At 49.9% G+C, this 57,671-nt stretch carries 40 protein-coding genes (2 of these 40 only partly in view); 18 read left to right on the top strand and 22 right to left on the bottom strand.

What is annotated here, in order from left to right:
- Positions 1–1,210 carry the 5' end (the start) of a SusC/RagA family TonB-linked outer membrane protein gene (locus HWI92_RS10625; RefSeq protein WP_229249302.1) on the bottom strand. Its footprint begins 1,994 nt before the window's first position, so 1,210 of the gene's 3,204 nt are visible here — the first part of the coding sequence; its start codon is at positions 1,208–1,210; its stop codon lies off the left edge, out of view.
- 255 nt (positions 1,211–1,465) lie between these two features.
- Entirely contained in the window at positions 1,466–3,790 is a 2,325-nt protein-coding gene (locus tag HWI92_RS10620; protein WP_229249301.1) for a beta-N-acetylhexosaminidase, read from the bottom strand.
- 167 nt (positions 3,791–3,957) lie between these two features.
- Here HWI92_RS10620 and HWI92_RS10615 point away from each other — a divergent pair, with 167 nt between their 5' ends.
- Together HWI92_RS10615 and HWI92_RS10610 are read left to right on the top strand one after the other, a co-directional pair.
- Complete coding sequence (locus HWI92_RS10615) at positions 3,958–4,449, top strand: DoxX family protein (RefSeq protein WP_374757885.1); 492 nt, start codon at positions 3,958–3,960, stop codon at positions 4,447–4,449.
- A 39-nt stretch (positions 4,450–4,488) separates the two neighbouring features.
- A complete protein-coding gene (locus HWI92_RS10610; protein ID WP_204663515.1) occupies positions 4,489–5,385 on the top strand; it encodes an Rpn family recombination-promoting nuclease/putative transposase in 897 nt (298 codons plus the stop codon).
- Between the two features lie 14 nt (positions 5,386–5,399).
- Here the strand turns inward: HWI92_RS10610 and HWI92_RS10605 are convergent, their stop codons facing one another.
- From HWI92_RS10605 to HWI92_RS10550, 12 genes are all read right to left on the bottom strand, one after another.
- The gene (locus HWI92_RS10605) at positions 5,400–6,254 is read right to left on the bottom strand and encodes a HEPN domain-containing protein (protein ID WP_204663513.1); all 855 of its coding nucleotides are present in this window, start codon (positions 6,252–6,254) and stop codon (positions 5,400–5,402) included.
- Positions 6,255–6,295: 41 nt separating this feature from the next.
- The gene (locus HWI92_RS10600; protein WP_204663511.1) at positions 6,296–6,610 is read right to left on the bottom strand and encodes a helix-turn-helix domain-containing protein; all 315 of its coding nucleotides are present in this window, start codon (positions 6,608–6,610) and stop codon (positions 6,296–6,298) included.
- The gene (locus HWI92_RS10595) at positions 6,607–6,966 is read right to left on the bottom strand and encodes a type II toxin-antitoxin system RelE/ParE family toxin (protein WP_204663509.1); all 360 of its coding nucleotides are present in this window, start codon (positions 6,964–6,966) and stop codon (positions 6,607–6,609) included. The genes HWI92_RS10600 and HWI92_RS10595 overlap by 4 nt, the downstream gene beginning before the upstream one ends.
- 92 nt (positions 6,967–7,058) lie before the next feature.
- Positions 7,059–7,817, bottom strand: a complete 759-nt coding sequence (gene agaR, locus HWI92_RS10590) for a transcriptional repressor AgaR (RefSeq protein WP_138364701.1) — start codon at positions 7,815–7,817, stop codon at positions 7,059–7,061.
- Positions 7,818–7,880: 63 nt separating this feature from the next.
- The gene (locus HWI92_RS10585) at positions 7,881–8,168 is read right to left on the bottom strand and encodes an ACT domain-containing protein (RefSeq protein ID WP_204663507.1); all 288 of its coding nucleotides are present in this window, start codon (positions 8,166–8,168) and stop codon (positions 7,881–7,883) included.
- A gap of 5 nt (positions 8,169–8,173) precedes the next feature.
- On the bottom strand, positions 8,174–10,201 hold the full coding sequence (locus HWI92_RS10580; RefSeq protein WP_204663506.1) for an alpha/beta hydrolase: 2,028 nt from the start codon (positions 10,199–10,201) through the stop codon (positions 8,174–8,176).
- A gap of 3 nt (positions 10,202–10,204) precedes the next feature.
- The gene (locus HWI92_RS10575; protein WP_204663504.1) at positions 10,205–13,423 is read right to left on the bottom strand and encodes a DUF5107 domain-containing protein; all 3,219 of its coding nucleotides are present in this window, start codon (positions 13,421–13,423) and stop codon (positions 10,205–10,207) included.
- A gap of 81 nt (positions 13,424–13,504) precedes the next feature.
- Positions 13,505–15,427 (bottom strand): glycoside hydrolase domain-containing protein, encoded by a 1,923-nt coding sequence (locus HWI92_RS10570; protein WP_204663502.1) that lies wholly within the window; start codon positions 15,425–15,427, stop codon positions 13,505–13,507.
- Between the two features lie 28 nt (positions 15,428–15,455).
- The gene (locus HWI92_RS10565; RefSeq protein WP_204663500.1) at positions 15,456–16,658 is read right to left on the bottom strand and encodes an NHL repeat-containing protein; all 1,203 of its coding nucleotides are present in this window, start codon (positions 16,656–16,658) and stop codon (positions 15,456–15,458) included.
- Positions 16,655–17,866: a hypothetical protein gene (locus HWI92_RS10560; RefSeq protein ID WP_204663498.1), complete on the bottom strand. Its 1,212-nt coding sequence runs from the start codon at positions 17,864–17,866 to the stop codon at positions 16,655–16,657. The genes HWI92_RS10565 and HWI92_RS10560 overlap by 4 nt, the downstream gene beginning before the upstream one ends.
- A gap of 100 nt (positions 17,867–17,966) precedes the next feature.
- Positions 17,967–18,863 carry an EamA family transporter gene (locus HWI92_RS10555; protein WP_204663496.1) on the bottom strand — a complete coding sequence of 299 codons (897 nt, stop codon included), beginning with the start codon at positions 18,861–18,863 and terminating at the stop codon, positions 17,967–17,969.
- Complete coding sequence (locus HWI92_RS10550) at positions 18,853–20,832, bottom strand: S9 family peptidase (protein WP_204663494.1); 1,980 nt, start codon at positions 20,830–20,832, stop codon at positions 18,853–18,855. The genes HWI92_RS10555 and HWI92_RS10550 overlap by 11 nt, the downstream gene beginning before the upstream one ends.
- Positions 20,833–21,057: 225 nt before the next feature.
- Here HWI92_RS10550 and HWI92_RS10545 point away from each other — a divergent pair, with 225 nt between their 5' ends.
- The 3 genes from HWI92_RS10545 to HWI92_RS10535 are packed head-to-tail and all read left to right on the top strand — an operon-like array spanning position 21,058 to position 23,997.
- Complete coding sequence (locus tag HWI92_RS10545; RefSeq protein WP_204663492.1) at positions 21,058–22,227, top strand: SIS domain-containing protein; 1,170 nt, start codon at positions 21,058–21,060, stop codon at positions 22,225–22,227.
- Positions 22,211–23,167: a carbohydrate kinase family protein gene (locus HWI92_RS10540; protein WP_229249299.1), complete on the top strand. Its 957-nt coding sequence runs from the start codon at positions 22,211–22,213 to the stop codon at positions 23,165–23,167. The genes HWI92_RS10545 and HWI92_RS10540 overlap by 17 nt, the downstream gene beginning before the upstream one ends.
- Positions 23,164–23,997: a class II fructose-bisphosphate aldolase gene (locus HWI92_RS10535; RefSeq protein WP_204663490.1), complete on the top strand. Its 834-nt coding sequence runs from the start codon at positions 23,164–23,166 to the stop codon at positions 23,995–23,997. Before HWI92_RS10540 ends, HWI92_RS10535 begins: the two co-directional genes overlap by 4 nt.
- A 50-nt stretch (positions 23,998–24,047) precedes the next feature.
- Here HWI92_RS10535 and HWI92_RS10530 read toward each other — a convergent pair whose 3' ends face one another.
- From HWI92_RS10530 to HWI92_RS10515, 4 genes are all read right to left on the bottom strand, one after another.
- The gene (locus HWI92_RS10530; RefSeq protein WP_204663488.1) at positions 24,048–25,292 is read right to left on the bottom strand and encodes a hypothetical protein; all 1,245 of its coding nucleotides are present in this window, start codon (positions 25,290–25,292) and stop codon (positions 24,048–24,050) included.
- A gap of 240 nt (positions 25,293–25,532) precedes the next feature.
- Positions 25,533–26,090 (bottom strand): molybdopterin-dependent oxidoreductase, encoded by a 558-nt coding sequence (locus HWI92_RS10525; protein WP_229249296.1) that lies wholly within the window; start codon positions 26,088–26,090, stop codon positions 25,533–25,535.
- A gap of 113 nt (positions 26,091–26,203) precedes the next feature.
- Positions 26,204–26,548 (bottom strand): winged helix-turn-helix domain-containing protein, encoded by a 345-nt coding sequence (locus HWI92_RS10520; RefSeq protein WP_204663486.1) that lies wholly within the window; start codon positions 26,546–26,548, stop codon positions 26,204–26,206.
- A 222-nt stretch (positions 26,549–26,770) separates the two neighbouring features.
- Entirely contained in the window at positions 26,771–27,127 is a 357-nt protein-coding gene (locus HWI92_RS10515) for a hypothetical protein (protein ID WP_204663484.1), read from the bottom strand.
- 254 nt (positions 27,128–27,381) lie between these two features.
- Here HWI92_RS10515 and HWI92_RS10510 point away from each other — a divergent pair, with 254 nt between their 5' ends.
- From HWI92_RS10510 to HWI92_RS10455, 12 genes are all read left to right on the top strand, one after another.
- Positions 27,382–28,983, top strand: a complete 1,602-nt coding sequence (locus tag HWI92_RS10510; RefSeq protein ID WP_204663482.1) for a glycosyltransferase family protein — start codon at positions 27,382–27,384, stop codon at positions 28,981–28,983.
- A 247-nt stretch (positions 28,984–29,230) separates the two neighbouring features.
- Positions 29,231–31,114: a T9SS type A sorting domain-containing protein gene (locus HWI92_RS10505; RefSeq protein WP_204663479.1), complete on the top strand. Its 1,884-nt coding sequence runs from the start codon at positions 29,231–29,233 to the stop codon at positions 31,112–31,114.
- A 23-nt stretch (positions 31,115–31,137) separates the two neighbouring features.
- Entirely contained in the window at positions 31,138–34,452 is a 3,315-nt protein-coding gene (locus tag HWI92_RS10500) for a CBM96 family carbohydrate-binding protein (RefSeq protein WP_204663477.1), read from the top strand.
- A 436-nt stretch (positions 34,453–34,888) separates the two neighbouring features.
- Positions 34,889–37,264, top strand: coding sequence for a TonB-dependent receptor (locus tag HWI92_RS10495; protein ID WP_204663475.1), 2,376 nt, complete (start codon positions 34,889–34,891; stop codon positions 37,262–37,264).
- Positions 37,265–37,300: 36 nt separating this feature from the next.
- The gene (locus HWI92_RS10490) at positions 37,301–38,533 is read left to right on the top strand and encodes a DUF4374 domain-containing protein (protein ID WP_204663473.1); all 1,233 of its coding nucleotides are present in this window, start codon (positions 37,301–37,303) and stop codon (positions 38,531–38,533) included.
- Positions 38,534–38,644: 111 nt separating this feature from the next.
- Positions 38,645–39,523 (top strand): helix-turn-helix domain-containing protein, encoded by an 879-nt coding sequence (locus HWI92_RS10485; RefSeq protein WP_229249294.1) that lies wholly within the window; start codon positions 38,645–38,647, stop codon positions 39,521–39,523.
- Between the two features lie 36 nt (positions 39,524–39,559).
- Positions 39,560–39,892, top strand: coding sequence for a hypothetical protein (locus HWI92_RS10480; RefSeq protein WP_204663471.1), 333 nt, complete (start codon positions 39,560–39,562; stop codon positions 39,890–39,892).
- 3 nt (positions 39,893–39,895) lie between these two features.
- The gene (locus HWI92_RS10475) at positions 39,896–40,195 is read left to right on the top strand and encodes a hypothetical protein (RefSeq protein WP_204663469.1); all 300 of its coding nucleotides are present in this window, start codon (positions 39,896–39,898) and stop codon (positions 40,193–40,195) included.
- Positions 40,185–41,900, top strand: a complete 1,716-nt coding sequence (locus HWI92_RS10470) for a PepSY-associated TM helix domain-containing protein (RefSeq protein WP_204663467.1) — start codon at positions 40,185–40,187, stop codon at positions 41,898–41,900. Before HWI92_RS10475 ends, HWI92_RS10470 begins: the two co-directional genes overlap by 11 nt.
- A gap of 16 nt (positions 41,901–41,916) precedes the next feature.
- Positions 41,917–42,636 carry a DUF4198 domain-containing protein gene (locus tag HWI92_RS10465; protein ID WP_204663465.1) on the top strand — a complete coding sequence of 240 codons (720 nt, stop codon included), beginning with the start codon at positions 41,917–41,919 and terminating at the stop codon, positions 42,634–42,636.
- Positions 42,637–42,872: 236 nt separating this feature from the next.
- Positions 42,873–44,324 carry a glycoside hydrolase 5 family protein gene (locus HWI92_RS10460; RefSeq protein ID WP_229249292.1) on the top strand — a complete coding sequence of 484 codons (1,452 nt, stop codon included), beginning with the start codon at positions 42,873–42,875 and terminating at the stop codon, positions 44,322–44,324.
- A 149-nt stretch (positions 44,325–44,473) separates the two neighbouring features.
- On the top strand, positions 44,474–46,705 hold the full coding sequence (locus HWI92_RS10455; RefSeq protein WP_204663464.1) for a GH92 family glycosyl hydrolase: 2,232 nt from the start codon (positions 44,474–44,476) through the stop codon (positions 46,703–46,705).
- Positions 46,706–46,820: 115 nt separating this feature from the next.
- Here HWI92_RS10455 and HWI92_RS10450 read toward each other — a convergent pair whose 3' ends face one another.
- The 4 genes from HWI92_RS10450 to HWI92_RS10435 all read right to left on the bottom strand — a co-directional run bounded on the left by HWI92_RS10450 (position 46,821) and on the right by HWI92_RS10435 (position 53,610).
- The gene (locus tag HWI92_RS10450) at positions 46,821–48,239 is read right to left on the bottom strand and encodes a M56 family metallopeptidase (protein WP_204663462.1); all 1,419 of its coding nucleotides are present in this window, start codon (positions 48,237–48,239) and stop codon (positions 46,821–46,823) included.
- 2 nt (positions 48,240–48,241) lie between these two features.
- Positions 48,242–48,616, bottom strand: a complete 375-nt coding sequence (locus HWI92_RS10445) for a BlaI/MecI/CopY family transcriptional regulator (RefSeq protein ID WP_204663459.1) — start codon at positions 48,614–48,616, stop codon at positions 48,242–48,244.
- Between the two features lie 227 nt (positions 48,617–48,843).
- Entirely contained in the window at positions 48,844–50,571 is a 1,728-nt protein-coding gene (locus HWI92_RS10440) for a RagB/SusD family nutrient uptake outer membrane protein (protein ID WP_204663457.1), read from the bottom strand.
- Positions 50,572–50,595: 24 nt separating this feature from the next.
- A complete protein-coding gene (locus HWI92_RS10435) occupies positions 50,596–53,610 on the bottom strand; it encodes a SusC/RagA family TonB-linked outer membrane protein (RefSeq protein ID WP_204663455.1) in 3,015 nt (1,004 codons plus the stop codon).
- A 278-nt stretch (positions 53,611–53,888) separates the two neighbouring features.
- Here HWI92_RS10435 and HWI92_RS10430 point away from each other — a divergent pair, with 278 nt between their 5' ends.
- Positions 53,889–57,671, top strand: partial view of a hybrid sensor histidine kinase/response regulator transcription factor gene (locus tag HWI92_RS10430; protein ID WP_229249290.1) — the 5' portion only. It continues 165 nt past the right edge of the window; the window shows 3,783 of its 3,948 coding nt (coding positions 1–3,783); its start codon is at positions 53,889–53,891; its stop codon lies off the right edge, out of view.

Raw genomic sequence — 57,671 nt, 5'->3', positions numbered from 1 at the left:
CTTTGGCATCCACATTCAGACGAAATGCATATTTCTTGAAACCTGAATTGATCACGATCCCTTCTTGGTTCTGGTAATTTCCTGACAGGTAGTACCGCGCATTTTCAGTGCCGCCAGAGGCTGCGATCTGGTAGTTTTGCATGGGTGCCCGGCGGTAAAGCAGGTCTTGCCAGTCCGTAAATGGGAGGGAGGCTGCGTTTTTGAATTCGTCAGGGATTTTAAACTGAGGTCCGCTTCTTACCGAATTGGGGTCAGTTGCTTTTCCGCCTGCGCGCACCCAGTCGGTATTGCGCTGGTCAATCTGCCGCTGTGCATATTGCTGGTTGCTCATGATGCCCACCTTCTTACCGATCTCCTGAAAACCGTAGCTGGCATTGATGCTGATCTGCGATTTTCCGGCTGCGCCTGTTTTGGTTGTGATCAGAACCACACCATTGGAGCCGCGTGATCCGTAAATAGAAGTTGCCGAAGCATCTTTCAATACATCAATTGATTGAATGTCACCAGGGTTAATGCTCGCCAGCGGGTTTACCGGAGACTGGTCACCGATATCACCACCCTGTGCCCCTGCACTGCTCACCGAGTTGTCCAGCGGCACGCCATCCACCACATACAAAGGCTGGTTACCCGCTGTGATAGAGCCGGTTCCTCTGATTTTCAGGGAAATACCACCGCCTGGTGCGGCCGAAGTCTGCTGCACCTGTACACCGGCCATCTGGCCCGCCAGCGCTTCGCCGAAGGAAACTACTGCACGGTCCTGCAACTGCCGGGAGCTTACCGAGGCAATCGAGCCGGTCAGCTCGCGCTTCTGCTGGCTTCCGTAACCTACTACCACGACTTCATTCAGCGCTTTGTCGCTGCTTTCGAGCTGAGGTGATATGGTGGAGCGGTTTCCTACCGGTTCTTCCAGGTCACCGTAACCTATATACGTAAATAAAAGTGTGCTGTTTGCCGGCACCTGGATCTTATAATTTCCACCTGCATCCGAAGCCACACCGTCGGTGCCGCCTTTCACCCGGATCGACACGCCGACGAGCGGCTGACCGGTTGCTTTTTCGGTAACCTGTCCGCTCACAGTAACTTGGCCAGTCCGGCCGGAAGTCTGAGCCTGAGCGCTGGTGTAGCAAAAGAACAGTACAAATACTTTAAAGAGTAGTCCCAAAGGCACACCGCAGACATCGCGGAAGTGATTGGCAGATTTAGTAAACATTTTTTTTCCCATAAGGTATGGAAGGTTAGTGGTCTAGAAATGGTAGAATCGAAAGGTATCGAAACAAATATAATGTTTTTATTAAATGTAAAATCTTTTCATAAGAAAAAAATAATATTATCGAATTAAAAAGAAAGGTAACGGAGGTTTTGACGAATATTCTTGATCTGATTGTGACAAAAAAGAAAATGCTTCCAGGGTTCAGGCTGGAAGCATTTTTGGTATAGTCGAAAAAAATCGGCGACGCAGTGGTACCTACCGGTATTGCTGCCAGTTCAGTGTTTTATTCACGACCGGCAACTTGTGCTGCTGCGCATATTCATTCCTGACTTTCTGCACATTGCTCCACCACTCTTCCAGCGGATAATGCAATTCCCTGTAAATTAAATAGCTAAGATCGATGGTGCGCACCGGCTGATGATCTTTGATGTCGTCCACCTCAAACAAAAACTTACGTCCGTTGGCTTCTTCCACGAGCGGCTGCCATTCTTTAAACCATATTTTTTCTACGAATGCCAGTGTACTGTCGCGCTGTGTTTTCAATTTGCTGATCATGTCCATGGCGGCATCCAGCTGCTTGATTGCCTGGGTTGAGTTAGTTGCGCCGGTAGTTGAAGCTTTTTGCAGCAAATCCGTCACCTGGTTCAATGTTACCAGCATCCGCAAATTCTGTCCGCAGATTGCGGCTACTGATTCGAGCACTTCCAGATTATAAAGCTGGGATTTGACAAGCGATTTGTTGTCCCGAATCAATTGGAGCGCATATTTATTACGTGGGAGCATGGCTTTTGCAGTAGCGAGGCGCGCGGTATTGACGGGATGAGTTTTGTCCGCAATCGCCAGTGTGCCAGCTAACGGCACGGGTAGTAGGGGCAGGGTTTGATCTCTTTCAGGATGCACAAAAAGGCTGTCCGAATTTCCCTTGATCATGGGCCGCCAGGTTGACGGGATCCAGTCCCAGCTTTCAGTATGGAACTCGGCCTGCTCGCTCAGGACGTGGTAAATGCTATCCATATCTTTCTGCTTTGGTCCGTAAAAAGCATTCATAAACCGCGCAGAAGCATTTTCGGGAGTCAGGTTTTTGCTGTTCCACCCAGCAGCCGTAGCCGTCGCATAGCCCAGCCAGAATGTCTCCGGATGCAGCCCTGCATCGGCCCAGCCGGCAATCACCACGCCCGCAAAAGACGACAGGTTGTCGGCAAAAGCCGTATTGATTTCCTTCATCATATCTGCCACCCGGCCCGAGGAGCGGTCACTTCCATCCGCCATCACGGCCGACTTGGTATGCAGCGGGTAGTAGTTTGGAAAAATGGGCTCGGCGCCCTGCGTGGCGGTATAGACAAACTGGCGAATGCCGTGTTTCTTATACTCAGCCGCGATTTCCTTGTTATAAACCCCGTCCACCAGATGTGTCGGCAAGGCTGTAATATCCTCTTTTCGCAAAGGAAATTCACCCCAGAACAAAACCGTGCGGCCCTGCTCATGCAGCCTGTCAGCCATTTTTTTGATAAACCAGGCCAGTAGTCGCCCGTTTCCGCCAAGGCTGTCGGCCATCGCTTTTTCCGACGGTGCTTTGCCGGTGTAGTAGGCTTCATCATTTGAAAAAATGATGTATTTGCTGCCTTTGCTCGCATTGATCAGCTCACTGAACATGGCATCCAGGAGCTTGAATGTCTCCGGATTGGTGACCGAAAACTGGTAATTTATGTCATCAATCAGTCGCAGCTTCCGGTATTCCGGATGTTTGAGGATAAAAGAAACGTGCGCAGGCGCATCCAAAAAAGGTACCATGTCCACGTAGTACGCATTTGCATAATCTGCCAGTTCCTGGTACTCAGCAGGTGTTAATGCATACGGCTCCACGATCGCAGGAGCCGATTTGTATTGAAAATGACCTTCCAGTTTAATTGAAAACGCGTTGATTTTATAGGTAGAGGCCTGTTTGATAATTCGCTTCAATGCACTCATTTTTTCCAGGTGGTGAGCGTCGTCCCAATAAATCATCCGGACTTCCACATTCGGCCAGTCGGTAATCTCACCTTCCGGCAGCTGCATTTGAGGCGCCTGCTCGCGGAGCAACTGTAAAAACGTTTGCACACCATAGTACAAGCCCTGCGTAGCATTGGCCGTAATGGTCACATTGCCTGGCTTCAGGCTCAGCTTGTAGGCCTGACGAGTAAGCGCCGCACGGTTGGTATCCACGCTTGCGCCAATGTTTACGGATCCGGGTTGCACCACGAGCCGGATAGCCGGAGCGGTCCCTGATGCGCCTGAGGCATTATTCAATGTAAGGCCCGCCTCTTTCAAGCCTTCCTGCAAGCTCGCCTGCTCTTTGGCCGATGCCGGATCGGCTACAATTTTCCATTTTTTGTTGATGGTGAACATTTTCCTGGTCAGCGCAGCCTGCTGTGGGAGTGGGAGTAAGGCAGATCCGGGATCAATGTTTTTTGTGGTGGCTGCCTTTGAAGTTTTGACCTGGGCGTTTACTGTGCTTGTTGTTAGAAAAAGACAGCAGGCCAGGAAAAGCATTTTGCCTGCGCTGATCTTTCGGTTTTGTGGGAAAGTTGTAACAAAGTTCAAAGCTGGAAGTATTAAGGGTTGGTTAGGAATAGTATTCGAAGAGCATTGCACGCCGCACAAGTGTTGATCTATCAAACTTATGACAAGCATTTATTTGCAATTAAAAACAAAAAGACAAGGAAACGAAACTTTCTGGTCAATTTTCAGCTGAGGTGTGCCATACAGTTTTGCGTAGTGAGTTAGAGGATTTTGCAGAAGCTGTTTCCCGTGTGACAGTGAGATTCCAGGAAATGTGGGTACAGTTATTGAGACGTTCCGGAAAACGACACAACAACATGGACAATCAAGACCTAAAAACCGCAGGAAGAATATTACTGGGCGCTAGCCTGGTTTACGCAGGCATCAGTCATTTAACATTTGCCAGAAAAGAATTCCGGGCGCAAGTCCCTGACTTTGTTCCACTCAAAACGGACGATACGGTGGTTTATTCCGGGTTCGCGGAAATTGCACTCGGGGCCGCGCTAATCGCCACACCCGCAAAGCATCGTGCAAAAGTCGGTAAGTTCGCTGCTGCATTTTTTACCGCCGTCTTCCCCGGCAATATCGCCCAATACACCCACAAAAGGGACGCATTTGGACTTGACACAGATAAAAAACGTTTTGGCAGATTGTTTTTTCAGCCGGTTCTGATCTGGTGGGCGCTGGCTAGTACGCGCTAACGTTTGTCTTGTTCATGCGTCAATTTCTATATTTGCCGCATGGACAAGCACACACAAAAACATGACACCTTTATCAGGGCCATCATGGGTAACCGGCAGATCGCCCTCGACTATTTCCAATCCTGCATTCCGAGAAATATCCAGGATCTGCTTGATTTCTCAACCTTTCAGCAACTTCCTGATACATACATTTCCAAGGAACTGCAAAAATCCATATCTGATATTGTGTACACCTGCAAAAGAGCAGGCGGCGACGGAGAGGTAAAGATCTCGTTACTCGTCGAACACAAAAGCTACGTCGACAAATACGTACCGATCCAGATTGGCAGCTACATTTTTTCCGGACTTTTAAAGCAGATCAGCAACAAAGAAAGTCCCTCGCTAATCATTCCGATTCTCCTTTACCACGGCAAAGACCGGTGGGAGTACAAAACGCTGGCGGATATCTTCGAAAATGTGGAACCAGCATTGCGTGGGTTTGTGCCTGATTACCAATATATTTTCCATAACCTGGGCGAGATTTCTGATGAAGAAATCCAGGAGCTGCACAATAAATTTTTGGCTGCGTCCCTGCTGGCTATGAAACATATTGCGTTTAAAGAACAGTTGAATGCATTACTTCCAACCATTTTGACGCTGGCAAGTGGGATGGGGAAGAACTTGCAAAATAGCCTCGTTGTTTATACATTGGATGGAAATCCTCTTACCGAAAAACAAATTGATGACCTCTTTACATTATTAGGAAATCAAAACAAAGACGCGATTATGGATATTTTAGAAGTATTCAAGGAAAAAGGCAAACAAGAAACTACTTGTGAGGCTGTAAAGAATCTGATTAAGCAGGCAGTGCTTACCGATGAACAAATTGCTTCTGCAATGAATGTGAGAATAGATTACATCGCGGAGATTCGGGAATCAATGACCTCAGAATCATAATAGGAGTTTACTTTTTATTTTTCCGTAAACTTCGCAATACACCCCTTACATATCCGCTCCGTCAAATCCCTTAGCAACTTCACACGATCGGATAAATATTCCAATTCCCCTTTCTCAATCTTGTAGTTGATTTCATAGCGCGCGTCAATATATGCTTTTTTGAGAAGTTTGAATAGACGAGCCTCTTCAGGTGTATTTTTAGGGAAAACAGTTTTAAAATCTGAATGAAGATTCTCAACTTGTTTTCCTAATTCTTCAATATCGTGAGTTCGGGGCTTGTAGTCGGTGAAAACGAGAAGTATGGCTGCATAATATGTTTCTGTTGTTTGATGAAGATTGAATACCGAAAAATTGTTGTCTTCATTTTGCATTGCCAAATCAGCATATTTTTGAAAGTCATTTCCTCTTTTAAACCAATGGCCAAAAGAATTTATCGCTTTCTTTTGTCTTTCCTGCGGACTCAATTCTTTCGGCTCGGATAAACTGAAATTTCCGGAATCAAAAAGCATAATTCCTTCCTTGAAAATATCCACGAAGAAATAGAAGTTCCGCTCGATTTTGTCATTCACAAACCAAACGCTATGTTGAATGATATTAGTTTTGGTAATGTCCTGATTAGCCGCTAGTGCCTTATCTAATTCCTGCCATTTCTTATGTCCTCTTGCAGCTTTCCTATCTTTAGTAACGACCAGAATATCAAAGTCACTCACATATTCATAAGTCTCCTGAAAGTCCTCCACCCAATCACCACGCGCATGACTTCCAAAAAGAATGATCATTTCAGCGGGTATTTTGTCAAGAATAATTTTGGTGAGGACTTTTAATTCTTCCTGCTTTTCTTTGGGTAGGTGGGAGAGGGAGGATTTCAATCTTATCGAGTTTTAGTGTGTTTATTCATATTTAAAATAGACTATTCTCCAATACTGATTTTTAAGTTTGGCAACTCAACTTGCAGCTTCACCTTGGCTTTTAAAGCTGTAAAAACTCTTAGCAATGTATCCATTGTAACATTACTAGCATTGCTTTCGAGTCTTGAAATTTGCGCTTTCTGCACACCAATTAATTTCCCTAATTCTTCTTGCGTCAAATTTCTTTCTTTTCTGGTCTCTTTTATAGCCTTGCCGATCAGGTCCATTTGTAACTCGTATTCAAATTTGTCCCGTTCTGGTGTCCCGACTTTACCGAGAAGTTTATCCTGAACTTCGTCCAATGTGTACGTTTTCATTTTCTCTTGTTGTTTTCCTTTTGTTTGTTCGAAAAGTATTCAGTTCGCATGGTAAGTGCCTTTTGGATTTCCTTATGCGCAACTTTACTTCTCTTTTTTATAAATCCATGTGTGGAAACTACCAAGGTATCAGTAGGTAAAGTTTTGTCCCAAAACGCCAGAAGCCTATATTGAAGACCTTGATAAAGTGTCCTGAACTCCCAGATTTCATCGGTGAGTTTCTTGAAAAGTTCAGGATCAGTTTTGACCTGTGATTTACGAATGTTAAAGAGTATTTTCTCAGAATGCTTCTTGTCAAGTCCAGTCAGAAATTCAAGCGCCTCTTCTAAAATCAGAATTTCAAAAAGCTTGTTCATATATAGGTGTGTCTATAAAGCAAATATATAAAAGTTTCTTTAAAGCGAAACTCGAATTCTATAATTTTAGGACAGATCGGGCGCGTGGCCCCTCACGCAATAATCACCTCAATATTATGCTGTTTCAGCATCCGCAAATCCGCCTCCTCAATCTTATCATCCGTCACCACCTTATTAATCTTATCAAAACCACAAATAAACGCCAGCCCTGACTTTTTGAATTTGGAAGAATCAGTTACGATGATGACTTCTTCAGCGATGTCGATCATGATCTGGTTGAGGTAGGCCTCTTCCATGTAGTGGGTGAAAAAGCCCGTATTGGCCTTAATTCCGTCGATTCCGAGGAAAAGTTTGTTGCAGTATAGTTGCTTAAAATTCCGCTCCGCCATCGGGCCGACGAGCGACATTGAGAATTCTTTGAGGTAGCCGCCCGGCATATATACCTGCAAGTTTTCGTACTGGGCCAGGTTGTTCACAATGTCCAGCGCGTTACTGATGACGGTCAGGTTTTTAAATTTTTCAAGGTTGTTGGAGATTTCAAAAGTCGTGGTGCCCGAGTCCAGAATAATGCTGTCTTCCTCATTGATCAGCGACACGGCCTTCTTGCCGATCAGCCGTTTGATGTCGTGGTTAATGTTCCTTTTTTCGGTAACGGTCAGGGCTATGTTGTTGGTTTTGAATGCCCCGCCATGAGCCCGCACGAGCAGATTGCTATTTTCCAGCTTGTCCAGATCATTGCGGATCGTGACTTCACTCACTTCCAGCATTTCACTTAAATCATTCACATTTACTTCACCCAGTTCATCGAGTTTTTGCAGGATAAGCGAACGACGCTGCGCAGTCTTTTTCATGGTAACAATTCATTTTATTTGTAAATGTAGCAACATCCGGGGAATGCCTTTGTAGAACCAGGACTAACCGTTCCTGCCCGTCGACGGAATTTCAGCTTCATCAGGGTGCGAAAAAGCCCGGTGCACTTCAATGATCTTTTCAATGCGTTCCAGGATCAGCGTCATCATCTCTTTGGGAAATGTCGCCTCCACGACGATCAGTTTCAGGTGTTCGTCCTCTGTTTTAAAAACCTGCATGTAGCTGACCTCAAAGCGGCTTTTGCCAAATACCTGCAATAGTCTGCTCAGCATGTTATTCGTGTCTGTGACGTAGATCGATATCCGGCTAGACCCGGCAAACTGGTTTTCCATCGGATCTATTTTTTGACCTTCACAGTAAAAGAAACACGCCTGGTTTCATGGATAAACGAATGTGCCCCATGGCTATCGCGGCGCGTGTTGCCGGTTTTGGGATATTCGTAAATGCCATAAAATTTGATTTCATGCCCATCCGGGCAATCTTTCCTGATCTGCACCTGGGAAGTAAGCCGCTGCGCACCCGACCAGTCGGCGCGGGCGAAAAAGAGCATGCGACGGTTTTCCATCATTACATTAGGATCTTCGGTAAAAAGCTGCAAGCCAAAATCATGCAGCGAATCAAGCTCTGATTTGGTGAAAATGCTGATCCACTCGCCCGGATTGACGGTTCCGTCGCCATTTCCCTCTCCAACCCGTGTTTGGTTTTCGACTTCGAGATTGACATTGCGACCATCTGCGATCTCAAATTTTGTCAATGTTTTTTCAGGTGAATAAAAGGGCACTTCCAGCAAAAACTGATCTTTTTTGCCCTGATAAGTGAGCAATAATTTCAGCTTCGCGCGGTCTAAATTCGCATTTCGTGACCTAATTTTAAATGCAGTTTTATCATACAAAGTACCTTGCAAAATCTTCCCAACTGTAATCGCGGGATCCATCACCTCGACATCTTGATCCTGCGCAATCAGCTCTATGCGTACCGAGTCCACCGCCGCGCCGCCTTTATTAAACAATAATGGAGTTAAAGAAACGATATCCCCGACGCCGGGCATCTGCCGGTCAAGCGTATAGGTAGCCAAGGTAATGTGGCCAGGATCCCCGTTTTTGTAAATTCCAATGTTGCTGTGCTCGCTGTTTCCCTGCCATTGAATACGTCCCTTTAGGTCGCTGCGCAGGTTTTTGTGGGTGATTTTTCGGGTAGGAACATTCAGTTCAAGAAGTTCAAAAGTGGTGTTGGGTTTGTAAATGCTGTCCGTCGTAATATTGACGGATAAGCCCGGCAAGGTCGGGCCGTCGGGGAGCCATTTTTTTGTTTGCAAACTAAATCCTTCCCGCCGCACATCGTCCAGCAAAGTAAATCCTGGAACTTTTCGATCAGTTTTTACCTCATAATTCCAGACTGAAAAGTTGGGATAAAGATCAATATGATGCCATTTATCCGGTTTTGCCAGCGGCATGCGGAAGTAATGCATGTGAAAATCAAACTGACTTTTAATATTCACCGCATTGTGAAATCCCCTGAAATAGCCGATGCCGTAATGCCAGCTCTCGTAGTTCAGCTCTAAGGTTTTATAGGCATCATCAATTTCCTGGTCATGCTGGCGCAGAAAATCCTTGCTACCTAAGTGCATCCGAATCGGCATACCCACAAAATTTCGGCCCATTTCTTTAAATGGCGTGTAAATCTGCAAAGCCTTCGGTCCAACTGTAAAGGAAGCCGACGGACAGAAAAACGAGGCGCTCGACAGCAAATGCGGATATTTCGAAGCCACGAGCATCGACATAAACCCGCCCATGCTCAGCCCTGAAACCGCCCGCGCCTCCCGGTACGCTTTGGTGCGGTAATTTGCATCTATGTACTCTACAAATTCAGGGAAATAGTCCACAAACTGCCGGTCTTCCTTCACCGGCGCAATGTCGTATGGACGTGGATATTGCGCGGGCACATAGCCGTCCCACTTCGCGATGATCACATCATTGTCAGCCACATAGCTCGTAAAATTATCCAGCGAATCCGGCCCGGTACGCTCGTAATTTCCATTGAAATCATCGTAATACCGCGCCTCACCCGAGCGCGAAACTTCCCCCTCCGCCGGACCATTAAACCGCCCCGCATTCCCATGAAAATAGTAAATCACCGGATACCGCCGCTCGGGATGCTGGTGGTAATCCGCAGGCAAAATCAGCCGAAAGTTGCGCTCCTCTTTAAATACTTTGCTGTAATGTTTCCCATCTTCAATAATGCCTTTCGACCGCGACGGCTGCGCCTGAACTAGTGGCAATGTAAAAGCTAGCAATGTTGCCAGTAATATTGCACGGCGGACATTGTATTTGAAAAAGTGAAAAGCAGGATTTAAGGAAGTCATCATGTCTTATTTGCTCAAAGTCTTGCGTGTATCCGCCAGGTCCAGTATCCTGAAAAACAAAGCGGTAAGATTATACTTGTCATCCCCGATCAATTCCAGTTTAAGCCGCTCCGATTGCGCCTGATCATCTTGCGATTTGGCTATTACCCACTTCACTTCCGGCGCATCCGAACCTTTTGTAATGTCCCATTTTCCAAGCGAGTCTTGCTCCGCTTTCCGATTATTCAGGTATTTCAACGCCTCATCTTTGTTGCCAGCATCTTGCAGCAGCTTCACGCCGAGATAGTTATTGAGGGCATTGCGGTTACTTTCCTTGCTTCCGTAAAGGGAATAATCTCTGATCTCCTGCTCGTACTTGGCCGCCTTTTGCACATTACCTAGCTGCATTTCGCAGTAAGCGGCCAGATAGTCCATCAACCGGTTATCAGGCTCGTGCGGTTTGCCTGTTCCCAGGTTCTCCGGCCAGAGCCGTGCTTTTTCGAGGGATTTTAATGCATCTTTAAATTTTTTCTTTTCTGCTAAATCCAGGGCTTGCGCCAGGTTGGCGAGCACATATATATTGTGCCCTTCCCTTGCGCCTTCCTGCGGCAGAATCTGCGTTTTTGCCAAAACTTGCAGGCTGGCCTCAAACTTACCTGCATCCAAAAGCGCCTTGGCATAGTCGATCCCGATCACCGGGTTACCGGTGAAGTGCTCGTAGGCTTTTTTTGCATTTTCCAGACCTTTATCCTGCGCATTTTTAGCATTGAAAAATTCAGTCAGATAATGCCAGCTGCGCCATTCTTTGGGATTTAGCTGGTTGGCCTTTTCAAAATCATGTTGCGCATCTTCTTTAGAAACCGCGTCATTTTGGAACAAAATACCTCTTGCCATGTAAAATGGTGCATAGTCAGGCTCGTTTTTGCAGGATGTGAATTGCATTTTAGCATTCTCCTTATCGCCAATATGCCAGTAAATCAGCCCCAGATAGTAGCGGTTTTTCCAGTGCGCACTTTGTTTTTCAGCCCAGATTAAAACAGGAATACTTTCCAGTCTGAAAGGAAAAACCCACTCCGGGGACATTTGAATGGCATTTTGTAAATGCTTTTTGCTCTCAGCAGCCCCCGAGTCACGTGTAAGATAGGCCAGCCAGTAAGATATAGTAGGGTAGGCGGGCGCGAGTTCAAGCACTTTTTTGGCTTCCTGATTTTGGCCCTCATTCACATAATCCATCGCCAGTTCCAGGTACGTTTCATGCGGCAGCTCATTGCGGATTGCCTGCTGGAAAATGGCCTGGTTTTCCTTGTTTGGCGCAAGTAGATAGTGCTCAAAATGTGCGTAATGATTGAGTGGATCGACTTCCAGCAAATCCTTCCAGACCTGCGCTGCCTGTTCGGTTTTATTTAATTTCCGGAGCGCCGTGCCCAAAAGCTGGTAAGCCACCAGGTTATTTCGATTATAATCCAAGGCTTTCCGCGCATCGTGTTCGGCTTTTTCAAAATCCTGCTTTTGCAATGCAATCCCCGCCAGCTGCGCGTAGGCACCCGAGCGATATTCCATCGTCCATGTCGCGACGGACAATGCTTCTTCCGCTTTGGTAAGATCACCAAGTTTTCGGTAAAGTGCTCCGTATAAATAGTTTGCGCCGCCGTGGTAGGTATTTTCAGCCAACACTTTTTTGGCAAAATCAAGTCCCTGCGCATATTCACCTTTACGATAATGATATTCCGCCAGCCGGATTAGTGCGCCGCTGTGCGTGGGCTCTTTTTCCAAAACTTTGAGAAAACGCTGCCGCGCGCCTTCAAAATTGCGCATGGCATTTTCATCTTCGCCCAATTCAAAAAGCCGCTCTGCGGAATGTGGATCCTGTTTATCGGCAGAAAGAATGGGCCGGTCTAAAATCTTTTCAGGCTGGGCCGCAAACAGCAGTTTATCATTGCCAACGCTTACTCGGACCGTTTTTTGATCAGTACCCGATAGTAGAATTGTTTTTACAAAAACCTCCATCGGCTTCAATTGCAGCGGGTTTTGAAAGATCGTCTTTCCGCTGACCGTTACTTTCAGCGTATCCGTAATGTTGGAAATCGGGTTAATGATGATTTTCAAACTATCCTTGCCTGTCGCCACATTCAGCGTGCCGTAAGGTGAGGCATCCACCATTCCGCCCGCGCCTTTTACCGGAAACCAGTATTCTGTTTTGGTTTCAGAATAAAATGGGCCGAGTGATTTTTGATTATACGGACTGTGAAACCCGCTTCGCTCCGCCGCCTGGTTGAATGTCACACCCGACTGTGCTTCAATGTATTGTCCATCCTGATCCGTCAGCAAATCCTCCCAAATCGCACCTTCACGCGCCCGCGACCAGATCCATAGTTTCTTGCCCGGCGCATCCGAATAAGGTGCCCAGTGACCAAAACCGAACTTCCGGTCATGCCAATACCCGCCGAACCAATTCGTAGCCGTCCCCACCACGTGGTAGGACTTGTCGCCGCCCGAATTATTGTTTTTATAAAAAGACAAATCCACGCCCTTTTCATCCACCGGCCACGGACTCGCATTGCCGTCATGCCCGACGTGGTGCGTGCTTGGAAAGTAAAACTGCATATCGTCCGAAGCCCGGAAAGCCGCATTTTCCCACGAAAGATAGGAGTCGTGCAAGGGTAGGGGATTGTACCAAAGGCTCTGTGTTTCAAAATAAGCTTTGTCTTTTGGCAGCACAATTTTCACGCGCCACTGCGTGCGGGAAGCCAGATCGAGGCCTCCGACCACGCAGGTTACGCTCCCGTCGGGATTGTTTTGCAGCACATAATCCACCGCCGCGGCTGCCCAGGGCGCGTGGCCAAGGTCGAGCCCGAAGTTATGCTCAATGCCGCCGCTCGTCCACGGTCCGCGGATGCCGATCGAGCGAAATTTCATGACATGATTGGTGTACACAAATTCTTCACCCGTCGATTTTTCAGTCGCGCCCATCACTTTTCCGCCCACTTCCGGCAGCACCTGTACTTTGATGTACGGATTTTCCAGCTCGACGATTTTCCAGTTTTGCGTCGTGCTTTTATTGGTATAACCATCAAAAACATAATACGGATAAAACGGCGCAACCTTTTTGCCGATCCCCATCACTGGCAGCAGACTTGGATCCGAAAAAGGATACGTCTTCATGGCCTGCACCTTTTCCGAAATGCTGGCTTTTTGCGCGTGCAAAGCAGGCGAAACCACCATCAAAGCCAGGACAAAACGGGTCATCCTGGCATTTGACGGCAACATAGAGTAGGTGAAAAGGACACTCACACGGAAAATATGAAAGGTTTAGGAATAGACTTGATCTTACTTTTTGCCGGCAGAAATGAGCGCACCCAGCTCCATCCGGACTTTGTGCCACTGCTCCTGATCATAGCTCCACACATCCAGGTTGCCGATGGACTTTTCGCCAAAAGGTTCTTTAATGAGCTGATCCACAAGCGCATCCGCACGTTTGGAATTCCCGTCGATCTTTGCCAGCAGACGCAGGTATTCGTATTCCTGCACCCCGTCGCGCATGGTTTTCAGCCGGATCGACGGGCAGGGTTCGGAGACATTCGGCACCATGCCCGGTTTGTAAATCACTGAGCCGTTTCCGTTGAATGTGCGGTAGGTGAATTCGGCGTCGGCTTCGGAGGCTTCTTTGTAAAAATCTTTCCAGGATTCAGGGTCATACCAGCCGCGTTCCCAGCCGGCGCCCACTCCCCAGCTGATCCAGGAAAAGGTTTTATATTTCCAGCATGCCCAGCTGATCGCCCGGTCGTTAACCAGCGGCAAATCGATAAATGTCGAGCTGCCGACCCAGCTGTTGAGTTTTGCTTCATAGAGCATCGGACCGTAAAGCCAGTCTTTGATGCCCATTTGTTGATACGTTTTTACGGTATCAATGTTGTAGTTGATGGTATGCGACGCCCAGTCGGTAACGGATTTTCCGATGACATCCATCGCATCTTTATTATAGCCGCCGTCGACCCGGAACTTGGCCTCGGGATATTCTTTTTTAAACAAATTCCCATAAAATACCATCCGCGACCAGGCTTCCGGAAAGTAGGATTCATCCAGACCATTCAGATAAACTGTCAGCAACGTTTTTTTCGGGTCCACCATCGGCAGCAAATGCTGGCGTACCTGCTTAATAGCACTCGTGTAAATGGCCTGATTGGCCGCTTCGCGTTCCACTTCGGGCTTGCCAATGTCCGGCCAGCCAGCGGTGCCATGTTTTCCATACACATCAAATGGTAACGCAAATGTTTCGAGCGGCTCGCCGTAGCCGGGGCCGTCCTTGTAACCCTGCGCCTCGGTGAAAGCCGCGCCGGTCAGGTATTTTTTTAGTCTTTTATCAAATTGGTCCCACCGAATTTCCACTTTGCCGCTTTTGACCTGGATTTCCGGATCGTAAGTCGGGTCCATGAGTGAAATGCGGTTTCTTTTGAAAAGCTGATAGACTGCCAGTTCTTGTTTTTCGTCCATGCGGCTCAAAAAACCTTCATGCTGCAAACTGGCTTTGAAAGCATTTTCATTCGGCAGCTGAAAATCCCAAATCGTCAGACTCACAGGAATCTGCTTTTTTTCATTGCCAATCCTGGCCGTAATCACGCTCTGGTATGTTCCCGGCTTCGCTTTTTGCACATCCAGCGGAATAAACTGATCTACCCAAACAATCTGTGATTTTTGGTTGGTAATGCGGTTATTAAAGTCGGGCAGGTTAAAAGGGTACACCCAGCGGCCGTGGACTTTGGCGGAGTCGGTTTGAAGGAATTTAAATGGGATCAGCGCATCGGGATACCAGCCTTTGCCGAGGGTAGATCTGGGGTAACCCGTGCTGGTGCTCAGTACATTCACCGACCATTCCAGAAAAAGCTCGGGCTTGATATTCAGTTCTGAATTTCCATTTTTAAAAGGCGTCATTTCCAGCTGAATGCCTGTCAGCTCGGCATCCGATGTATTTGTTAAAACCAGCTGAAAAGAGACATATTCCCCACGTGCGCCGTGCAATGCCACCTGCTTGCCGTCGTAGATCCAGTTTTTATCCAGCAGATTTCCGTTACCCAATGCATTGGCCGGCACGCCTTTGAACCGGTGTTCGATAATCTCATTATTCACCGGGTCGAGCCGTACGGAGGATGGCAATGCGCGCAGCAGCCAGGGATCGGCAGCAAACGATATATTCGCACTGGTGAATGCGGTTAATGCTAAAAAACAAAGGATCAGTTTTGCAAATCGGGTCATAGCAGGTTTAGGAATAGATCTTGCGAATTTATTTTTCGACTGGAAAAACCATCAGCTGGCTCAATGCCTCATTTTCGCCGATGACCATGTATTTGCCATCCGCCGACGCAGCCAGCGTACTCAGCTGAAAGCCCCGCCACATAATGCCTTGCTCAATGCCGGGCGCAACCATCGTAAATTCCGGATTACCCAAGTCGACAAAGCCAGCGCCTTTTTCGTCATAATAAAACAAATGGGAATATCCCGGCGCGCCGCCCGCCAGGCCGTACAATTTGCCATCACCCCCGAAAGCCAGTGCCTGCAAGCGCGGCATCATGGTAGGCTTGCCGAGATTTTTGATTTTTTTAGTAGCCGGATCCAACACAAACAGCTGACCATCACCCGCATTGCCGCCGTAAAGTTTTCCGTCCGGCGCCTTCGCCCAGGCTTCTACCTGGCCCAGCACTTCCCGTCCCCAAACCGCAGGCAGCCCATTTTCAAGAAATTCAAACGTTTTTTTAGTAGGATCAAAAGCAAAAACCCGGTTGCCAGCCGTGCTGCCGTAAACGATCCCTGCATTGTCCTGAATCAGCGATTTGCACAAATAAACCTCCGGCCCGACTGCGTATTCATGCAGGTTGTTCAACTCCTTTTCTTTGGGTGCTAATTCGTCGTAAACCTGTGTTTTTTTGCTGGCAATGTGGTAGGTAAAAAATCGCCCGCTGGGATAACTAATGCCATATAGCTCAGTGCCTTGGGTGTTGCTAAGCAATGTAAAAATACCTTCCCCGGCGACAGGCGCACCCAGGTCTTTAACCTCCATCACATCGCCGCTGCCAAGGCTTACCTGTATCAAATGTCCGGCTTGTGGATTTTTGGTCGTATGCGGCATCGTGCCTGCATAAAGCACATTTCCGGCACCTTTGCAAAACCCTGTCGCAATGCTTTTTTGCCCTGGAAGAATTTCCTGTAAATCTTTCGTAGTAACCAATTTCCGGTCTGAAAGCGACGCTACGAAAAGATAAGGAGATAAACCCTCTTTTGCCGTCGTTCCGCCAATCACCCGGTTGCCCTGTACATGCAGGGAGGTGATGGCATTGCGGTACATGGGCAGGCGTTTTTCGGCACTGTTCGGCAGTGAAACTTCGATGGCAAATGCTTCTTTCGGCGTGAAAAAGGTGTACTGCGCAAGCAGCGGGGTCGAAGAGGCGAGGAGCAAAGCCGGCAATAATATTTTAGTAAAATCTCTCATTTCCGGATCTCTTTTTCGGGGTTGAACTGGATCATAAAAGGGCGGGTATTGTCTCCCATACCCGACGGGTTGCGGCGGGCCGCGAAGTAGAGGTTTCCGTCTTTGTCCCTGGTATCGCAGCCGGTGGCCTCAGTCACTGCAGTAATGGGAAATTCGCGCAGGATAATCTTTTTGCCAGTTGCCGGATCGTATTCCACCAGAACTGTTTTGTCTTTGATCACATAATTGTCATGACCGCCGATAATGTAGTAGAGCTTGCCGTTTTTGCCGATATTAAGGTTGGGCACATAAGGTCCCCAGGCATTGCCTTTACCGGTATCAACTACGCCGCCGAGATCTTCCACTTTGCCGATACCGTTCTTTTCAGGGTGAAATGCGATGAGTTTTGCGCCGTAAGTGATCAGGTAAATAATGCCTTTGGCTTCGTCTTTGGCAAATGCAGTAACGCCGGTGATGATCTTGGAGCCGGGTGTGCCGGGAAATGCGGGCAAACTTTCACGCGCAAAAACCAGGCTGTCGCTGTCTTTCTCATATTTTACCAGCCGTTGCCGCCAATCCACGTAATAGCAGTTGCCCCACCAGTCGGTGAACAGTATCCGGGGAACGTGTGAGCTGGCCAGGCGGCCGAGGTCGCGCATTTCGTTTTTGTCCGGGTTGTAGACCAAAAAGTGCGCCTGCGGATAGCTGATGCCGTAAAGTGTTCCTGTTTTTGGGTCAATATCAACATCTTTGATGCTCTCATACTGCATGCCGATTCCGAGGTTTTTCAACCCGTTTGCAGCATCCCATTTCATGAAAAAACCACCGGCATATCCTTGCGGGTGCTCCATCAAATATTCCTCCCGCGATTCGCCCCCATCGGTCGAGAAGTAAATGGAACCGTCAGGTGCCGCCACAATTTTGGAGTGGATTTTTCCCTGCCACTGGTAGGGTCGCAGATTGGCCATATCCCGGATGAAACCATTCAGTTTCATCGCATTCTGAAGCGGATCAAAAGTGTACAAACCAATGTTGTTGGCATGGTTCGTCACCCCGATGTGTACGGTATTGGAAGCCGCATTGTACCCGATGGAACCCCAGGTAGAATGCGCCTCGGGAAAATCAGGGTATTCGATGAAGGCGATGTTCTTGTCAGTACCGGCAGGTTTTTGGGCAAAAACCGGCACAGCGCACATCAGAAGCAGCCAGATGTGTAATGTACGTGTCAAAAGTTAAAGGTTTAGGTAGATGAGCTTAGTTTGATGCTAATGTAAAAAACTAAGCTTAAATAATGCAGTATGAAGTCATAATTCTTTCGAAATCTTTCTTTTAAATTTCATTTGCATCACGAACTTCTTCAAAGCCCATTAATAAGGCTGAAACGATCGCCAGCGCAATGCCGGCAATAATGACTGGATGAGGAATGGTCTTGTACAAAGCCAGGGACAATGCTACCGTAAGAACCGGCGAAAGGGCAGTCGTAATAGGCGCGATAATGATTGCCTTTCCATACCGAAATGCATATACCAGGCAGAGCGCACCAAAAGCATTCAGCGACTGGACGATCGCCGATAGGTACGGACCTTTAAAGCTCCATTCAATCGGCTGATTGAAGTCTGTGATATAGAGCGCAAATGGAATCAGCATCACCGACATGGCCATCATATAAAAATACAGGCTTTCGGCAGACATAATTTCATTGGCAAAACGCATGATATACCCCTGTGCACCCCAGGCAAAGAGCGGAATGGCCACAAGCAGCATCCACGTATAGCCGCTCACCTGCGTAGCTCCCGCGGGCTGGTAGGAAAGCATGAAAATAGACACCAATGCCAATCCAACCCCGATCCAGCCCATTTTGCCCGTTTTTTCATGCAGCAGTAACACTGCCAGCAAAATGGTGACAACCGGAGTGAGCGAAAGTAACGGGAAAACCAAATACGCCGGTGCAATGCGCAGCGTAAAGAAAAGCACGAGCTGGCCACCTGCGCCGAGAAGTCCTGCCATGCCACCCCAGATCATCGCTTTTCTGTTAAAATCGAGCTTCCAGCCCTTTATTTTCAAAGCCGCCAGGGACGCGGGAACCATGGTCAGTGCCCAGACGACATAGCCGAGGGTTGCAGGAAAACCATTTTTTTCGGGTATTTCAATCACGGCCCCCCATACTCCGATGAACAGAACATGAATAATCACATAAATCAGCCAACTGTTTGTCTTACTGCTCATTACTGGTTGTTGTTACATAGGTGTCAAACCACGCGATCATGCGCGTATTTAAATCGGCTTTGTTACGGGGTTTCAGGTCCGGCCGCCAGCCGTGACCTTCGCCTTTGTATTGGACAAGCTTTGTTTTTACGCCTGCTTTTTTGAGGGCGACGTACATTTCTTCGGCCTGCGAAAAAGGTACTTCATTGTCGGTTTCGCCGTGCAGGAGCAAGATGGGCGTGGTTACCTGGCTTACATTCCGCAGCGGCGACCATTGCCAAAGCAGATCAAACCGGTCGAACGCCCGGCCGCCAAACTCGGACTCCATTAAAGAATAGTACAGGGAAGTGCCCGCAAAACTAACCAGGTTGCTCAGGCCGCCATCTGCAACCGCAGCTTTGAACCGGGATGTTTGGGTGACGATCCAGTTGGTCATGTAGCCACCGTAACTCTGGCCTGTAACACCCAGTCTTGCTGCATCCAGCCATGCATGCTGGTCCAGAACAAAGTCGACCCCGGCCATTAAATCCTGAAAATCACCGCCGCCCCAGTTTGTCAGCGTACCGTTTGTAAATTTTTGCCCATAACCGTGGCTTCCCCGCGGATTGATGTAAACCACCGCATAACCTGCGGCAGAAAGCAAATGCATGCGCTCGTCAAAATCCTGGCCGAACATGTTATGCGGCCCGCCGTGAATGACCAGGATCAGTGGGTATTTTTTGGTTTGCTCCTGACCAACCGGCGGCACAAGCCAGCCTTGCACGCGCGTACCGTCAAAGCTGTCAAACCAGAACGTGCCGGCGGGTTGCAGGGTCTTTGTTGCCAGCCAGGCGGTGTTTTCCTGTGTGATCTGTTCAATGGCTGCATGCTGATTTTTAGTATGAAAGATCTCAGCGGGACGATTGGACTGCGATTTTACAAATACCAGATTTTCACCTTCAGCATCAAGACAAAATTCGGAAATGCAGCCTGTACCTTCCTGAATGGTTTCAATAATGCTCGTTTCGATGTCTACCCTGTAAATCAAAGTATCGCCACGATCACCTGCGATAAAGTAGATGTACCTGCCCGAAGGATGCCAGCGGATGTGCTCGATCCTGCGATTCAGGCTTTTGGTTAAATACCTGAATGCACCACCGCAGGGGTCAATAAGGGCAATGTGCGTATCCTCAGCCGGACTGTCGTTGGTGCCGATGGGTCCGGATGTTGCGAGCAATGCAATATGCTTTCCATCCGGCGACCAGGCTGGCTGGTAGGTCAAGCCCTTTTGGTCAGTAAGCTGGATGACGGTCTTTGTCTCAATATCAACTTTCCAGACTTCGCTCTGCTGTATATCGTCCGGTTGTTCCGTTCTGTTGCTGATGAATGCAATGTGCCGGCTGTCGGGTGACCAGGTGAGAGAATGCTCGCTGTAAATGCCTGAGGTAAGAAGCCAGGGCGTACCGCCAGTGACCGGAATCAGGTAAATGTGCAACTGCTCAGAACCGGCATAGGTATCCCTGCCGCGGCCGCCTTTCGTTTTGTACAGCAAATCGTCGATCACGCGAATCGCCTGGTTCTCAGGTTCAGCCGTCCCGATGGCTGCGCCTGCATAGGCGATATGCGTTCCATCGGGCGACCAGATACAGTTGTCAGCAGCCAGGTGATTGATAAACCTGGACGATGCATGCCGCTGTGCTAGGAACCTGCTTTCGATATTTTGTACGGTATAAATGTGCAGCGCTCCGTTTTCTGTTTCGTATAAAAGCTCCTTTCCATCCGGTGACCAGGCGTGCGCAGTACCTTTGCCTAAAACCGTTTCAGCGCGGGCATCGAGTGATAAAAGAACGATCAGGTCCTGCCAGTCGTTTTCGTCTGCATCGGCTACCGATCGTTGATATACGAGAAAGTCGTTTGCCGGCGACAGGAGCGGAGCACCTACTTTTTTGATCCTGGTCAAATCATCTATCGTCAGGCCTTGCGGAGCAGCCTTCTCTTCCATCGAAATCATAAAAGCGGGTCAGTAATTCGGAGTTTTTGCCGGATACGCCTTTATGGGGCGACCTTTCAGCTAAAAGTACATTAATAATATTCAGCGCAAGATAGACGTAAGAATAAATAAGTAAAAGAAAGGTTTAAGAATATTTTTTACTTTCGTTTTATGATGTTTAATTTGAATCGTCGTAAAGCCAGACTGCAAAATAATCAAGAATCACCATCCTCTGATACCACGGGAATGATGCAAATTAACAATGAACTGCCTACGCTCGACAGCGATGGAGATACACATACCCAAAGGGAAATCCTTTCCCAGCCGGAATTGTGGGGAGAAGTATATCAATTAATCAAAAATGAAAGCGCCGCGATTGCCGGTTTTCTGAAACCGATTCTGCAGATAAGCAATCTGAGGGTCGTGCTCACCGGCGCCGGTACCTCAGGCTATATCGGTGAATCTGCGCAGGGAACGCTGCAGAAGCAATGGCGCAGGCCGGTTCAAGCGGTACCGACCACCGAAATCGTGACCCGGCCCGAAGCGGTCTTTATCCGTCCGGCACCCACGTTGCTGATCTCCTTTGCAAGGTCGGGAAACAGTCCTGAAAGTGTAGAGACGGTGCGGCTGGCGGATGTGCACTGCGACGAGGTTTACCACCTGATCATTACGTGTAACCGCGAGGGTGCGCTGGCAACGATGAGCACGGCTAATCCGGGCAAAGTATACTGCCTTGTATTGCCGGAAGCAACCAACGACAAGAGCCTTGCCATGACAAGCAGCTTTACGTGTATGCTGCTCAGTGCATTGCTGGTAGCGCATATCGACACCCTGCAAGATGAATTTTCAAAAGTTAGTAAGATTACTGAACAGGGCAATGTGATTCTGGACCGGAAGCCTTTACTGGAAACACTCGCACAAAAAGGTTTTGAGCGCGTGGTTTTTCTGGGTTCGGGCGAAATGCTGGGTGTTGCCAAAGAGTGCCATCTGAAATTACTGGAACTGACGGACGGAAAACAGCTTTGCATGTCTGATTCTTTCCTCGGTTTCCGGCATGGACCCCGGGCGTTTGTGAATGCAAATACGCTGGTAGTCTATCTGTTTTCAAGAAACCCGCACATTCTCCGCTACGAGCGCGACCTGGTGGAAGACACCGCCCGTGATCCCCGCAATATCGCCTCCCTGCAGATAGGAAGGGAAGACCAAATTACGCTGTCAAACGGCCATGCAATTGCATTGGACATTGACCAGGAGAACCCTTATCAGATGATCCCGGTAACCCTTGTCGGGCAGCTGCTCGGATATTACAGTGCGGTGCACGCCAGCATCAATCCCGACAGCCCGTCTGCTTCCGGGTCCATCAGCAGGGTAGTGCAGGGTGTGAATATTTACCAGGAACATGATGCCAAATCCTAAACTACTGGTGGCCGGCGAACTCAACGTCGACCTGATCCTGAATAAAATCCAGGCATTCCCGCAAATGGGCAAGGAAATGATCGCGGAGGAAATGGAGATCTGTCTTGGCAGCTCCTCGGCGATCATGGCTGCAAACAGTGCCGCGCTGGGGGTGGATACTACATTCTGCGGCGTGATCGGCGAGGATTATTTCGGGGAGTTCATTTTGCGCGAGCTGGAAAAAAAGGCGGTCAGCTGCCAGCATATCACCAGACTTGCCGGCCGGAAAACGGGCTGCACACTGGTGATGAGCTACGACCAGGACCGTGCCAATGTAACGTATCCGGGTACCATGGATGCATTGACCATCAGGGATATACCTATTGAAAGTCCGACAGTTTACCAGCATTTGCATGTATCGAGCCTGTTTTTGCAAAAAGGCATTCACAGGGATATCGCGCAAATTTTCATGCATGCCAAAGCAGCCGGAATGACTACGTCCCTGGATATGCAGTGGGACCCTACCGAGCAGTGGGCGTTCGACTATGCAGCCTGCCTGCCTTATGTGGATGTTTTTATGCCTAATGAAGCTGAATTACTGGCACTTACCAAAGCAGGCTCACTAGCCGCAGCGATGGAGAAAGTGCGGCCTTACCTGAATACCCTGGCGCTTAAAATGGGTAAAAACGGCAGTATGGGCATTTGCGGTGGGCAGGAGTTGACCGTACCCGCATTTGAGGTGCCGCATTTTGTGGACGCCATCGGGGCCGGGGACTCTTTCAATGCAGGTTTTATCCAAAAATACATGTCCGGCGCGCCCCTGGAAGAATGCCTCAGGGCAGGGAATCTGATGGGCGCAATCAGTACGACCGGGGCAGGCGGTACCGGCGCATTTGCAGACAGACAAAAAATCAGCGAAACAATCAAAGACTTCTGGGGAATAGAACTAAGCCTGACATGAAACTGAAAGAGAAATTACGGGAATTTACACAGCTGAAAAAAGGCCTGCTGGCTACCAATTATTACGACCTGGAAACGCTCCACGGCGTCCTGCAAGCCGCAGCAGATACCAAACAGCCTGTCATCCTGCAACTTACCCAGAGCTCAATCGAATACATGGGGCTTAAAACGGCTGTGAACCTGGGCCGAAACGGACTGGAAGAATTTGGCGTGGAAGGCTGGATTCACCTGGACCACGGCGGTTCGGTGGAGCTGGTGCAGCGCTGCCTGGACGCAGGTTTCGACTCAGTCATGATTGATGGAAGCGAGTTGCCCTTTGACGAAAATGTGAGGGTAACCAGGGAAGTGGTGGCCCGCGCAAAACGTTACGATGTGCACGTGGAGGCCGAACTCGGCTATGTGGCCAAGCTTGGCCAGTCGCACGACAGTACCGGATTTACGCAGCCCGATGAAGCGTCAGCTTTTGTGGAGCAAACCGGCGTGGATGCACTGGCCGTGGCGATTGGTACGGCTCACGGTTTTTATAAGCAGGAACCTAAGCTGGATATTGATCTGTTGCGCCGGATTGCAGAAAAAACCGCAGCAACACTCGTCTTACACGGCAGTTCGGGGGTTCCCCATGACCAGGTGCAGCAGGCAATCTATCATGGGGTTTGCAAGGTAAACCTGGCAACGGAAATCAAGAATATTTTCATGGCTTCGCTGAAAAATGAACTGACCCACAACGACGAGATCGACCTGAGAAAAGTGTTCCCGAAAGCTACCTGCAAAATTACCGAACTCGTCAGGACAAAGCTCGAAATGGTGGCCAATGTGCCTGTGTTCTCGTAGTATTTTCCTTTAAAATTTTCCAGTAGTGCACGGCGCCAGCCAGGATTTATTTACAGAATAAGTCCAAATCCGGCGCGAATGGCAGTCAGCCAGGGTTTCACATGCGGCTGCTGGCTGAGCAGATTGTAGCTGGTATTGAGTGAAAAATGAACGTAGGCTTTTTTGAACAATGTTTGCTGGAAGCCTGCTGCCGCGCCAATACCCAGATGCCTTTTGGGCCGGCCCTCCCCGAAAATGGTTTCACTTCGATAAAACACGAAATCACTGTGCGGGCCAAAGTAAACCCCGGACAAATTAGAAGCCTGGTAGCCTGTTCTCACCGCCTGTTTTTGATTCAGGTAATACCTGAGCTGTAAGGATGGCCAGACCTGAACATCATTGCTGACAATTCTGGCCTGCAATCCGTATTTTGAAGCAATACGTAAATAGTCCGTAATGACCTGCGTGTGCACAGATACGGGACTGCTACCCAATTTTCGCTCGTAGGCAAGTCCGACGGTTCCCTGGATAAACCTGGAAGAAAGGTATATTTTCGGCCAGAGCAACGTCCATTGCTGCTGTACAAATTCATCGCAGCGCAGCACTTCACAAAGCACTGTCTGATTGTTCCTTTTCCAATCGCCGAAAGCCAGACCCATGCTTGTTCTTGACTCAATAGCAAAGTCACTGGCCCGCACTACGCCATAGCTCAGCTGTACCGGGTAATGCCCGTCCAGGTATTTCTGGTAAGATGCGGCAAGCGCAAATTCAATCCGGCCATTGTTAAGGAACCTTCGCTGCATACCAAACTCAATACCGATCATCGCCAGCTGGTAGGCGGACTCAGACTTGCCCCAGCGTTTTCCGGCAAACAGCGCGATGTAATTACCCGTGAAATTGTTGACGCTTACCCCTTTTTCGATACGATTTTTCATGTCGTAATACCACCGTCCGTAGATGTTGCCGTTGATGGCTCCCACGTAATTGTTACTGCCATCCCGTCCGCTGTTGAAGAAGATATCAGTACCTGCTGAAAACGCGGGCGAGATTTTATACTCATATCCCAGTCCGTAGGATGTGGTTTGCACGGCATTGTTTTCGACTGAAAAAAGGTTATTCGGGGCAAATGTCAGGCTTATTTTGAACATATGCCGGGTGGGTACCTTTGTCATAAACACGTTTTCGTGTCTGTCTATAAAACGTTGTTTTACAATCGTATCCTGCACCTCTGAAAAGGTGACCCGAATGCTGTCCTGTGCACTTACATCATGAAAGGGCACTGCAAACAACAAGAACAAAGAAATGAGTTTTTTCATGGCGAACAGATGTTTCGTCAGTATTGCATAGGGAGCCTGCCAGTGGCAGCAGGTGCGTCTATTAACTGATCGTTTTTTTCACCAAAGAGGCTGCGCTGATCAGGAATGGTTGTATGATCTGGAAGTTTTTTTGAAAAGCTGCTTAGTAAGGCGGATTAGCAGGTAATGCATTTGTGCTTTACAAGACATTTCCGGAAAGTGGTATGCATGAAGAGGCGTGTAACGGACGTAAGATTCCGGTCACTCTTTTGCAAATCCCACCCGGATCGTACGCACTTCCCGGATCCACCGGGCCGGTTTTTTGTCATTGGGTGTGATGATACGGAACGGACCTTCCCCCGCCGGAAGCAGCTGCCCGTCTTTTTCCGTAGCCAGGAGGATTACCTGATCGGTAAATTCGGGATCGATCTCAGGTAATGCAAAAATCACCTCGTACCCGTCTGCTGCGGTGATCAGCACATACTTGGCCAGGTTCTTCCCGCGCAGCTTGCTGCCGGTGGTAACTCCCGCTCTTTCCAGCAGGTCAATCAAAGCGACGCCTTTGAATGCATGCTCCTTGCCATCGCGATCCCTGATCTGATGCGTGACCTGTTTAAAGCGGGCAAGGTCCGTCAGTTTCAGTTCCAGCGGATTGGTTATTTCGCCCTCGATAGAAAGTGTAGCCGTACTTTGGCCAAATGAAGAAAATGCACCTGACAAAAGCAGCAGTATACCGAGCATGGCATGCGCCGGAATGCTTGGTTGACGCATCGCAGTGGGGACTAGTACGCGCTGCGCCCGCCCTAATACCGGGAGCATGACTGGTAAAGACCGAAAGGCTGAAAGTATCTTCATTTTAGGCGATATGTATTGAAGGATATATCGCAAAGATAGGGAGACCCTTTACATGCTGGTGGATTTTTGGTAAAAGATCAGATGACCGCCAGAAGTGCTTCTTCCGCTCTGGCAACTTCCAGAAGCTTGTCATTGAAATTTTTGTATGCTTCCATGACGGATTTTCCGGTCTCCGTCAAAACGGTCCCGCCACCGTGTGAGCCGCCTTTTTGCCTGATCACGAAAGGACTTTTGCCGTAGGTATTCATCGCATCGACCATCGCCCAGGCCTTTTTGTAGGAGAGGCCCATGGCCGCGGCGGCTTTGGAGATGGAGCCGGTCTGGTCTATGTGTTCCAGCAGCTCGTAGCGGCCGGGGCCAAAAAACTTGACATCATCCACAAAAACCCAATGGCGTATACGTATTTCAGTTTTCCGGTTCATATAAAAAAATGCATGCTGTGTAAGATCCTGATCTGCAAAGCTAGCTGCAATTTTCCTACAACACTGCGCCGGAACCGGCCGGAATGCTTTTGAAGAGACTTGATACGGCGACGACGATCATCATGCCGGAAGCGGAGCATCAAACCAAAGGTATTAATGCATTAGCAGGTATTTGTTGTTTTTAAAAACAATAAATACCTGCCTGTCAATCAAGCGCGTGGCTTACTGGTGGCTTGAAGCCTTGTCATCATGGTGCTTGCCGTTTCCGCCTTTGTCATCGCCAGGCTCATTGTGTTTGCCGTTTCCGCCTTTGTCATCGCCGGGCTCATTGTGTTTGCCATTTCCGCCTTTGTCATCGCCGGGTTCGTTGTGCTTTCCGTTTCCGCCTTTGTCATCGCCGGGCTCGTTGTGTTTTGTTTTGCCGCCCTTGTCGTCGCCGGCCTTGTCATCAGCACCTTTACGGGCCGACTGGTCGGGAGACATGGTTGATGTCTGCGGATCAACCAGCTGATCATCTTTCTGGCAGGAAGTAGCTAAAACGGCAAATGCAAACAGCATTGTAAATGATACTTTTCTCATCTTGATTTTTTGTTAAAGGTGATTGGTAACTGAGTCCGGATGTTTGAAAAGAATTACGGATGCTGCACGGCAAGGGTTGCGCGGTATGTTTAAAAAAGTAACGGTAAGATGGTAGGAGTAGCGGAGCTGTACGCCTGCGGTAAAATAAAGAGACTAATCGCAACAGATTCATGGCATTGGAAGCGCGAAGGGTTTGTTTCTTTGTGCAGGAAATTTATTTTTATCGCGCATCGTACCATTTCTATAACGTCCTCATGATTCTTTTTTACTTTTTAGCAGGAAGTGCAGGACTTTGCCTGGTAAGCTTCTTATCACTTTTCAAATCCCTGCGTGGTGTAACCAACCCTTTATATAATAACGATGTGCTTTTTCTGGTCGGCATTTCCACATGCCTGATCATAACCAAAATCTGTTTTTTCAATGCGGGCATGATGAATGTGGATGAGAGTATCATGCTCAGTGCAGGACGTACATTCGGGTCGGACCTCAGGCCGTGGATGTCCGTAGACCCGACCACTTCCGGCCCCCTCAATTTTATACCGGCCATGCTGCTGCTGCGGCTGACAGACGCGGCGTCCTATGGCGAATTACGGATCATATATGTACTCGCGTTCCAGATTCCGGCAATCTGGGTTTTCTTTTTTACCTTCCGCAGGGTGTCAGATGCATTTACAGCCCGCCTGCTGATCATGCCGCTCGTGCTCACGCTCGGCCTGTTTTACTACCACGACCTCATTCACGCTTCCAGTGAACACATGCCGATGTTCTTCATGTCCTGTGTCTTCTGTGTTTTGATACTCATCGGCGCCAATCAGGTTAGACCCTGGCAGCTCGTGCTGGCAGCAGTCCTTTGCGCAGCTTCCTTCTATACAAAATTGCAGGTGACACCCATCTTCTTCTGCATGGGTGCGCTCTGTTTTCTTTTGCTCGTTTCCCGCAAAGCACACTGCCGGAACGCAGTTCTTTTTGCATCCTGCTTTATACTGGCCAATGTGGCGGCACTTTCCCTGATCTGTATTTACGGGGGTTTCGACGACTTTTTCCAATCGTACATCGTTGGGAACTTCAGTTATGCAGGCACGATCCCGCTTGCGCTCACGCCCGCGGTTGACTTTCTTAAGCACAGCATCATTGGCATGCTTCCGCTGCTGGCTATGGGTGTCTGGGTGTCGCTGCTGTTCCTGCAGCACGTTGGCCGGCCGTATCCACAACAACGTTCCGGTTTCCTCTTCTTCCTCGGCCTGGTCACCATCTTGCTGATCTCGGGTTATTGTGTTGTCAAACCCGGGCGGTTTTTCCTTCATTATAGTTTGCTGCTGGTCATTCCGCTGTATGGTTTGATCGCCTGGACGGCCCTGCGGTCGGTTCGGGAGCCGTTATGTAAACAGTTGCTGGTACCTGGACTTGCCATCGCCCTGCTGTGGGGCTTTGATGCCGTAAAAGCTTCAAAAGTGATCAGAGAATGGAACAACCTGCGGGTGGTTAACAAGGAAGTGATCGACCGCCTGCAGGCAGCCCGCCAGCCTGCAGACAGGATGGCGGTATGGGGGTGGGGGTCGCCGTATCTTCATGCCTCGGGAATGCTGATGGGGACCCGCGATGTCCATAATGATTTTCAGATCAGCTTCACCGGGGCTTCCGGGACATACTACCGGCAACGTTTTCTATCCGATCTTGAAATAAACCATCCCAGGTGGTTCCTGGATATCTCGCTCGAAGACCGCCCGGATACGCCCAAAGTGCATAGCCTGCAGGACTTTATGGAAATCCAGCAGTTTGTCACACAATACTATTCGGAAGTATACCGCACCGGGACGGAAGTGCTGTACCGCCATAAGTATATTTCGGTAAGATAGCGGCAAGTGGCCAAGACCCGTGATTAAACGGTTTTTGATGTAAAAGACAAAAGACCGAGGTGAACTTCGCAGGTGAACAAGGTTGCCTGATGAGCCTGCATGTACCCTCTGTTCCTCCCTTTTTTACCGTCCGCTTCACAGGCCATTTCGCCCGTAATAAATAATTTCTTCCGCCAGGCAGTATCCCGTAATCATCGGTGTCTAATAGGAAAAGGACTCCTTTTTGCACGCAGTATTTTATTCGCCAATGAGAAAACTTTTACTTAATCTGACAATCCTTTGTCTTGGACTACCCGCCTGCCTTTTTGCACAACCCGTCATCCAGTGGGACAAAACAATCGGCACATTACAGGGCGTAATGCCCGAAACGATGGAACAAACAACCGACGGCGGTTACATCCTGGTCGGGACTTCGGACGCTGACGCGGGCGGAGATAAATCTGAATCCAGTAAAGGAAGTTCGGATTTCTGGATTGTAAAACTCGCGCCCAACGGAGCAAAGCAGTGGGACAAAGTGATTGGTGGTCCGGGTACGGAAACCGCCGCAGCAATTCGGCAGACCATGGATGGCGGCTACATCGTAGGTGGAACATCCAGTTCTCCGATCGGCGGAGACAAATCAGAAAAGAGTAAGGGAGGAACAGATTACTGGATCGTAAAGCTGGATCAGACGGGAAATTTGCTTTGGGACAAAACAATTGGTGGAAATTCCAGTGACGGCCTGGTGGACCTCCGTCAAACACCTGACGGCGGATATGTACTCGCCGGCTCCACTTTGTCGGATGCCGGGAGTGACAAAAGCGAACCCAAGCTGGGCTCGCTGTCTCCCGATTTCTGGGTGGTAAAGGTCTCCGGGACGGGCACAATAGTATGGGACAGAACGCTCGGTACACCCAGTTGGGACAATATGCGATGTATGACACTCACATCGGATGGAGGAATTGTCGTTGCGGGTGAGCAGGGTTATCAGGAACAATCCAGCGGCTATTATCTTCTTAAAATCTCGGCCCAGGGAGTACAGGAATGGGAGAGAAATGTTGCTGGTATTATATACGGAGAGGGACTAGTTGACGGCTGGGCAAACATCGGCGATTTGCAGCAAACCCCTGATGGTGGATTTATACTTGGAGGTACCTGTACTGGGGGGGTTGGTGGTGATCGGTCGGAATATTCTATTGGTGACTACTGGATCGTCAAGCTTAACGCAGACCTTACGGTAGCCTGGGATAATGTGATAGCAACGTCAGCAGGGGGTGATGGTAAATATATAAACTATTACGCAGGCCTGACCCAAGTCCCCGGAGGCGGCTACCTGGTACTGGGCTATTCAGCCTCCCATGCAGGCGCAGACAAATCCGAGGACAGCCACAATGCAATTGAGGATTTCTGGCTTATCAAGCTTAATGCAGCGGGGATTGTGGTGTGGGACAAAACCATAGGAGGGGCATCAGTTGAACGGGCAGTCTCCATTGTAAACACCGCAGACGGTGGATTCGTGCTAATGGGCTCGTCAAACTCTGATATTGGCTTTGAAAAGACAGAAGATGCTAAGGGTGTAAGCGACTTCTGGGTTGTCAAGTTCGGCTCGGAAGAGCCACCACTGCCGGTAACGCTCACCGGATTTTTTGCCCGAAAGGAAAATGCTACAGTAATCCTTTCCTGGCAGACTACGTCTGAAACCAGCAGCGACTTCTTTGAAATCCAGCATTCAACCGATGGGAAAAGCTGGAATGCAGTTCAGAAGGTATTTGCAAAATACGAGAGTACAGCAACCGAAGAGTACATGTACGTTCATGCCAGTCCGCCCGCAGGAGAAAATTATTACCGGCTTAAAATCGTCGATACGGATGGTGTATCTGCATTCAGCAAAATCACAAGCCTACGTTTTAATGCAGAATTTACGGTGCGTGTTTACCCCAATCCTGCCGCAGAAACCCTGACGATCGAGGTTGCCGACCCGCAGGATGTGAAGATGGTACAGCTGCTCGACAGCAGAGAAAGAGAACACTATCAGTCACCCGAAGCCGGGAAATCCATTGATGTCAGATCGTTTACGCCCGGCGTATATTTTGCCAAAATCACAAGAAAAGACGGCGGCGTGGCAGCAAAGAAGATTATTATCAACAACTAGCGAACAGAAACAAGCATTTACTCATGAAAAAATCTTTGCTCAACATTTATTGTATAATCCTGGTTTTTACTACTTCCACCGCGCTCATGGCCCAGCCGGCAGTGGAATGGGATAAAGTTTTCGGAGGATTAGAGGCGGATAACCTGTATTCTGTGCAGCAAACTGCTGATGGCGGATATATCCTGGGCGGAGCGTCCGGGTCGAATGCCGCCTGGGACAAATCCGAGGGCGGGAAAGGACATTCTGATTATTGGGTCATCAAACTGGCTGCCAATGGTGAGAAGGAATGGGACAGGACCATCGGCGGCACCGATTACGATTACCTGGAACTCGTCAGGCAGACTTCTGACGGAGGCTATATTCTTGGCGGCCGCTCCTATTCGGACGTAGGAGCAGATAAGAGTGAGCCCAATGGAGGTACGAAAAACCCGGAAGACCGGCAGCCCGATATGTGGATCGTCAAACTGTCGGCGGCTGGTACGATGGAGTGGGAGAAAAGCATTGTCCGGAGAGGTGAAGAACTGCTTTCGGAGCTCCGGCAAACTGCTGATGGCGGATATCTTGTATTTGCCAATGCGTACGACGTCGGGGGACATCTGGTAAAATTATCTGCAAACGGTACTATTGCATGGACCCGGGACTATGTCAGCTTTTTTGGAATGGACCAGCAAGGCCGGCCCGAAACTGCCGATGGCGGATACATTGTTGCCAACGTTACCGAAGGAAGTTATTACATCACCAAATTAAACGCCGATGGTTCGGAACAATGGGACAAAGTGTACCTCGGCGGCAGCTCAGGTTCCGCGGCAACTGCCTCGACGATCAGGGTTCTTCCTGATGGTTTTGTCCTCGGAGGGAGCTCAAACTATGGAATCGGGAACCAAAAAACCCAGGCAGGAAGGGGATTACTTGACTACTGGATATTGAGACTGGACAACAACGGTACCAAACTTTGGGATAAAACTTTTGGAGGAAGTGCGAACGACAAGCTGACCAATGTAGACGTCACGAAGGATGGAGGATTTCTGCTAAGCGGAACTTCGGATTCCGGCATTGGCGGCGATAAGTCGGAAGTGTTGCGGGGTGTTTACGATGCATGGATGGTGAAGATCTCGTCAATCGGTATCAAGCAATGGGAAAAGACGCTGGGCGGAAGCAAGTTTGAACAATATAATTCTATCACGGGTAACAGCAACTTGCGGCTGCTTTACGAGAACAGCAATGGCGAGTACATCCTGAGCGGCAGGTCAACAGGCCACGCCAGCCAGGACAAAACCGGGGACGCAGAAGGGGGATGGATGGTTAAACTGAAGGCAAGCGGACAGCGCGTTTGGGACAAGACAATCACAGGGAACATCATCAAGCCGACTTTAAGCGACGGCTACGTATCTTTCAGCTCGCCCAAAGGCCCGGCCGCTGACACCAGGACAGAAGACGCCAGGGGATCGTCTGATTACTGGCTGGTTAAATATTCCGCAGAAGCACCCTCCCAAACCCTGACTGCTTCGGCATCAGAACTTTCCTTCAATTATAATCCTGGCTCGGCCACTCCGGCACAAAACATAATGATTGCCAGCAACAGCGGAACAGCGCCTGCATTGCAGTTTGTGAAATCGGAAGGCAGCAAGTGGCTTACCGTGGTAACTGCGCCAGACGGCAAAACAACATTCAGCATCAATGTCAGCGGATTGAAACCGAATGCCTATGCTGCCTATGTGACCTTTTTCGCACCCGATCACAACCGGGTACGGGTTGAGGTAAACATGCTGATCGCCAGCGAAGAGGCGAATAATACTTTTGTCCGGATCAATGCAGGGGGCGAAGATTTTCTGACACCCGGAGGCAAGCAATTCCGCGCTGACCAGTATTTCAGCGGCGCAGACAGCACCATTACGGCCGAAAACGGAAATATTGCCAACACGAACATAGACGAAGTATACCGGTCTGCACGAACCGGAGCCGCATTCGGATACAAGATTCCGATGCCGGACGGAAAAGCCATCGTCACGCTGCATTTTGCAGAACTATGGTACGGTGCACCCGGAAAAGTGCCGGGAGGTGCCGGTAAAAGGCAGTTTCATGTTAATATCGAAGGCAACCGGGTATTAACGGATTTTGACATTTTTGCGACTGCCGGCGGAGCTATGCGTGCCACGGAACAATCCTTCGAGGTAACCATCACGGGTGGGGAACTGGATATTGATTTGCTCTCAGGCGCAGCAGACATCCCTCTGATCTCTGCCATAGAAGTAAAGACCATTAACATAGCACTCGGCGCGATTGCGGATACTTTCGTAGCTGATGCTGACATCGATGGAATAAGTCCCGGCAATGGAATACATGGTTCAGAGACGCAACTGGAAGTCAGGAGTATTTTCAGAGCTTTACCCGGCAGGCGGTATTCTTATCTTAAATTCAACCTTAGTACTGCTGCCAAGGTCCAAAAAGCGGTATTGCGCCTCTATGGAAGCAATGTGGATAGCGACGACGCTGTTTTGATGGATGTTTACGGCGTCAATAATGACAACTGGACTGAAGAAAGCCCTGTCTCGGCTGCGGTTTACGGTAAATCCACGCCGATACTCAGCTCAGTATCAGTAGATGCAGCTGAAAAATATTACGAGCTGGATGTGACCAGCTATGTAACTGCACAGCAGGAAACCGGAGATGCGCTGGTATCATTTGTTATAAACGATTCGAGGCTCAGGGGTTTGACGCTGGCTTTTAACAGCAGGGAAAATGCAGAGAACCAGCCGCAACTGCTGATCATCCCGGTTGCAGAGACTGTAACCGACGAGCCTCCGCTTCCCGTCACCCTCACTGTATTCACAGCTCAAAAAGAATCCGCCACTGCCCGGCTCACCTGGCAAACGATTTCCGAAACCCGCAGCGACCACTTTGAAGTAGAGCATAGTACAAATGCCCGATCCTGGAACCTGCTGGGTGCCGTCAATGCAAAAGGTGAGAGCACGGCTTTGGAAAATTACCAGTTCACACACCTGCATCCTGGGCACGGCTCCAATTACTACCGCCTGAAAATGGTCGATGCCGACGGCTCGTTTACCTACTCCCAGGTGAAACAAATCACATTTGAGCTTGATTTTGAAATAGCGGTTTATCCTAATCCCGCAACGGAAATCATTCACCTGAAAACAGCTGACTGGTCGAAGGTGTCGGCAGTACGGATCCTGAACAATGCAGGTAAGGTGCTTTATCAATCACAAAATGCGCCCGTACAAAGCATTGTCACCAGGGATTTCAATGCCGGATTTTACTTCGTTCAGATCGCTTTGGCCGACGGGACAATGACAACCCGGAAAGTCGTGATCGCGCCATAGCTGCAAAATTCATTGTAAGTTCTCCTCTCTTTTTACCGGTTGCAAACCGGGTACTAAGCATGCGGCGGCCTGGCGGAATGTTCCCCTGGCCGCCTTCCTACCTGCAAAAATGTTCAGATAGTCCAGCTCAACTGGCAAATTGTATAAGGAAAACTGGCTACAACTGGGTACTTTTGCTCTGTTATTTAGAACAAGTCTATTTATTTATAAAAAACTGAAATGCTTGCGGGACTACTTCTGCGCAGCTACTTCCGGCTTGTACTACTACATAATACCCGAAAGAGGATGTTGCAAACCTTACCATTGACATACATGATCTGAACACTACCTTCTTTCCTGAGCCAATTAGATTATAAGCAAAAAAGCCGGATGGCTGGTACCCGTCCGACTTCCGCGCCGAGGCGCTGTGCTTCCAAACGCTGAAACATTTTAAGCAATGCAAATTAGCAAAATTCTGCATACAGGGCTTTTTTGTGCCCTGACAATCATTTCTTTTGCCCAAACACCGGCATCCCGGATTTCCGGACATGTGCGTACGGAAGAAGGTGAGGCGCTACCCGGCGCATCGGTCGGTCTCAAAGGCACTTCTTACGGTACCGTCGCCAATGCTGATGGATCCTATACGCTCGAAAACGTACGTCCCGGTACCTACCAGCTGGTCATCACTTTCCTGGGCTACCAGCCGCAGCTGAAACAGGTCACTATGAAAGCCGGCCAGCATGTCAGGGAAAGTTTTAAGCTCATTTCTGAAATCCGCGAGCTGGAGACCCATTCGGTCATCGGCCGGTCAGAAACGAAGGAGGTCAACCGGCAGGCATACAATGTAACAGCCATCGACGCCAGGAAACTGCAGAACTCCACCCTGGATCTGTCGCATGCACTCGACCGGGTTTCGGGCGTGCGTGTACGGGAGAGCGGTGGGGTAGGTTCCAATATGAACTTCTCGCTCAACGGCTTCACAGGCCGGCAGGTTAAGTTTTTCCTCGACGGTGTACCGATGGACAATTTCGGCTCGTCTTTTCAGCTCAACAACATTCCCATCAATCTCGCCGAGCGCGTGGAGGTATATAAAGGTGTCGTACCCATCTGGCTGGGCTCCGATGCGCTGGGCGGTGCGGTCAATATTGTGACCAACACCCGGCAGAACAGCTACCTGGATGCATCCTACTCTTACGGATCTTTTAACACGCACCGCACGACGATCAACGCGGGGTACACGGCCAAAAATGGCTTTACCGCACAGCTGAATGCATTTCAGAACTACTCGGACAATAATTATTGGATCAATGTTGACGTGGCCGATGTGAGCACAGGCGAGTATTACCGTAACCAGCGCCTGCGCCGTTTCCACGATACCTATCATAATGAAACCGTGATCGCGCATGTAGGCGTGGTGAACAAAAGATTTGCTGACCGCCTGCTGGTCGGGATTACACTGGGAAAAAACAAAGCCGAGATCCAGACAGGTGCGCGCATGGTAAGCGTGTTCGGGGCCTGGCACCGGAAAGGCAACATTGTGATGCCCAGCCTGAAATACCAGAAAAAGGATCTGTTTGTGAAAGGGTTGAATGTAAATCTGTCGGCCAACTACAACCTCGGTCAGGAGCAGAATGTGGATACCGTGTACCGGCGCTACAACTGGTTTCAGCAGTACAAACAATATGAAGGCCTGGGCAGCGAGCGCGAAAGATCACTGTACAAGTTTCGCAACAATAACGGTCTGGCTACCGCAAATGTAACCTACCAGATCAGCCCGCGCCATGCACTGACGCTCAACAATGTGTACAATACCTTCAACCGCCGGGGCGAGGACGAGCTTTTTCCGGATGCAGAAAAGTATGAGCAGCCGAGGATCAACAGGAAGAATGTGCTCGGCCTGGGTTATAAGTTCGACTACAATGAACGCTGGAACACATCCGTATTTGTAAAAAGATTTACCCAGAACAACAAATACTCGGTCTCCTACAATCCGACAGGCAACTGGGGTGACAATGCTTTTCTTGAACAAAAGAACAGTTTCAGCAAGCTGGGCTACGGGATCGCCTCCACCTATTTTTTGTTCAGCAACTTACAGTTGAAAGGCTCTTTCGAGAAGAGTTACCGGCTCCCCGAAACCGACGAGCTCTTTGGCGACCTGATCAACCTGGAAGGCAATATTGATCTTGATCCCGAGACGAGCTATAATTACAACTTCGGGTTCAGCTACAATGGCGCGGTCCGCCGCATACACCGGTTCAGTGTGGATGCCAATGTGCTGTACCGCGATGCGCAGGGCTTTATCCGTCCCCGCCTGAATGCCAATCAGACCAAGCAGGTGATGGACAACCTGGCCGATGTCACCAACTTCGGGGTGGATGGCGAAGTGCGCTATTCCTACAAACAGCTGCTTACTGCGGGCGTGAACCTGACTTACCAGGACCTGCGCAACAACACCCGCTTTGAAGAAGGCTACACTACCCAGAGCCCGCTCTACCGCGACCGCATTCCCAATATGCCATTTCTCTTCGGAAATGCGGATGCCGCGCTGTTTTTGAAGGACCTGGGCCGAAAAGGTAATACGCTCACCCTGGGTTACAACCTGCTGTATGTACATGCCTACTACCTCTACTGGCCAAGCCTCGGCAGCGACAAGCTCGACATTCCCGAACAGCTCAGCCACGACGTGAATGTGGTGTATGCGATGGCAGGCGGCAAGTACAATGTGTCCGTGGAATGCAAAAATCTCCTGGATGCCAGGCTGTACGACAATTTCAGCCTGCAAAAACCCAGTCGCGGCTTTTACGTGAAGCTGCGGTATTTCGTCAGTAAATAATCCCGATTAACGCATAATTCAACTTAAAACAGAAAAATGAAAAAGGCATACCTGAAATGGTTTTTTGTGGCAGGCATGGGCTTGTTCCTGGGCGCATGCAGTGAAGACAGTCCCTCCGGCACCACGCCCGATCCTGAGCCGGGCACCACCTCGCGCTACGTGGTAGCCTCCGCACCCATCGGTTCGCAGGGCGTCGCAGATTACCTCCTCACCACCAGTGACCTCACGCAGGGAACCATCAGCACGGTAGGGCAGGGCATTGAGCAGGACGGTTCGTACCGGTATTATCTCACGCATAAAAACAAGTTTTTCAGCCTGCTGTATGGCCAGGGAAATCCCGGCGCAGTGACGACCTATACCCTGGATGAAAAAGGGGCTCTGGTAAAAACGTCCGATTTCCAGGCCGAAACCGTGCAGGTATTTACCACGGCCGGGGACGATATCCTGACCATCAAAGTGCCCCGCAGCGGCAATGAGAGTGCATCCTGGTTCCGCATCAATGCAGACCAGTCCAAGATTGTTTCCGAAGGCCAGGTGAATATTGTGCAGCTCGCGGGCAATGGCGAACGTTCGCATTTTACCTGGGCCACACAGGTGGGCGACAAGGTTTTTGCACCTTATATGAGCATCAAAGGTGCCGCACCCGATGTGTTTGGGACGGCTTACCCGGACAGCAGCTGGATCGCGGTATTTTCCTACCCGGGTATGACCTATGAGAAAACCATCAAAGACAACCGCACCAGCTTCATCGGCTCGTACTTCAACAATGGTCTGGCGGTGGATGAAAGCGGCGACGTATATGGATTTTCGCCGGCCTCGGCTACCAGGGCTGGTGTAGCCTCGTCTACCAAGCCTTCAGCATTTTTGCGTATCAGGAAAGGTACCACCGAGTTTGACAAGAGCTACTTCTTTAATGTTCAGGAAAAATCAGGCGGGTACAAGATCGCCAATCAGACTTACCTGGGCAGCGGTAAAATCCTGCTGTACATGTATGGTACTGTAAATACCGCGACCGGCAACAAGCGGCTGGCCATTGCAGACCTTTATAACCAGACATTTACCTGGGTAACCGGCGCACCGGAGTCTATCCCGTCCTCATCTGCATCGTACAATAACAATACGGTGAGTGACGACAAGAAAAGCGTTTACGTCGGGATCAACTCCGAAGCAGGCAGCTGGATCTATACAATTGATATCGCCACGGCCACAGCCAAGCAGGGGTTGAAAGTGGAAGGCGGCGCAATTACCGCTGTCGTGAAGGTTAAGTAATCATCACCAGGTTTCCTGCCGTCCGGGTTCGTGCGGCAGGAAACTTTCTGATCCTGCCGGGCACAGGATCCGGTCAGGGAAAAAATATTTTGCAGCAAGAGGGAGGCAGGCATGAGCTATATAAAATCCGGTACGAAGCAGGCACTTGACGAAGAAACTATGAATTTGCAGGACTACCCGCTCCATGATTTGGGCGAGGCATTTTTTGCAATGACCACCATTGAGGATGCCGACGGGTACTTCTTCAAAGGGCTGCACCGCCACGATTTTTATGAACTCCTCTGGTTTACGGATGTGGGTCCCGGCCAGCTGCATTCCATTGATTTCAGGGATCATCCCATTGCCCGCAACCAGGTGTTCCTGCTTTTGCCGGGCCAGGTACACAGTCTTGAGCAGCTCAACAAGCGCGGCTTTCTGATGGCCATGTCGGGTGAGTTTTTTGAAAGGGTGATCGGAAATGACATGTTCAGGTTTCCGGGCTATTCCGGCAATTTCAGCATTGTGATCCCGGATCAGGGGCTGGCTGTGCTGCATACGATTACCGGGCTGATCAGGACCGAGTATGCCGGCGCCGCACGCCCGGTTATTCTTGAATCTTACCTGCGCAGCTGGGTGCTGCATTGCATTGAGCTGTATAAGGAAAGCAGCATTCCCCAAAGTGATCCCCGTCTGCAGGCATTGGGCGAGTTGATTGAAGCACACTACCGGAAGCAGCGCCGGGCGGAGTTTTATGCTAAAAAGCTGTCCATCAGCGCCAAGCGCCTCAATGAACTTACCAGGGAATCTTTTGGCAAAACCATCAGTCAGATGATCAATGACCGGCTCATTCTCGAAGCCAAACGGGAGATCGGGTGCATTGATAAGCCCATCAAGGAAATCAGCTATGAGCTGGGGTTTTCGGAGCCGGCATACTTCACCCGCTTTTTCGGCAAGCAAACCGGCTATGCACCGCAGGACTTCAGAAAGCGGATCATGGCTTTGGACCACTAGTATTTTACGCAAAAAAGAGCACCAACTTCAAACCGTATGTTCAGCACCATTTGCTTACTTTTTCTGGGCGGCTTCATGCTCTGGATGAACACCTCCCGGCGCATCAGCTGGCCTGCCAGGAACAAGGCCATGGCCTACATGGCATCTGTCCCGTCATACAGCCGGTACGCGGCCGGCGCATTGTTCCTGGCGGCAACCCTGCTTTGCATCAGTGCCCTGGGCCCGGGCAGCGGGCTCTTTGCAGCCGTGGTCATTCTGATGACTGCAGGCTCTGTATCCGTACTGTTTTTTCCATTCCGGTACTTCGGTACAAAGGGCATTGCCATTATTTACGGCTGCGCGCTTGCGCTCGAACTCCTTACCCGCTGACCTATGCCTGCCAACAAAAAATACCTGACCCGCTCCCCCTGGCTTCGCCTGAGTAAAATTCTCGCCGGAACGGTGGGAGGTTATGCTGTGATGATGAGCCTTCACCTGTTTTGCACTACGTTTTTACCCAAAGAAAATGTGATCGTCACTGCTTTCGTCACGGGCTACGTGCTGTGGGCCTTCCTGCTGCTTTATGCATTTATCGCGCGCAATGTGTGGCGGGTGTGGGGTATTTACATCCTGCTGACCATCCTGTTTTCATTGCCTTACCTGCTTCAGTCCAACTTCAACTATGGATCCTAGGAAATATAATATTTACTTCCATACGCATACGATCAGCGGGATTATCATTGCCGCAATCCTGTATGTGATCTTCTTTGCCGGCTCGTTTTCTTTTTTTAAAGATGATATCTCAGCCTGGCAAAAAGGTAAGTCGATCGTAGCGCGGAAACCCGTTCCCGGATTCAACAACCTGATTGACTCTCTCTCGCACAAGTACAACCTTCAGGGCCGCAGCTTCGACTTTTATATCCAGCGGCAGGGACAGGGAGCTTATGTGAGCATGACGGCCTCTGCGGATACAACCATCAGCAAGCCCAAACCAAAGCCGAAAGGAGAAGTGAAAAGGAGAGGACGCGGCAGAAGAGGCGGCGACGATGATTCGGCTTACTTTCTTTACAGCTTCGCCGACCAGAAAGCGGCCGGTGACTATGCGGATGCATATGATATGGGCGAATTCCTGTACCGCCTGCATTTCCTGGCCCAGCTCAACCAGGTATTTCCTTTCAATATCGGTACGCCGGTCGGTTACCTTATTGCAGGCATTGTTTCGTTCCTGTTCCTGTTTGCATTAATTACCGGTTTGCTCCTGCATTGGGACAAGATCAGGTCCAGCTTCTTCCTTTTCAGGCCCATGAGCAAGTGGAAAACAGTCTGGACAGACATGCATACTGTGCTGGGCGTCATCGGGTTTCCGTTCCAGTTTGTGTTTGCATTGACCGGCGTGATCCTGATCGTAAACTGGGTGATCCTAACGCCGGCTGCGAATGTGCTTTATGACGGGAATACAGAGAAAATGTACGAAAGCCTGGAATTTGGACGGTCGATTAAAGCAGACTATACTTACACACCCATGAAGGGCAGCTTTGATATGGACGCATTTGTGGCGCAATGGAGCAGCCGGTGGCCGGGAAGCCAGGTTACCCGCGTGCACATTGCCAATTACCAGGATGAAAGCATGCAGGTGAGTTTGGAGGCCAAGCCCAATCCTGAGGCCAACTTTGCAGGCTCCGGCTTTGTACATGTGCAGGTTGCCAGTGGTAAAATCCTGGCGGAAAAGTCACCGGTAGCAGATGCCAGCTACATCGACGGTGTGAAAAGCCTCGTGTACCACCTGCACTTTGGCGATTTCGGCGGAAAGCCGCTGCGGATTGTATTCTTTATTCTGGGTCTGATGGGCTGCGCGGTGATTATTTCGGGTATCCTGATCTGGCTGGTAGCCCGTGACAAGGTAAGTACTGAAAAACGCAAGCGAACCTTCAACTTCTGGGCGAGCAACGTATTCCTGGCGGCTTGCCTGAGCATGCTGCCCGTCACGGCATTTACCTTGATCATGCTGAAAGTGCTGCCCAAAGTAGACCAGGCGGCTATTTACCATACTTATTTTTACAGCTGGCTTGCGTTGTCCACATACTTTATAGTCCGCCGGAGTTTCCCGCTCATGAACCGCCAGGCACTCCTGCTGTCCGCTGTGCTGTGCCTGACCGTGCCGGTGGCCAATGGTATGGCAACCGGTCTCTGGATGTGGGCCACCTGGCAGCAGGGTGCATTCGATATCTTCTTCATTGATGCATTGTTCCTGGTACTATCGGTATGCTGTGCTTTTGCCTGGAAGCGCGTCCGGTCGGAAGCCAGGCCTTTTCGGATTTTGGATCAAAAAAATGATCAGGCGGGTACACCTGCCAAGCCGGCCCCGTCCCGCATCCCATCTGCAACCACGAAAATCTAGTTTAACCGCAAATCTTATGAATGCACGAAAGTTAGTACTGTCCATGCTGGCCCTGGTAGCCACTTTGTCCAACCTGCAGGCCCACGCCCTGTGGATACAAACTGCGCCTGCCGGCAGTGCAGGTAAAGCGCAGCAAATTAAAATCACCTATGCCGAGCCGGGCGAAAATCCGGAAAAGCTTGGAGAATGGTACTCCGACGTGAAGGAATTTGAGCTGTGGCTTACCAGGCCCGACGGAAAAAAGGAAAAGCTGACCACTATTGCCGGTGAAGACCATTTTACCTCTCAGTTTACTCCGCAGCAGGAAGGCGTATACACCCTGTCGGTGGGACATAGTGCCAAAGAGCTGGGCGGTAAGACAATTTACCAGTTCAATGCCAGTGCGCTGGTCAGGGTAGGGAAGTCTACTGCAGGCAATGAAGCCGCTTTGAACAACAATGACCTGAGCATTTTTGCAGATGCCGCAAAGTCGTACCAGGTACAGAAGCCTCTGCGTCTGACAACGGTTTACAAGAGCACGCCCGGCGGGAAGGCCAGCCTGAACGTATCCTCACCCAGCGGCTGGTCAAGGCAAATTGAAACGGACGAAAACGGCATGGCCGAATTTACACCGCTCTGGCCGGGTACTTATTACATTGAAGCCTCCAAAAGCTGGAAAGAGTCCGGCACCCACAACGGAAAGGAATATAATGGCATCTGGCGGGCAGCGACCTTGCTGGTGGATGTAGCGAAGTAGTCCGCTACACGGGAGAGGCAGGCAGACTGGCGGGAGATTGAAAATGAACCGGGCTGCTACGATTAGAAATTTCAGGTACTTCCCGGGAACCACACCCGGGGTTTTTTTACAGCATTCGTCCGGAGCGGGTGTATGTACTGTAAAAGATTAGAAGGACAGATGGCGGAAATAGCCGCTTATGGCACGATTTTCCCTGTAAAAACTGCACTTTCTAAATCGTAGCCTCTACTAAAATAGTGTACAAGACAAAAGAACTGCCTGCACCTGCACTGACGCATATGCTGCCCTGGGTACAAACAGCTTCAGATGCGCCTTACTTTATCACAGAAAACGGAGCCAACTGGACACCCATTGGGCAGAATGATGCCATTACCTGGCCTGAGCTGGAAGGTCTTTTCCGACGAAAAAACATTGGGGAGGCAGACCGGTACCTTGCCTGGCTCGCCGAGCATGGTGTCACCTGCCTGCGCCTGATGCTGGAATATGCCCAGGGTGAGCACCGCTATTTTGAAAATCCCGCGGGCACTTTCTCACAAAATATGGTCCGGCTCTGGGACGATCTGTTTACACTTTGTGCCAAACATAACCTGCGTATCCTGCTCACACCGGTAGATACCTTCTGGATGTGGAAGCGGTGGCAGTACCATCCCTACAACCGTAAAAACGGCGGCCCCTGCGCCAAACGATCCGAGTGGCTGATATGTCCGGATACGCTGGCGGCTGTCAAAAACAGGCTGTCCTTTGTGGCTGAGCGCTGGGGTGGTAGCGGTGTCCTGTTTGCCTGGGACCTGTGGAACGAAATACATCCTGCGCATGCCAACGGCCGGACGGACGTATTCGAAACGTTCATCAACGAGCTGAGTACGCATTTGCGCGAGCTGGAAATGCGCCTGTACGGCCGCTGTCATCCGCAGACGGTCTCGATTTTCGGGCCTACCCTGCAGGAGCAGCCTGCCGCCGCGGACGTTATTTTCAGGCATAAGATGCTCGATTTTGCCAGTACGCATTTTTACGATGCCGGTACGATCGACAATCCCAAGGATACAGTGGCATCGGCAATAACCGCCGGGCAGCTGGTGCGGGAGGCGCTTTCGCATTTGCCGGCAAGCAGGCCGTTTTTCGACAGTGAGCACGGACCGATCCATGCATTCAAAGACAAGCACATCATTTTTGCACACGACTTTGACGACGAGTACTTCCGGCATATCCAATGGGCGCATATAGCATCGGGTGCGGCCGGGGGCGGGATGCGTTGGCCGAACCGGCATCCGCACTGCCTCACGCCGGGAATGCGCCTGGCGCAAAAAGCCATGGCAGGGTTTACCGACCTGATTGACTGGAAAAACTTCCGCCGCAAAAACCTGAACGAAGAGCTCACAGTAAGCGACCGCCGGTTTGCTGCATTTGCCTGTGCGGACGGGCGTCAGGCCGTACTCTGGCTGCTCAGAACCGATACGCAGGTGAAAAGACCCGACCGGCTGCGATCGCTGGATCAGCATGCGCCGGGAATTCCTGTGGAGATCACCCTACCCGGCATGACCGCGGGACATTACGAGGTGATAACCTGGGACACAGTGCATGGGCGTGCCGTAGAAAAGCAGTTTGTACAGGTTAAAAGTGATGAAACACTGCACCTGCATTTGGCTTCGGTGGTAAGCGATATTGCTGTGGCAGTACGGCCTGCCTGAATAATCCGGCTTTATCCTGCACATGGAAGAGCAAAATACGACCGGCATATCCCGTTTTTGACAGTGCGATTTACTTACTTCGCTTCTTCAAACCTTTTCCTGTTTTTGAGAGAAGGGTTTTGCCCTGTTGTACCATTTCAAGTGATTTTATGCGCATCAAACAATTGACCGGCCTTGGCTTTGCACTGCTATCCATGCTGCCTGTGCAGGCACAGAAGGAAAGCCGGGAAGCCGGTGCAAACAACCTCCGGTATATCGACCCGAAGATCGGTAATGTGGGCCAGCTCCTGGAACCGACACGCCCGACCGTGCAGCTGCCGAACCAGATGATCCGGATGGCGCCGATCCGCGCCAATTACCTGGACGACCAGATTTCCAGTTTTCCACTGACCATCGTTTCGCACCGGCTTGGTGAAGCGTTTTCGATCAAACCCTTTACCGAACAGATCAATGCCCAGAGCTGGGAGAAAAAACTCGCTTATGACCATGACCTGGAAACCATCCGCCCCTGGTACTACACTACCTACTTTGTGGATGATGAGGTGACCGTATCTTATGTTCCCGGCAGGAAGACGGGGATTTTCCGCTTTGAATTTCCTGCAGATACTGAAAAAAGCCTACTGCTTGGACTGTACAACGGAGCAGGCAGCTGGGATTTCAGGGAGGGAAACGTGGTGGTTGCCACGGAGCAGTACCATGGAATGAAGATCCACTTGTACGGTAAATTCAGTGAGGCGGGTACGGTAGTCACCGGTGTAAACGGGCAGATTAGTACAGCGCGGAAAGCGGATGGGAAAGATGCACGGGCTGCCATTACTTTTTCCCCGAAGACGAGAAATGTAGCGCTCAAATATGCCATTTCATTTGTGTCAGCGGAACAGGCAAAAAAGAATTTTGAGAATGAACTGCAATCCGTCGACTTCGAAACGCTCAAAAAACAGGGAGAGGATGCCTGGGAAAAGGTGATCGGGCAGATCAATGTGCAGGGTGGGACCGAGGCGCAGAAACGCAGCTTTTACACCGCACTGTATCGGACCTACGAGCGGATGGTCGATATATCGGAAGATGGTCAATATTACAGTGGCTATGACAACAAGGTACACCAGGCAAGCCGGACATTTTACGTAGACGACTGGATGTGGGACACTTACCTTGCACAGCATCCTCTCCGTACGATTCTGAACCCTGCGCAGGAAGAGGATATGCTGCAGTCGTTTGTAGATATGTACAGGCAGAGCGGCTGGATTCCTACTTTCCCGGTTTTGTTCGGGGACAATCCTTGTATGAACGGTTTTCACTCTTCAATTGTACTGCTCGATGGTTACAAAAAGGGATTGCGGAATTTTGATGTGGAAAAAGCTTACGAGGGCATGGTAAAGAATGCCAATGAGGCTACCATGCTTCCCTGGGTGAACGGGCCTAAATGTGAGCTCGATGATTTTTATCTCAAAAACGGCTACTACCCCGCACTTGCAAAAGGCGAAAAGGAGACTGTGAAGCTTGTGACTCCCTTTGAAAAACGGCAGTCGGTGGCCGTGACGCTCGGAGGGGCTTACGACGACTGGGCTGTGGGAGAGCTGGCCCAGGCATTGGGTAAAACGCAGGATTACCAGGTTTTCAGCCGGCGCGCGCTGAACTACAAAAACCTGTGGAATAAGGAGCAGATGATGTTTATTCCCAAGGACAGCAAAGGCAATTTTCTCAGGATTGACCCAAAATTTGATGGTGGAATGGGCGGCCGGGAATACTATGATGAAAACAACGGGTACACCTATAAGTGGCAGGTGCAGCACGACATTCCCGGTCTGATCGGATTGATGGGCGGCAAGCAACGTTTCGAGGCTGAGCTGGACCAGCTTTTCCGGGAGGGGCTGGGCAGGAGCAAATATGAGTTCTGGGCTAAGTTCCCGGATGCTACGGGCAATGTGGGGCAGTTTTCGATGGGCAATGAACCCAGCTTTCACATTCCGTATCTGTACAACAGTACGGCGCCCTGGAAAGCGCAGAAGCAGATCCGGTTTTTGCTCGATGTATGGTTCAAAGACAATATTTTCGGAATCCCGGGCGACGAGGACGGCGGTGGAATGACGGCCTTTGTGGTGTTTTCGTCCATGGGTTTTTACCCGCTTACGCCCGGTAAGCCCGAGTACACGATCGGCAGCCCGCTCTTTGAAAAGACGAGCATAAAGCTGCAAAACGGGAAGGAGTTTACGGTACTGGCAAATGGCGCCTCGGTCGTCAATAAATACATCCAGAGTGCCAGGTTCAATGGAAAGGCGCTGAACAAACCCTCATTTACCCACACAGAACTGATGGCTGGCGGAACCCTGGAACTTGAAATGGGACCAAAGCCAAATAAACAATGGGGGCTGGGGGAGTAGCTCCATTGTTTATCTGAGTACCTGTACGTGTCTGACCGGCGGGTCTGCACCGGACTTCACCTTGGCAGACAGACAAAGTCACGTCTGCCGGTAACAGGCCGGCTGGTCAGCATGATTATTTTGAACCTTTTTTGGTCGTAATAAGAAGAACGCCATTGTCGCCCTCGCTGCCGAACTGTTCACGGGCCTGCGCGCCTTTCAGGACATTGATGCTCGCAATATGATCGGGATTCACCGATGTGAAGCGGCTGTCGTTCTTGCCGCTCAGCTTAACACCGTCCAAAATATAGAGCGGCTCAGGGGCAGTTTGTGCAGTTGTCTTTTTGGATTTACCTTCTAACTGAAAATTAACGGGAAGCGTATATTGTACATTGACGGCTTTACCATCCTGGCGGCCCGGCTTCCATTTCGGAAACTTGGAAAGTACGCGCACTGCTTCCGCATCACAGCCATAACCCACCCCTTTCAGCACGGTAACATTTTTGGTCTCGCCGGTTGTCGATACCATAAAGGACAGCATGACCTTTCCTTCCACTTCTTTGTCTATCGCAGCTTTCGGATATTTCAGGTTCTCGGCCAGGAACCGGAACATCGCCTCCTGACCGCCTGGAAATTCGGGCAGCTCTTCGACCACGGTATATACCTTGGGTTCTGTGGCTGCTGCTTCCGCGGTTTGTTCACTGGCAGTCTCCTGCTGCTCACAGCCTGCAACGATCAGTGCGCTGGTGCCGGCCAGTACGGCGGCGGCAAAGTAGGTGCCCAGCATCCACTTTGATGTTCTGTTTTTGTAGATCATTTTGATTCGTGTTTTGATTTGAGATGGTTTAAAAAAATGATTGGATAAGGAAGAGACAGGGGTATTCAATGCATAGGAGATCAGGAATCGTGCATAGTGCTCCCGGTTGACCGCCTGCTGGTCGGCCAGGAACTCGTGTACTTCCTGGGTAGCACGTTTGTACAGGGCCAGCACGGGATTAAACCAGAAGACCGTTTTCAGGATTTCGAGCATCATGATGTCCACGCTGTGCCACTGCCGGGTGTGTACCATTTCGTGACGCAGGATTTCATCGAAATGATTTTCATAATCGTCGTAGCTGATCACAATGTTTTTCAGGAACGAAAACGATCCCGCCGAACTGCTCAGGATTACCTGACAATCATCGAGCACGATCCTGTCTCCCTGCGACAGTACCCGCCTCAGCTGCAATACCTGCACGGCAAGCCGGCATGCACTAATGCCGAATCCGGCCAGGTAAAGGCAGTAGGCTGCATTTTCCCAGGTAAACAGGGATACACTTTCCTGCTTGTTGTGAACCACCGAAAAAGCTGCGGCATCAATGGTGTACAGTGCCGGGATCACCGGAGCTGCGGCCGGGTAGATCATCAGCGGCAGCACAAATGCGGCCAGCAGAGAGCCCAGCAGGTAAAAACGGTTCCATTTAAAAAACGTATGATGGCGGAGCATGACCTGGTAACATGCATACAGCAGTACCCAGTATAGGTTTACTTTGGCCAGATAAATCAGCGTTTCCATGCTTATTGAGCGTTTTTATGGCGGTTAATAAGATCCATGATCTCGTCCAGGTCCCGGGCCTTAAGATCATTTTCCTTTACAAAAAACGAGACAAGATCCGGCAGTGAGTTGTTGAAATAGCTGCTGATCAGCTGCCTGGCTTCACTTCGCTTGTAATCTTCCTCGCTGATCAGCGGGTAATACTCATGCGTTTTCCCGTAGGCGGTATAGCCTACCACCTCTTTCTTTTCCAGGATCCGGATGATCGTCGATACGGTATTGTAGGCCGGCCTGGGCTCAGGCATTTCTGCCAGGATATCTTTGACAAATGCTTTTTTCTTTTGCCAGAGGATCTTCATAACCTCTTCCTCGGCCCGGGTTAAACTGCGTACTTCCATATTTATGTCTGTGGTAAATGTTGAAAACAATAGCGACTCCCAAATGTATGACTATTTAATTAGTTTCAAAACTAAAAGTTTAGTTTATCTAAAAATTGATGAAGTTTCTTGTGGTATTATTTCCAGATACCCATAAAAAAACTATCCACCGGAAAGCACGCTGGCTTCCTGGTGGATAGTTTCTTTTCCTGCTCAGGCAGGTTATGGCAAGTTGCCCGGCCGGGTTATCAGTACCCCGGATTTTGTTTCAGCTGGGGAGAGGCATTAAGCACATTCTGACCAATCGGGAAAATCTCCGTATGCTTGTCTGCATCCGGTTTTTTGTCCCACCAGGTACCTGTACTGAACACACCCCAACGAATCAGGTCGGTTCTTCTTCTGCCTTCCGCAAGGAACTCGCGCATCCATTCATCCAGCATTTCCTGGTCGGTCAGCTGGCTGCCATCGGCCTTGTAAAGGCTTGGAGAGCCCGCAGGATAGTTGCGTTTCCGTACTGTATTGAGCAGTACTGCTGCGGCTGCCTTGTCGCCTGCCCGGTATTTACACTCGGCCAGCGAGTAATAAATCTCTGCAAAACGTACCTCTGCGTAAGCTGAAGAAATTTTGTTGGCGTCGTCGCTGGGGTAGAAGGGGTATTTGACAGGGAAAATACCGGAGTTGTTATCGGCATTGTTCATGTTTGATACCTTGTCGGCGATCTTGGTTCCTGGCTTGGCATCCAGGAATTTGCCCACCTGGTCACGCAGGTACAATGGGTATGGACCTTTGAAACCTCTTACCGTATCCTGTTTTCCGGCTGCATTCGTGTAAGGCAGGTAGCCGTACAGGAACATCCCCTCACGCTTGCTGTTGCCCAGGTTCTTGTATTTTTTCAGACGGAGATCGTCCTTGTATTTCTGAAATTTAATAAATGGCTTGCCTAGTGTAAAGCTGTATTCCACACTATCCACGTCGAGGCCCGGCTGCATGGCATACTTGGGGTTTGCATTTCCAAAGTCGGTGAAGCCGAAGTAGCTCGGAGCCAGGTTCGGCAGCATCCAGAAGTACATACCGCCGTCATATTGCCAGTGGGTCTGTGCAAAGCTTCCCGGGAAGCCGAACATGGTTTCTTTTGAAGTCGGATTGGTATAGTCAAAAGGTGCATCCCAGCGTGATTCCAGCGCGTAGCTGCCATACTTTCCGTCGATGATTTCCTGCGCCAGTGTTGCACAATCGGCAAAACGATCCGTTCCGGTGTACACTTTTGCATTCAGGTACAGGCGCACCAGCAATGCAGCTGCTCCGCCCTGGGTCCAGCGTCCCGACACGTTATCACCCAATGTGGTGTTGGTCGATAGTTTTGGAAGCGCATCTTTCAGTTCCTGCTCAATAAAGGCGAATGCTTCCTGAGGTGTAGCCTGTGCTCCGCCTTCGGTCTGGCCTTTTACTTTGGTAACAATGACAATATTCCGGTAAAAATCCAGCAGGCGGATGTTCAGCCAGGCACGGAGTACTTTCAGCTCGGCGATCATACCGTCCAGCTCTTCCCGCGTCATTTCGAATTTGGAGGGATCGGTAATCCCTTCCAGGTCTTCCAGTGAGTTGGTCGCCAGGGTTACACCCCCGTAAAGTGCATTCCACGCGTCGGTGGTGTATCCGTCCTGCGGGGTCCAGGTATGGTAATGCACACGCTGGAACTGTCCGCCGTCAAACCAGTCGCCCTGGCGGTTCGGCGTCATCATTTCGTCAGAACTGTTTTCCTGCAGCATGAATGTGCTGCCACCCTGGATGCTCCAGTAGCTGTGTTCAAATGCCCTCAGAAAGTCGCGGGTCACGTCATCACGTGTCTGCAGGAAGTTTTCGGAGGTAATCCGGTCGTATAAAACCTCATCCAGGTTGGTGCAGCCTGCCGTCACCGAAAGCATTGCGCAGGCAGTAAACCTGTATATGTATTTTGAAAATTGATTCCTTTTCATTTTTGGCTATTGGTAATTTCAGAATTAAAAAGTGAGCTGTAACCCGAGCAGAAGCTGCGTGGTGGAAGGGTAATAATCCAGCGTGCCGTTGTTATCACTATTGGTACGAACACCCGGATACAGTCCGTTCACCTGGATCAGGTCAGGATCGCCGCCTGTGAACTTGGTAAATGTTGCCAGGTTCCTGGTGGTTGCATAAATCCGTACCGACTGCATGAATTTGGTCTTCAATGGCTGGGTATAGCTCAGCGTCACGTTGTCCACTTTCAGGAACCCACCCGCTTCGAGGAAGTAATCCGAGAGGGAGGAATAGGTAGAGGTGCTGGTCAGCTTTGAGTATTTGCCGCCGTCGTACGCTGAGGTCAGGACGTTCGCATTTTCCTGTGCTGCTGGTGTACCCAGGTAGAAAGCGTAGGTATTGAACAGTTTGTAACCGAATGCACCACGCAGAAACACGCTCAGATCCCAGTTCTTGTATTTGAATGAGTTGCTTAAGCCCAGTGTAAACTTGGGAAGACCGTTTCCTACAAACTGCTTGTCATCATTCTTGGCTTCGTTGGCAGGAACTACCTCTCCATTTTTGTTATAAACCAGCAAAGCACCGCTTTCATTTACACCAGCCGATTTGAGTGCGTAAAAGCTACCGATACGGGTACCTTCCTGCAAGCGCTGAAGTGTTCCGGGGCTTCCGGGTGCAGGCATGCCCACCACATCAACATAAGACTGGCCTCTGTACAGGTTGTTGGAGAACGAAACAAATTTGTTGTTGTTCCAGGCACCGGTCAGTCCCAGGTTATAGCTGAAATCGCCTTTGTTCACCACCGCTGCACTCAGTTGCAATTCCACACCCGTATTCCGCATGGTACCTACGTTGGCGAAAGTCTGGCCCTGGATGTTCGGTGGATTGGATACATTGTAATTTCCGAGCAAATCCTTGTTTGTGCGCACGTAGTAATTCACACTACCCGTAACCTGATTGCTGAAAAGCTCAAAGTCCACACCCGCATTGAAGTTGATTGCTTTTTCCCAGCGCAGGTCATAGTTTGTATTCTGGTTAGGTCCCCAAACCTGGTACGGAGTACCATTGAAAGGATAGTATCCGTAGCCGCCGTAAGTATCCAGGGATTTGTAAGGATCAAAATCCTGGTTACCCGTTTCACCATAATCCGCACGTACTTTCAGCTCGTTAAGCCACGTAACGCTTTTCAGGAAGTTCTCCTGTGTCACACGCCAGGCAACCGATGCAGCCGGGAAATACCCCCATTTGTTGCCGTAACCGAATTTGGAAGAACCCTCCCGGCGCAAGCTCGCAGATACGTAATATTTCTGATCGAAATCGTAGTTCAGACGTCCGAAGAATGCAATCAATGTCGAGCTGTTTTTATAGGAGCCTACACCATTGATTCCTTTTTCCAGGTTCCACAACCCTGTTCCCAGACCATTGTAAGTAAGTACGTCTGACGGGAATTTCTCATTCGAAGCATCAAAGCCGGAGTTGGTAAACAGCTGGTAAGAGTAACCCGCCAGCAGCTTCACCGAATGTTTGTTTACATCCAGGAAATAGTTTCCAAGCCATTCCAAACTCTTCTGATCATTTTCGTTCAGCGCCTGGTAAGCCGTGTTACGGCCGCTACCGTTGATGACAGTTGTAATGTTGGACGGCGTGAACCGCTGCGCACGTGCCGACCTGGTCACCTCACCGAAAGTTACCGTCGTGTTCAGGTTCTGAAGGATGTTCCATTTGGCTGAACCGTTCACATCAAGGAATTTGATCTCCTCACCACGAATCACGCTCGTAGCCTGTTCAACCGGGTTGTTGGCAAAGAAACCGGAGTTGATATAGGCATACCTGCCGGTAGAATCCTTCACCGACAAGGTCGGGTTCAGCGTCAGTGCGTAGTTGAAGCCGCTGTAATCGGCCTCGCTGGTTTTTGCATAACGCGGTGCTACGCTGAATGTAAGCGCAAACATATCATTGGCAGTGGTGTGGTTAATGTTCACCCGGCCGCCGTATTCTCTTTTTCCTGCACGAAGGTCAATCCCGTTTGCATCCCGGAAATCCACCGAGCTGAAATAGTTTGTTTTTCCGTTTCCGCCCGAAAACTGCAGCGTGTGCTTATGCGAAAATGCCGGCTGACGGCTTACTTCTTTCAGCCAGTTGGTATTGCCGCCAAAATCAACACCCCGCTTGTTTGCCAGGAACTCATCTTTTGAAAGCACTTTCAGCTCATTGGCCAGGAAGTCAAAAGAAGTATAGCCGTCATAAAACAACCGCGACTGGGCCGATCCCTTTTTGGTAGTGATCACGATCACCCCGTTGCTTCCGCGTGTACCGTAGATCGCCGACGCCGCGCCGCCTTTCAGTACGTCAATGGATTCGATCTCATTCTGGTTGATGTTGTCGATGTTACCACCCGGAATTCCGTTGATCACATACAAGGGTCCCAGACCTGCATTGCGGGAAGAAGCGCCGCGCAGCTGGATATTGGGGGTAGAGTTAGGGTCGCCGGCCGAAGTGTTCGTTACCGAAAGTCCGGCTACCTTGCCCTGGATCGACATCAACGGGCTGTTACTGCCCACACGGAGCAGGTCCGAGGACGACAAGTGGGTGATTGCGCTGGATACTTCGCGCTTGTTAAGCGATCCGTAACCGATCACCACCACTTCGCCCAGTGTTTTTTCATCCTCCTGCAGGGTGATGTCAACCGTGGACTTGTTGGTCACATCCACATCCTGACTTGTGTAACCTACGTGGGAGATCGTCAGTGTTTTGGCGCCTGCCGAAAGTTGCAGCTTAAAATTACCGTCTGCATCAGTCGTAGTGCCGTTTGTAGTGCCTTTTTCTACAACCGAAACCCCGGGAAGTGCACCCTGTTTGTCGGTAACCTTACCGGAAATAGCTGTGCCGGTTTGTGCTACCGCCACCTGGGACATCATCAGCACAAGGCCGAAGAACAAGGTGGTAAAAGCCTTGGCAGACCATCCTGCCAGCCTTGGCCTTTCCGCAGCTTGTGTTAGTTTGTACAAATTATTTTTCATCAAAATTGTTGGTTAAACAGGTACGCTAAGGTCTGCTTGTTATTATCTGATTAAATTTTTGGATTTATTTAAAGTGGTGCGAATTTCCTTCTTTGCTGATAAATGGGATGATCGCTGTGTCTCAATTTTGGATCAAAATGTCTCATGATTCATTTTTGTTATTAGCGATGATTAAACAGGGATATATTTATAAAAATGTTTAGACGGACCAGCCGGAAACCAAGCCGGCATTTTGGTGGAATGCTTGTGTGAAACATCTCCTTACAACGGTTTGCTGCTTGTTCCTGTACCTGGCATGCCTGGGCCAGGGAGGCCCCTATTATTTCAAAAGCTACCAGGTATCCGACGGGTTGTCGGGTAATGCCACCGGCGACATTATTCAGGATAAAAAAGGGTTTATCTGGATTGCAGGCCGCAATGGTCTCAATCGTTTCGACGGGATTTCCTTCAAGATTTTCAGGAGCAGCAGCGGTGATTCTACCAGCCTGGGCAGTAACTCGGTTTTTTCTTTGTACGAAGACAAAGATGAAAAGCTGTGGATCGGCACGCACAAGGGCGTTTACATCTACAACCCGGTATCCGACCGCTTTTCCGCATTCCGGCTGATCAGGCCTGGGGAGGTACGCATGATCCGGGGCGACAAAGCGGGTAACATCTGGATCCTTTCCGACTACTGCCTGCACAAGTATGACACCCGCACCGGCAAGGTGCATGCATTCTCACCCGACAACAGTACCATCTCACTCCATATTTCGCCGGAAGGAACCGTGTGGGCGGGAAGCAACAACGGGAAAGTGCGGCGGTTCGATCACCAAACCAACCGGTTTACCGAGTACGATATTGCGGGCCTTACCGGCGGCAGGGAAGTATTTACCAACATTGTCGTACAATCCGTCGGCGACTCCGCCCTGCTGATCGGGAACATGAAGCGGGTGCTGCTTTTTAATTTCCGGAACGGAAAAATCACGGACCTTTCCGAAGAGACGGGGCAGAAAGAAGACATTCACATGCATGCTTTTTTCGACAATGGCCGCGGGCAGTACTGGCTCGGGTCCGAGTCGGGCCTGTTTGTCCTGGACCTGAAAAGGAAGAAAATGACGCAGATTGCCAAGCAGAAATTCAATCCTTATTCCATTACGGACAACATCATCAATGCGATTTTCAAAGACAGGGAGGGAGGCATCTGGATCAGTACGCAGTTCGGAGGTGTCAATTATTACTCTTCCGAATTTAACCGTTTTCAAAAATACTTCCCGCTGCCAGGCAACAGCATCAGCGGAAACCTGGTCCATGAAATTTGCAAAGATCAGTACGGCCACCTCTGGATCGGCACGGAGGACAATGGCCTCAACCGCCTCGACCTTCAGACAGGCAGCTTTACGCCTTTTTTACCCGATGGAAAAAAGGGGAGCATTTCCTACCGCAACCTTCACGGGCTCGTGGCCGATGGCGACAAGCTCTGGGTGGGTACCTATGAGCATGGACTGGATGTACTGGACCTGAAAACCAACCGGGTGGTCCGTCATTATACCACCGCCTCGCCCCGCTCTTTCGGAAGTAATTTCATTGTGACCCTGTACAAAACCCGGGCTTCGGACATTCTGGTCGGCACCTGGTCGGGCTTGTTTAAATACAACCGGAGTACGGATGATTTTACAAGAATGGAGTTTGTGGACACCCAGGTACAGCACATTCATGAAGACAGGCACGGAACACTCTGGGTAGCCAGTTACGGCGGGGGAGTTTCCTATTTTAATCCGAAAACGAATAAAAAAGGAAGGATCAGGTACAAGGAAGGAAGAGCCGACTGGCTGCCGGACAACTACATCAACAGCCTCTATCAAAGCGGCGACGGCGACCTGTGGTTTTGCACCGAGCACGGTCTTTCCCGGTATAATCCTGTTACGGAGAAATTCAGGAATTACCGGGTCGAAGATGGTCTCCCGGACAATCAGGTGTTCAGGGTACTGGAAGACGATAGCGGAAATTTCTGGATCTCCACCTCCCGGGGCTTGTCCATGCTGGATAGTAAAACAGGCAGGTTTACCAACTACAATGAAGAAAACGGCCTTCCGAGCGAGCAGTTCAACTATAATTCGTCGTTCAAAGACGATGATGGCACGCTGTATTTCGGTACGGTGGCGGGAATGATCAGTTTCAGGCCGGGTACCTTCATCAAAAACGAATTTATACCTCCGGTTTACATCACCCGCATCCTGGTCAACAACAAAGACCTTGCTGCTGCCGGTCCGAAGTCGTCCGCAGGCACGTCAGCCCTTTATACCCGGGAACTCAGGCTGCCGCACGACAGTTCGAGCCTGAGCTTTGAGGTGGCGGCACTGAGCTATGTGATTCCGGAGATGAATGGGTATATGTACCAGATGGAAGGGTTTGACAAGCAATGGTTTCCATTAAAAAATTCCAGAAAGATCTTCTTTTCAAAACTCCCGCCCGGGCATTACGTGTTCAAGGTACGCGGGGCCAACAATGACCAGGTCTGGAACAGCAATGAACGCAGGCTGACGATCGACATCCTGCCGCCGTGGTGGGCCACAACCTGGGCGTACCTGCTTTATGCAGTCATTGCTGGCGCGATTGTTACAACATTGTTCCGCTACTATCACTTTGCGATGGGCGAGAAGAGCAAGCGGGAGATTGAAACCATGGAGATCGGGAAGGAGCGTGAGATTTACAATGCGAAGATTGATTTTTTCACCAATGTAGCGCACGAAATACGCACACCCCTCACACTGATCAAGATGCCGCTCGACAAATTGCTGGCAAGGGAAAATGCGGATGCCGACACGTTTGAGAACCTGACTATGATCAATAAAAATACCAACAGACTGATAGACCTGACCAACCAGCTCCTGGATTTCAGAAAGGCGGAGGCCAATAATTTCAGTCTGAATTTTGCAAAAACCGACATTAATGAACTGCTCAGCGACGTATTTACGACGTTCAGGCCGGCAGCAGAGCAGAAGAACATTGTTTACAAAATAGAGCTGCCCAGGATTACCCTGCAGGCTTATGTGGATATTGAGGCTTGTAAAAAAATCATCAGCAACCTGATCAACAATGCGATCAAATATGCCGATACGCTCGTCAGGATCAAGCTGCTGCCGTTTAACAGCGATGACCTCCTTTTTCACATCGAGTTCAGCAATGACGGACTGATGATCGGGTATGAAAACAAGGACAAGATCTTTGAGCCTTTTTACCGGCTCGAAGCCAGTCAGAAGCAGGAAGGTACGGGTATCGGGCTACCGCTGGCGCGCTCCCTGGCCGAGCTCCACAAGGGTAAGCTTGAACTCAAACGGCAGGAAAAGGACCTGAACACTTTTTTGCTTTCGCTTCCCATTCACCAGGATTATGAAATGGACCTGACCGGAGCGGACGAGGGGAATAGTGCGGGAAATCCGGCGAATGAGGATGTTAACAAGCCCATGGATCCTGCCCGGCCTGTGATCCTGATCGTGGAGGACAATGCGGAAATCCTCAATTACCTGAGCAAGGAACTCGGCAGCACCTATAACATCCTCCGGGCAGCCGATGGGCAGCAGGCGATTGAAGTCCTGCAGAAGGATAACATTCAGCTGGTAGTGAGCGACATTATGATGCCTGTCATGGACGGGATCGAACTTTGCCGGAGGATGAAGAACGACGTGCAGTTCAGCCACATACCGATTGTACTCCTGACCGCCAAAAACTCCATGAACTCCAAAATCGAGGGACTGGAAGTAGGGGCGGATGCCTACATTGAAAAACCGTTTTCACTCGACCACCTGGCCGCACAGATTACTAACCTGATCAGCAATCGGAACATTATCAAGGATTACTTTGCACGCTCGCCGCTGACACACATCAAGGGCATTGCATTTTCCAAGGCTGACAAGGAATTTCTCGAACAGCTAAATGCCATTATTACCAGCCGCATTGCCGACAGCAATCTGGATGTGGACCTGCTTTCATCGCTGATGAACATGAGCAGGCCTACTTTGTACCGCAAGATCAAGGGCATTTCCGACATGACACCCAATGAGCTGATCAACCTTTCCCGC

The sequence above is a fragment of the Dyadobacter sandarakinus genome, assembly GCF_016894445.1.
Taxonomy (GTDB): domain Bacteria; phylum Bacteroidota; class Bacteroidia; order Cytophagales; family Spirosomataceae; genus Dyadobacter; species Dyadobacter sandarakinus.
The sequence above is the reverse complement of the archived record's forward strand: the minus strand, read 5'-3'. Positions and strand labels throughout refer to the sequence as shown.

Excerpts from the sequence above, each read along its gene's own strand:
- HWI92_RS10610 (WP_204663515.1), top strand. The coding sequence starts at position 4,489 with ATGGACAAGCACACACAAAAACATGACACCTTTATCAGGGCCATCATG.
- HWI92_RS10600 (WP_204663511.1), bottom strand. The coding sequence starts at position 6,610 with ATGAAAACGTACACATTGGACGAAGTTCAGGATAAACTTCTCGGTAAA.
- HWI92_RS10595 (WP_204663509.1), bottom strand. The coding sequence starts at position 6,966 with ATGAACAAGCTTTTTGAAATTCTGATTTTAGAAGAGGCGCTTGAATTT.
- agaR (WP_138364701.1), bottom strand. The coding sequence starts at position 7,817 with ATGAAAAAGACTGCGCAGCGTCGTTCGCTTATCCTGCAAAAACTCGAT.
- HWI92_RS10585 (WP_204663507.1), bottom strand. The coding sequence starts at position 8,168 with ATGGAAAACCAGTTTGCCGGGTCTAGCCGGATATCGATCTACGTCACA.
- HWI92_RS10580 (WP_204663506.1), bottom strand. The coding sequence starts at position 10,201 with ATGATGACTTCCTTAAATCCTGCTTTTCACTTTTTCAAATACAATGTC.
- HWI92_RS10575 (WP_204663504.1), bottom strand. The coding sequence starts at position 13,423 with ATGACCCGTTTTGTCCTGGCTTTGATGGTGGTTTCGCCTGCTTTGCAC.
- HWI92_RS10570 (WP_204663502.1), bottom strand. The coding sequence starts at position 15,427 with ATGACCCGATTTGCAAAACTGATCCTTTGTTTTTTAGCATTAACCGCA.
- HWI92_RS10565 (WP_204663500.1), bottom strand. The coding sequence starts at position 16,658 with ATGAGAGATTTTACTAAAATATTATTGCCGGCTTTGCTCCTCGCCTCT.
- HWI92_RS10555 (WP_204663496.1), bottom strand. The coding sequence starts at position 18,863 with ATGAGCAGTAAGACAAACAGTTGGCTGATTTATGTGATTATTCATGTT.
- HWI92_RS10550 (WP_204663494.1), bottom strand. The coding sequence starts at position 20,832 with ATGATTTCGATGGAAGAGAAGGCTGCTCCGCAAGGCCTGACGATAGAT.
- HWI92_RS10545 (WP_204663492.1), top strand. The coding sequence starts at position 21,058 with ATGATGCAAATTAACAATGAACTGCCTACGCTCGACAGCGATGGAGAT.
- HWI92_RS10540 (WP_229249299.1), top strand. The coding sequence starts at position 22,211 with ATGATGCCAAATCCTAAACTACTGGTGGCCGGCGAACTCAACGTCGAC.
- HWI92_RS10535 (WP_204663490.1), top strand. The coding sequence starts at position 23,164 with ATGAAACTGAAAGAGAAATTACGGGAATTTACACAGCTGAAAAAAGGC.
- HWI92_RS10530 (WP_204663488.1), bottom strand. The coding sequence starts at position 25,292 with ATGAAAAAACTCATTTCTTTGTTCTTGTTGTTTGCAGTGCCCTTTCAT.
- HWI92_RS10525 (WP_229249296.1), bottom strand. The coding sequence starts at position 26,090 with ATGCTCCCGGTATTAGGGCGGGCGCAGCGCGTACTAGTCCCCACTGCG.
- HWI92_RS10520 (WP_204663486.1), bottom strand. The coding sequence starts at position 26,548 with ATGAACCGGAAAACTGAAATACGTATACGCCATTGGGTTTTTGTGGAT.
- HWI92_RS10515 (WP_204663484.1), bottom strand. The coding sequence starts at position 27,127 with ATGAGAAAAGTATCATTTACAATGCTGTTTGCATTTGCCGTTTTAGCT.
- HWI92_RS10510 (WP_204663482.1), top strand. The coding sequence starts at position 27,382 with ATGATTCTTTTTTACTTTTTAGCAGGAAGTGCAGGACTTTGCCTGGTA.
- HWI92_RS10505 (WP_204663479.1), top strand. The coding sequence starts at position 29,231 with ATGAGAAAACTTTTACTTAATCTGACAATCCTTTGTCTTGGACTACCC.
- HWI92_RS10500 (WP_204663477.1), top strand. The coding sequence starts at position 31,138 with ATGAAAAAATCTTTGCTCAACATTTATTGTATAATCCTGGTTTTTACT.
- HWI92_RS10495 (WP_204663475.1), top strand. The coding sequence starts at position 34,889 with ATGCAAATTAGCAAAATTCTGCATACAGGGCTTTTTTGTGCCCTGACA.
- HWI92_RS10490 (WP_204663473.1), top strand. The coding sequence starts at position 37,301 with ATGAAAAAGGCATACCTGAAATGGTTTTTTGTGGCAGGCATGGGCTTG.
- HWI92_RS10485 (WP_229249294.1), top strand. The coding sequence starts at position 38,645 with ATGAGCTATATAAAATCCGGTACGAAGCAGGCACTTGACGAAGAAACT.
- HWI92_RS10480 (WP_204663471.1), top strand. The coding sequence starts at position 39,560 with ATGTTCAGCACCATTTGCTTACTTTTTCTGGGCGGCTTCATGCTCTGG.
- HWI92_RS10475 (WP_204663469.1), top strand. The coding sequence starts at position 39,896 with ATGCCTGCCAACAAAAAATACCTGACCCGCTCCCCCTGGCTTCGCCTG.
- HWI92_RS10470 (WP_204663467.1), top strand. The coding sequence starts at position 40,185 with ATGGATCCTAGGAAATATAATATTTACTTCCATACGCATACGATCAGC.
- HWI92_RS10465 (WP_204663465.1), top strand. The coding sequence starts at position 41,917 with ATGAATGCACGAAAGTTAGTACTGTCCATGCTGGCCCTGGTAGCCACT.
- HWI92_RS10455 (WP_204663464.1), top strand. The coding sequence starts at position 44,474 with ATGCGCATCAAACAATTGACCGGCCTTGGCTTTGCACTGCTATCCATG.
- HWI92_RS10450 (WP_204663462.1), bottom strand. The coding sequence starts at position 48,239 with ATGGAAACGCTGATTTATCTGGCCAAAGTAAACCTATACTGGGTACTG.
- HWI92_RS10445 (WP_204663459.1), bottom strand. The coding sequence starts at position 48,616 with ATGGAAGTACGCAGTTTAACCCGGGCCGAGGAAGAGGTTATGAAGATC.
- HWI92_RS10440 (WP_204663457.1), bottom strand. The coding sequence starts at position 50,571 with ATGAAAAGGAATCAATTTTCAAAATACATATACAGGTTTACTGCCTGC.
- HWI92_RS10435 (WP_204663455.1), bottom strand. The coding sequence starts at position 53,610 with ATGAAAAATAATTTGTACAAACTAACACAAGCTGCGGAAAGGCCAAGG.